The sequence below is a fragment of the uncultured Sphaerotilus sp. genome (genome assembly GCF_963924895.1).
GTDB lineage: Bacteria > Pseudomonadota > Gammaproteobacteria > Burkholderiales > Burkholderiaceae_C > Sphaerotilus.
This window is the reverse complement of record NZ_CAWURG010000012.1, coordinates 1-56,055: the sequence shown is the minus strand read 5'-3', so window position 1 is coordinate 56,055 and position 56,055 is coordinate 1. Positions and strand designations below refer to the sequence as shown.

The window sequence follows — 56,055 nt, the reverse complement described above, 5'->3', positions numbered from 1 at the left end:
AGGCCGGCCCGGTGACGAACTTGGACCCCGTGATCGCCACCATGAAATCCTGCGCCAGGTAATCGGCCAGCGACGCGGGCGCGAGCCGGAACTGGCAGGCATCGACCAGCACTTCCAGCCGCTCGCCGTGGCGCTTGTGCAGGCGGGCAGCGCAGGCCACCGATGGCGCCAGCAGGCCGGTCTTGGACAGGTCCGTGAGGACCAGCAGGCAGCGCCGACCCGCCTGCAGGACCTGCTCCACGCCCGCGGCGAAGTCGGCATCGACCTCCTCCGCGCTGCGCAGCCGGCCGTCGGCCTGGCGCAGCGCGACGCTGATCGGCTCGCACGGTGACTGCGCGGAGATCGGCGCACCCCGTGACACGGTGTGGCCCTGGCAGGTGCCCGCAGCGAAATGGCAGGCGGCCAGTGCAGCGGGCACGCCGCTGCCGGTCTCGGATGCTTCGGCCATGACCGCCTGCACCGCCACACCGGGCCCGCGGGTGACCAGCTGGGTGGCAAAGAGATGCAGATCGGTGCCGGACGCTGCCAGCACGGCCTCGGTGCCGGGCACGGCGTCGGCGCCGCTGAGCTGCAGCAGCGTGCCTCGCAGCCGGGCGGCCTCCGGCACGTGCTCGCCCCGCCGGGCCGCCAGCCGCACGCACAGCGCCGCGGCGGCCTCGAAGGCCGGCTCGGAAATCACCGAGGCTGTCGACGAGCCGAGGGCCACCAGCTCCGGATCCGGCAGCGGCGGACAGCCATAGGCATTGGCCCCTGCCCCGCTCAGCGTGATGCGGGCGTCACCGCCTTCGGTCAGGGAACGTGCTGCGATCGTGCGCATGCCGCCAGCGCCTCAGGCCGCCTTCGAACGCGCCGCGACGGCGCGGTCCAGCAGGGCGCGGAAGGCCGTGCGCACCTTTTCCATCGCCGGCAGCTTGTAGGGGAAGAGGTCGGGCGGGTCCATGGAGTGCACGGCCGCGCCGGGGTCGACCTCGAACACGAGCAGTTCGCCGGACGGCATCTCGGCACAATCGATGACGAGGTAGTCCAGGCCGAAGCGCTCGCCGATGTCCTGCAGCGCCTGCGCGTGGCGGCGGGCGAAGTCGGTGTCGAAGTCGGCCATGAAACGCGCCTCCTCGGCGCGTTTGGCGGCGCAGTCGGTCATGCCGGCATTGAGGTAGTGGACCATCCAGTGCGAGGACACGCCGAGGTGCACCGCATACGGCACGCCGTCCACCAGCACGACCCGGAACTTGCGGAACTGCCCGTCGGCGCTGGCGTAGTCGACAAAGCGCGACAGGTAGAAGGCCTCGTCCGGCATGGTCGACAGGTACTGCGACAGCTCGAACGGCGAGTGGACCTTCGCCAGCCCGTGGCCGGCGTGGGAGTCGACCGGCCTGATGATGAGCGGCCAGCGGCCATCCGAGAGCCAGAGACCGGGCTCGACCTCGCAGCGCACCAGCTGCTGCAGCATCGGCCGGTTGGCGCGGATGGTGTCGGGGATGTGCAGGCCCGGCACGCCCTCCAGCACGGCACAGGCCTCGGTGCGCGCCGTGCGCAGCGTGCGCTCGGGGTGGTTGATCACGGACGTTCCCCAGGCACCGCATGCCTGCGACAGGTCTTCGAGCAGGCCACGCACCGGGTCGGACTCGGACACAGCGATCCAGAGTGCGTCATGCGGCGGCAACCAGCTGGGCAGCGCCTCGCCGGGCCGCACATAGAGCATGGTCAGCGCCACATCCGAGCGTTCGGCGAGGAACGCCAGCGGCGCGTTGGTCATCAGGTCACCCGGCGTCATGACCGCCAGCAGGCGCAGCGCCGGCGTGTGTGCGGCCGGCAGGTGGTAGACGCGGTGGCAGTCGATCGCCTGGGCCTGGGTGGCGAGTCCCACCTCGCGCAAACCCTGCAAGAGCAGGACGGTGGACAGGTCCATCAGCGCGTTGGCGTCGTGTTCGTCGTCGGTGGCGCGGGCGATCAGGGACTGGGCCAGCGGGAGTAAATCGGTGCCCTGGAAGGCCATCGACATCAGACGGGCCAGACCCATCAGCTGCGGAGGCGCGACAGCGGTCGTCGGGCGGGGCTGGAACTCGATGCAGGGCATGTTCATGGTGTGGTCTCGAAAGGGAAAGCGGGATCCGGCAGGCGGGTGATCGCGGTCAGGCGCACGCGGCGGTCGCCCAGTCGCAGCACGGCGTCGAGCAGGACGTCGAGGTCGGCCGCCACGGTGCGGTGGTTGACCAGGGCGACCCGGATGGCGGTGCACCCGCCGATCGTGGTGGTGGACGGCACGGCAAGGCCCGACTCGTGCAGGTCGGCGACCAGCTCGGCGTTGAGCCGGTCGGTGGCCGAGGCCTCCAGCGCGCCGCTGCGGTCGATGTAGCGGAAGCAGACGATGTTCAGCGCGACGGGCGCCAGCAGCTCCAGCGCGGGCTGCGCCGCGACTTGCGCTTGCAGGCGGCGGGCGAGGCGGCAGCTGTGCGCGATCGCGGCGCCGAGCCGGTCGGTGCCATGGGTGACGAGGGTGAACCAGACCTTGAGGGCGCGGAAGCCGCGCGACAGGTCCGGGCCGAGATCGCAGGGCCAGGGCGAGCCGGCGGCCAGTCCGCGTGGATGGCGCGACAGGTAGGCCGCGGGCGAGGCAAAGGCGGCGAGCTGGTCGGCCTGGTCGCGCACGAGGATGAAGCCGGCGTCGTAGGGCACCTGGCCCCACTTGTGGAAGTCGAGCGCGATCGAGTCGGCGCGTTCGATGCCACGCAACCGCGGTGCGATCTCCGGCGCGAGCATGCCCAGCGCGCCAAAGGCACCGTCGACGTGGAACCACATCTGCTCGCGCTCCGCCACGGTGGCCAGCGCATCCAGATCGTCCACGGCGCCCGTGTCCACCGTGCCGGCCGTGCCGACGACGAGGAAGGGGCGCAGGCCGGCAGCGCGGTCCGCGGTGACCATCGACTCCAGCACCACGCGGTCCATGCGGTGGTCGGCATCGACCGGCACGCGGCGCAGCGCCTGCGTGCCCAGCCCGCTGATGGCAAAGGCCTGCGCGACACAGCCGTGCGCGCTGGCGGCGGCGTAGGCGACGAGGGGGCGGCCGAGCGCCGGATCGGCCACGCCGGTCTCGCGCGAGCCAACGCCGAGCGCCCGCGTGCGCGCCACCAGCACGCCGATCAGGTTGGCCATCGACGAGCCCGTGACCAGCAGCCCGCCCGCGGTGGCGGGGAAGCCGAACAGGTCGCGCATCCAGCGCACGATCTGGCGCTCGACCTCCAGCGGCATCTGGTCGCGCCCGCCGAGGTTGGCGTTCAGGCCGGCGGCGAGCATCTCGGCCAGCATGCCCTCGACCGTGCCGCCGCCGTGCACCCAGCCCATGAAGCGCGGGTGCGTGTTGCCGACTGCGTAGGGCAGCACCTGGGTCATGAAGCGCCCGTGCGCCTCGGCCAGCGTGACGGGCGCGGCCGGCAGCGGCTCGTCGAACGCGGCGCGCACCTCGGCCGGGATCGGCTGCCAGACCGGCCGCTCGCGGATCCGTTCGAGGTGGTCGAACAGATCGTCGAGCATGCGGTGGCCCTGCGCCCGCAAGGCGGACCAGTCGGATGGGCTGGCGGGGTCCAGCGAAAAGGATTCAAGTTCTGGCATGGGGTGACGACACGCGGCTAGCCCCGAGCGTAGGCGCCACCTCCTGACCTGTCCCGACAAACAGGCGGGCGATCAGGACGCTGTTCGGTCCGCCGCCCGGGTCGTTACCAGCCCATGAAGCGCGGCCAGCGCGCCTGCACCAGCCCGTCCGCGCCAAGGACCTCGTACGCCGGGTGCTGCGCGGCGGTGGCGCAGACATGCTGCGGCAGGATGCGCAGCAAGGTGCCGACCGGCAGGTCGAGCAGCCGAGTCGCATCACCGCTGCGGTGCGCGATCAGGCCATGCTCCTGGTTCGCCGCGGCCACGATCCAGTCGCCGCCGCCGATCGGCTGGCCATCGGCATCGCAGACGAGGCCGAACCCGTGGTCGGTGAACTCGCCCGCCAGTCCGCGGTCGCGCGACAGCGCCATCCAGCCCGCGTCCACCAGCGTCCAGCCCCGGTCGCGGCGGTGGCCGATCACACTGGTGAGCACCGAGACGGCGATCTCGTCCACGCTGCACACGCCCAGCGCCTCCATCATCAGGTCGTGGAAGACGAACACGCCGGGCCGCGCCTCGGTCACGCCATCCAGCCGCTCGGCGAACAGCGCGGTCGGCGTGGCACCGACGCTGACCACCGGCACGTCGAACCCGGCAGCCCGCAGCCGCTCGGCCGCCAGCACTGCGCCGGCGCGCTCCTGCTCGGCCATCGCGCGCAACGCCGCCTCGCCGTGGCAGTGGTACGACCCGCCGCAGTGCGTCAGCACGCCGCGCAGCCGCACACCCGGCCCGACCAGCGCTGCGGCGATGTCGAGCAGCTCGGGGGCCTCGGGCGGCAGGCCGGCGCGCTGGCCGTCGGTGTCGATCTCGATCAGCACGGCCACCGGCGTCGGCCAGTCCAAGGAAGCCGCCGCCAGCGCCCGCGCCGCGTCCACGCTGTCGAGGATCACCGTCAGCGCCACGCCCCGGTCGAGGAGCCGGCGCACATGGGCACACTTGTTCGGCGTCAGGCCGACGGCGTAGGTGATGTCGGTCCAGCCGTGGTCGGCGAACTGGTCGGCCTCGCGCAGCGTGGAGACCGTGATCGGGCCGGGGGGCGCGCCCTCGCCTTCCGTGGCGCGGGCAACCTCGATGCACTTGGCCGTCTTCACATGCGGGCGCAGCGTGACGCCGAGCGCAGCCATGCGCGTTTTCATGCGGGCGATGTTGGCGTGCAGGCGCGGCGCGTCGAGCAGGAGCGCGGGGGTTTCGAGGGTGCTCAGCGCGGTCGTCATGCGGCGGTCACCCCGGCGAACACATCGGCCATGGCGACTTCGCAGCCCAGGCTGGCGAAGGTCAGCACGGCTGCGTCGCTCATGTCATGCACCACCCAGTCGGTGTCGCGCAGGCGGAAGGCTTCGACGCGGCGGGTTTCCGGGTTGACCAGCACGTACTCCTTCAGGCTCGGCAGGCGGCGGTAGAGAGCGAATTTCAGGCTGCGGTCGTATTCGCCGGTGCTGGGGGAGAGGACTTCGATGATGAGCGTCGGGGCGGTGAACACCCGGTCGGTGATCAAGTCATTGGCATCGCAGGTGACGAACAAGTCCGGGTAGAACAGATCCTGTTCGACGCGGAGCTGCATCGACTCGGCAAAGACCCGGCAAGGCGATCCGTCCAGCGCATTGCCCAGGTGCCGGCCCAGGTTCATCACGACCAGACCATGCACACGCCGCGCGCCCACCATCGCGAAGGTCTCGCCCCGCACGAACTCATGGCGCTCGTCGCGCTGCAGGTCTTCCCAGGCCAGGAAGTCGTCCAGGCCCATCTTCTGTCGCGGCTCGCCCATGTCTTGGCCCCTTGGTGAATACGTCGCCCGACGATTGTGGCAGCGCCCCGCCTCCCCCGACAATGAAGCCATGAACACCCCGCGCGCCCCCCTCCTGCTGGTGCACCAGGCCGACCTGATCGCCACCTTCGACGACACCCGCCGCGAGCTGCGCGGCGCGAGTCTGCTGATCCGCGGCGTGCAGATCGCGGCGGTCTACGTGGCGGGCGAGGTGCCGGCGCAGGTGCTCGACGAGGTGCGCGCCCACGGGGAGGTGATCGACGCGCGGGGCCACGTCGTCACGCCGGGGCTGGTGAACACGCACCACCACATGGTCCAGTCGCTGACCCGCGCCGTGCCTGCCGCGCAGAACGCCGAGCTGTTCGGCTGGCTGAAGACGCTCTACCCGATCTGGGCCGGGCTGACGCCGGAGATGGTGCAGGTCTCGACGCAGGTGGCCATGGCCGAGCTGCTGCTGTCGGGCTGCACGACGAGTTCGGACCACCTGTACATCTACCCGAACGGCGTGACGCTCGACCACCAGATCGAGGCGGCGCAGCAGGTCGGCATGCGCTTCCACGCCGCGCGGGGCAGCATGAGCGTGGGCGAGTCGGCGGGCGGGTTGCCGCCGGACCACCTCGTCGAGCGCGAGGAGGCGATCCTGGTCGACACGCAGCGGCTGATCGAGACCTACAACGACAACGGCCGCTACAGCCGGCTGCGCGTGGTGGCGGCGCCGTGTTCGCCGTTCTCGGTCAGCCGGGAGCTGATGCGCGACTCGGCGGCGCTGGCCCGCAGCCTCGGCGCGCGGATGCACACCCACCTGGCCGAGAACGACCACGACCTCGCCTACAGCCAGTTCAAGTTCGGCATGACGCCCACGGAGTACGCCGAGAGCGTCGGCTGGCTGGGCGAGGACGTGTGGCACGCGCACTGCGTCAAGCTCGACGCGCACGGCCTGGCGCGCTTCGCCGCGACCGGCACGGGGGTCGCGCACTGCCCGTGCAGCAACATGCGGCTGGCCTCGGGCATCGCGCCGATCCGGCGGATGCTGAACGCGGGCGTGCCGGTCGGCCTCGGCGTGGACGGCAGCGCGAGCAACGACGCGGCGCACTTGTTGAACGAGGCTCGTCAGGCGCTGCTGCTGGCGCGGGTCGGGCGGGCGATGCAGCCGCCGGAGAGGGACGCGGGCGGCGTGCTGCGCTACGGCTGCGACCTCGGGCCGGCGGAGATGACGGCGCGGGATGCGCTGGAGATTGCCACGCGGGGCGGCGCGAAGGTGCTCGGCCGGGATGACATCGGGCACCTGTCGGTGGGGATGGCGGCCGATCTGGTGCTGTGGTCCACGGGCGGGCTGGCGATGGCCGGCGGCGCGGTGCATGACCCGCTGGCGGCGCTGCTGCTGTGCGCGAGTCCGTCGGTCGCGTGGAACATCGTCGGGGGGCGGGTGCTGGTGCGCGAGGGGGCGTTGACGACGCTGGATCTGGGGCCGCTCGTGGAGCGGCATGATCGGTTGGCGGTAGGGTTGGTGGCGGGGTGACGAGCGTAGACCTGAAGTGAAAATTCCGTATGCTGGCAGGCCTTGCGGCGGCGTGTTGGGTTACACGGACAATGCAAGGTTTTGGCTATTTTTAGGCTTTGTTGCACAACCCACCCAGCCGGCCAGTGGTCGAGTGGTGAGGTAGGCTGACGGGATGAGCAAGCCGGCGAAGAAGAAGTACACGACGAAGAACTGGTCGCCCTACACGAAGGCGCTGAGAGCCAGGGGATCGCTGACGATGTGGCTGGACCGGGACATGGCGTGGCAGGCAGCGCCAGTCAGCGGCAAGCCTGGGAGACCGACGACGTACAGCGACGCGGCGGTGCAGTGCTGCCTGACGATGAAGGTGCTGTTCGGACTGGCGCTGCGCCAGACGCAAGGGTTCGTGCAGAGCGTGCTGGAGCTGTCGGGGCTGGACTGGCAGGCGCCGGACTACAGCACGATGAGCCGGCGAGAGAAGCGCCTGACGGTGGAGATCAAGGCCCGCCCGAGCCGGGGCGGGCTGCACCTGCTGGTGGACTCGACGGGGATCAAGATGCTGGGAGAAGGCGAGTGGAAGACCAAGAAGCACGGGGCGGAGTACCGCAGGCAGTGGCGCAAGGTTCACCTGGGGATCGACGCCGAGACGCTGGAGATCCGGGCGATCGAGGTGACGGACAACGGCGTGGGGGACGCGCCGATGCTGCCGGAGCTGCTGGGACAGATCCCGACCGAGGAAGTGGTGCTGTCGGTGAGCGGGGACGGGGCGTATGACACGCAGGGTTGCCACGATGCGATCGCCGAGCGAGGGGCCGAAGCGGTGATTCCGACGCGCAAGAACGCCCAGCCGTGGAAGGCCAAGCGGCCGGGAGCGGCGGCACGCAACGAGATCCTGCGGGCGACGAATCGGCTGGGGCGGGGGATCTGGAAGCAGTGGAGCGGCTACCACCGGCGCTCGCTGGTGGAGACGAAGATGCGGTGCTTCAAGCTGCTGGGCGAGCGGGTGATGGCGCGCACCTTCGAGCGTCAGGTGGTGGAGTTGCAGGTGCGGGCTGCGGTGCTGAATCGCTTCACCCACCTGGGCACCCCGGTGACGCAGGCTGTGGCGTAACTCCGTCTGGGGTCAGGGGAAACTCAGCCTTGGCGGGGTTATGCAACAAAGCCCCGCAGCTTCGAACGATCCCAGTCGCAGCGCTGATCCCGTCCAGAAACCCTCCGTCGCATGGATGCGCTCCGAGTTCCCCTGGTTCCAAGACATCAGGCGCTCATCCTCGATCACGTCCTCGATGAACACCGACGTGTGCGGCGGCAGATCCTTCGGAATGAGATAAGCCGCCAGAGGGAAAGGCTGGTCTGACCGGGCGTAGAACCAGTTCTTGACCAGCTCCCACGCTTCTGGATCCTGATCCGACCAGCGTTCGATCGGATAGGCGTCGCGCCGATCACCGCTCCACCAGATCTCGCCCGTGTCCCGGTGCTGGTAGACGATGTACTTGATCTCCCCCTCTTCCGGCGCAGTACCGACCTCGCGCAGCAGCAGCCGGAATCCTTGCTGGTGCGCGGCTTTCATCGCCGGCAGATTCCGTGCCGTCCGAATGACCGGCAGCCCTTCCCGATTGCCCTCGCGCTGCTCGCGGCGGTGCAGGAAGACGATGTTGCGCGCCTTCTCGGTGGAGAAGATGCAGGCCCGCGGATCGGCGCGGAACAGCGCCTTGGCCTGCTCGTCGCTCAGCCCGTCCAGGCGGTGGATGCGGCGCTTGCACTGATGACAGTGGCGGTCACCGGAATCGGGATAGAGCGCGTCGAGTTGGTCAGGCGTCAGCGCCATCGGGCAGTAGACGGTGTGCAGGAAGGTACCGTCGTCGGCGTACAGGGCGCTGGAATGGGCGTCGTAGATCATGGCAGGCAGGCGAGCGGTCGAGCAGCCGGACAGCATAGATCCGAAAATGCAGAAATCACCTCTGGCCGATCGCCCGAAACGGCGACTTGTTGCACCCTGCCGGACAGTTTCTACCCACGCACCTCGTCCAGCCTCCCCACCCGCGACGGCCGCATCCGGGTCTTGGCCAGCGCGCCGGCCGGCTCCAGGATCGGGTGGGCGATCGATCCGACGCTGGAGCAGGTGGAGCGGCAACCCGTGCCGCCGCCGACCGTCAGCCCGAGCTGATCTGACGCGCAGGGGGATAGTCAGGCAGCCTGCTTGACATCCGCCCGATGCGCGATGATTTCGCTGGCGTCCAGGCCAGCGGTGACGATGTTGCCTGAAGCATCAAGCCCGAAGTCAACCTCGAAGGCGCCCCCAGGGTGGGTGTCAACAATCGTTCCAACGGCTCCGGCCTTGACGCCGAATGCGGGCAGATCCACGAGGCTCTCGACCCGGTCATAGAGTTGAAAAATCTCCGTCATGGCTAGCCTTTCGCTGTCTCTAAGCCCGTCGTTGATGGAAGGTTAGCGCGGCACGAGCCCCCACCCCAACCCTCCCCCGCTGGGGTAGGGGGCAAGACCAGATCACCGCCGCCCGATCTCTTCCTCCTCCCCCCAGCGGGGGGAGGCCGGGAGGGGGGCCTCCGCAGTCAGCAGCCATATCAACCCGCACCCCGCCCAACGCTTGTCAAGTCTTGCGGGCCTGTTCGTACAGCGCATCGTCCAGAGTCACCGTGATTCTCATGGGCGCCTCACCCCCGCACATCATCCAGCCCGCCCACCCGCGACGGCCGCAGCCGCGTCTGCGCCAGCGCCCCGGTCGGCTCCAGGATCGGATACGCGATCGAGCAGATGTGCGAGTTGATGCGCTTCAGGTCGCTGATCAGGTCGAGGTGGAGCGAGCTGGTCTCGATGCTCTCGGCGGTGTTGTCCTTGAGCCGGCCGAGGTGGTTGGCCGCGTAGGCGTGCTCCAGCTTGCGAAAGCGGGCCTTCTCTTCCAGCAGCTTCTGCGCGTCGCGCGGATGGCCGTCGAGGAAGACGCTCATGCCGAGCCGCAGGTTGGCCATCAGCCGCTCGTGCAGGTGGATGATCTCGGCCATGCCGGCGTCCGAGAAGCGGCGCTGCTTGCGGATCTTCTTGTCCTCGATGTCCTGCAGCACGCGCTCGATGATGTCGCCGATCTGCTCCATGTTGATCGTGAAGGAGACGATCTCGGTCCAGCGCTGGCTCTCGCGTTCGGACAGCGGCTGGCGCGAGATGCGCGTCAGGTAGAGCTTGATGGCGGTGTAGAGCGCGTCCACCACGTCGTCCATCTGGCGCAGGCGCTCGGCCTGGTCGAGGTCGTTGTCGCGCAGCACCGGCTGGATGCCGCTGAGCATGGTCTCGACCGCGTCGGCCTGCCGCAGCGCCTCGCGCGCGGCGCAGCTCAGCGCCAGGGACGGCGAGGTCAGCACCAGCGGGTCGAGGTGGCGCGGCGTGCGGTCGTCGGTGGGCGGGGGCGTGACCATCCAGCGCTCCAGCAGGCGGGCGAGCGGCCGGGTCAGCGGCACGAACAGCAGCGCCTGCGCCGCGTTGAACGCGAGGTTGAAGACGACCACCTGCAGCAGCACCTCCGGCACCCACTGCTGCAGCCAGACATGGAACAGCCCCATGAACGGCGCCGCAACCGCGCAGGCCAGACAGCGCAGGATGAGCGAGCCCATCGGCAGGCGGCGCGTCGAGACATCGGAGCCCGAGACCGACAGCACCGCCACCAGCGCACGCCCCAGATTGGCACCCAGCACCAGCCCGAGCGCGGTCGCCACCGGCACCATGCCCTCCTGCGCCAGCGTGCCGACCAGCAGCACAACCGCCAGACTGGAGTAGGAGCCGATCGCCAGCACGGCGCCGACGACCAGCTCCAGCGCCAGCTCGTTGGGCAGGCTCACCAGCAGGGTGCTGACCAGCGGCGCCTCGACCAGCGGCCGGGTGCTGTCGACGATGAGCCGCAGCGCCAGCGTGATGAGCCCCAGGCCGATGGCGATCTGCCCGAGGCGGCCGGCGGTGGTCTTCTCGCGCGAGAGGTGCAGCACGACGCCGCAGAAGATCAGCGCCGGCGACAGCCACGACAGATCGAACGAGTACACCAGCGCCATCAGGCTGGTGCCGACATCCGCGCCCAGCATCACCACCAGCGCGGGCGCCGTCGCCACCAGCCCCTGGCCGACGAAGGACGACACGATCAGCGCGGTCGCCGTGCTCGACTGCACCACGCAGGTCACCGCCGCCCCGGCCAGCATGGCCCCGGGCCACGCCGCCATGCTGACCGCCAGCACGCGGCGCAGGCTCTCGCCGAACAGGCGCAGCACCCCGGTGCGGACGATCTGTGTCGCCCAGATCAGCAGGGCGATCGCGGCGAACAGGTTGAGCAGATGGAGCATGGAGGACCCGATTGCACACGCTTGCGGCACGTGTATACACTGGGATGAACACCCCAGAATACAACGTACACCGGCGATCGACCATGCACCACAGCCCTCCCCTGACGCCGAACGCCTTGCAACCTGGCGGCGGGTTACCCGCTGCCGACACCCCACCCGTAGCGGCCGACGAGCACGTCACCAGCACGACGCAGCGCATCGTCGACGCCATCACCGCCGCCATCGTCGAGCGCCGCCTGATGCCCGGCACCAAGCTCGCCGAGCAGCCGATCGCTGACATCTTCAAGGTCTCGCGCACCCTCGTGCGGCAGGCGCTGATGCAGCTCAGCCGCGACCGCCTCATCACGCTGGAGCCGGCACGCGGCGCCTTCGTCGCGCAACCGAGCGTCGAGGAAGCGCGGCAGGTCTTCGCGGTGCGGCAGATGCTGGAAACCGCGCTGGCCCGCCAGCTCGCTGCCTCGATCACGCCGGCCCAGATCGAGGAGCTGCGCGCCCACCTCGTCGCCGAGCGCGAAGCCGTGCTGCGCACCGACGTGCCGGGCCGCACGCGGCTGCTGGCCGATTTCCACGTGGTGCTCGCCCGCCAGCTCGGCAACGAGGTGCTGGCGCAGCTGCTCGCCGACCTGCTGTCGCGCTCGTCGCTGATCTCGCTGATGTACCAGTCCTCGCACTCGGCCGAGCACTCGCAGGACGAACACGTCGCCATCGTCGAGGCCCTGGCCCGACACGACGCCGAGGCTGCCGCCGCACTGATGGCCAGCCACATCGGCAGCGTCGAGCGCAATCTCAGCCTGAACCCGCGCATCCACGATCTGGCCAGCGCGCTGGCACCGTCCGCAGCCTGAGCCCCGGTCCGGTCAAGGGTTCGAGCTGATCGCGGCGGCCGGAACTGGCACGCAAACTGCTTTCCAGAACTGTCCACCAAACTGTATACGATCTGGAGTACACAATGCCCCATCCCTTGCCGATCCGCCGCACCATGCTGGTGCTCGCCTGTGCCTCCCTGCTGGGCACGCTGCCCTTGGCCGTGCAGGCCCAGGAAACACCGGTCAAGTTCCAGCTCGACTGGCGCTTCGAGGGACCGGCCGCGCTGTTCCAGATGCCCGCCACGAAGGGGTTCTTCAAGGACGAGAAGCTCAACGTCACCATCGACGCTGGCAACGGCTCGGGCGGCACGGTGACCCGCGTCGCCTCCGGCACCTACGACATGGGCTTCGCCGATCTGGCCGCGCTGATGGAGTTCCACGCCAACAACCCGACCGCGCCGAACAAGCCGGTCGCGGTGATGATGGTCTACAACAACACGCCGGCGGCGGTGCTGGCGCTCAAGAAGAGCGGCATCAAGACCCCCGCCGATCTGAACGGCAAGAAGCTCGGCGCCCCGGTGTTCGACGCCGGCCGCAAGGCCTGGCCGATCTTCGCCAAGGCCAACGGCATCGGCAACGTCGCCTGGACCGCGATGGACCCGCCGCTGCGCGAGACCATGCTGGTGCGCGGCGACATCGACGCGATCACCGGCTTCTCCTTCACCTCGCTGCTCAACCTCGAAGCGCGTGGCGTCAAGGTCGAGGACGTGGTCGTGCTGCCCTACCCGCAGTACGGCGTGAAGCTCTACGGCAACGCGATCATCGCCAGCGAGGAGTTCGTGAAGAAGAACCCGGAGGCGATCAAGGCCTTCCTGCGGGCGTTCACCAAGGGGGTGAAGGCGGTGATCGCGGACCCGACCGGCGCGGTCGAGACGGTCAAGGCGCGTGACGGCATCATCAACAGCGAGCTGGAGCTGCGCCGCCTGAAGCTGGCGCTGGACGCGACCGTGCTGACACCCGATGCCAAGGCCGAGGGCTTCGGCGAGGTGAAGGCCCCGCGCCTGTCGCTGATGGCCAGCCAGGTCTCGGACGCCTTCGGCACCAAGGAGCGTGTCAAGGCCGATGCCGTGTGGAACGGCAGCTTCTTGCCCGCCGCCGCCGACCGCAACATCTTCGCCGCCGCGAAGAAGTAAGCCGAGGTCGTCGCGCATGACCGCCTTCGTCGATTTCCAGGATGTCTGGCTCGCCTACAACGACGAGCTGCTCGCCAAGGAGCAGTTCGCGGTGGAGAACATCAACCTGCAGGTGGGCGAAGGCGAGTTCATCGCCATCGTCGGGCCGTCGGGCTGCGGCAAGTCCACCTTCATGAAGCTGGCCACCGGCCTGAAGCGCCCGAGCAAGGGCCGCGTGGTGATCGACGGCCAGCCCGTGACCGGCCCGCTGAAGATCACCGGCATGGCCTTCCAGGCGCCGAGCCTGCTGCCCTGGCGCACCACGGTGGAGAACGTGCTGCTGCCGCTGGAGATCGTCGAGCCCTACCGCTCGTCCTTCAAGCAGAAGAAGGCCGCGTACACCGAGAAGGCCCGCAAGCTGCTGCAGAGCGTGGGCCTGGGCGGCTACGAGGACAAGTTCCCGTGGCAGCTCTCGGGCGGGATGCAGCAGCGGGCGTCGATCTGCCGCGCGCTGGTGCATGAGCCGAAGCTGCTGCTGCTGGACGAGCCCTTCGGTGCGCTGGATGCGTTCACGCGCGAGGAGCTGTGGTGCGCGCTGCGCGACCTGCAGGCCGCGCAGAAGTTCAACGTCATCCTCGTCACGCACGACCTGCGCGAGAGTGTCTTCCTGGCCGACACGGTCTATGTGATGAGCAAGAGCCCAGGGCGCTTCGTCGTCAAGCGCGAGATCGATCTGCCGCGGCCACGCGATCTGGAGATCACCTACACCCCGGAATTCACCAACATCGTGCATGAGCTGCGCGGCCACATCGGCGCGATGCGCCAGCCCGCCGCCGTGGCCAGCCCCGTGGAGATCGCGCAATGAACCCCAAGACGATGGAGCGCTGGTCGCCGTGGATCCTGCTGGTGGCGGTGCTGCTGCTGTGGCAGGTGCTGTGCACGGTGTTCAAGGTGTCCGAGTTCATCTTCCCGAGCCCGGCCGCGATCGCCGCAGCGCTGCAGGAGCACAGCGCGACGATCGCCGGCCACGCCTGGCGCACCTACTGGGTGACGATGGCGGGCTTCGGGCTGTCGATCGTGGTCGGCGTGCTGCTGGGCTTCCTGATCGGCAGCTCGCGGGTGGCCTACACCGCGGTGTACCCGCTGATGACCGCGTTCAACGCGCTGCCCAAGGCGGCGTTCGTGCCGATCCTGGTGGTGTGGTTTGGCATTGGCGCCGGCCCGGCGATCCTGACCGCCTTCCTGATCAGCTTCTTCCCGATCATGGTGAACATCGCCACCGGCCTGGCGACGCTGGAGCCGGAGCTGGAGGACGTGCTGCGCGTGCTCGGGGCCAAGCGCTGGGACGTGCTGACCAAGGTGGGATTGCCGCGCTCGCTGCCCTACTTCTACGGCTCGCTGAAGGTGGCGATCACGCTGGCGTTCGTGGGCACGACGGTGTCGGAGATGACCGCCGCCAACGAGGGCATCGGCTACCTGCTGATCTCGGCGGGCAGCTCGATGCAGATGGGGCTGGCCTTCGCGGGGCTGGTGGTGGTGGGCGCGATGGCCATGGCGATGTACGAGTTGTTCTCGGTGGTGGAAAAGCGCACCACGGGTTGGGCCCATCGTGGATCCAATGCACATTGAACCTCTCGCCGGCGCATCATGGCGGACATGAACACCTTCACCCGTCCCGACCCCACCACGGCGCAGATGCTGGTGCATCTGCGCCAGGCCGCCGACATCGCCCGCGCCGCGATGGAACAGGGCCACCATCCCTTCGGCGCGCTGCTGGTGGCGGCGGACCACGAGACGGTGCTGCTGATCCAGGGCAACGTGGACAGCGTCAACCACGCCGAGGCGGTGATCGCTCGCCAGGCGGCGGCCAAGTTCGACGCCGACCAACTGTGGGACTGCACGCTCTACACCACGGTCGAGCCCTGCTGCATGTGCGCAGGCACGCAGTACTGGGCGGGCATCGGCCGGCTGGTCTACGGCATGAGCGAGACCCGCTTGCGCTCGATGACCGGGCGCCACCCGGAGAACCCGACGCTGGACATTCCGTGCCGCGAGGTCTTCTCCCGGGGCCAGAAACCGATCCGCGTCTGGGGACCGGTGGCCGAGATCGAGAATGAGCTGGCCGAGGTGCACGAACGCTTCTGGCAGGCCCGGTGACCGACTCCTGCCCGGGGGCTTGAAAAAATCCAAGCAGGAACCGGGGACTGCGACTACACTGCGCCCACAGACATGCACAAGACCGTTTCTTGAAGGTCTTGCTCCTCTTCCGCTTCGCCCTCGATGCAGTATCGGCGGAGCCGGCCCAGGTCATCAAATCCCCGGTTTGACGTTTCTTGAGTGTTTCTGTCCCAGCGATTGCTGTGCGCTTTCTGATGCGCGGTATTCGCCGGGTGTCTTCATTTTTTTTACCACTCAACAAGGAACATCATCCATGAGTACGACCCAAACTGGCACCGTGAAATGGTTCGACGACGGCAAGGGCTTCGGCTTCATCACGCCGGCCGACGGTAGCAAGGACCTGTTCGCCCACCACAGCGAAATCAAGAACAACGGCGGCTTCCGCTCGCTGGCCGAAAACCAGAAGGTTGAATTCGAAGTCAAGCAAGGCCCCAAGGGTCTGCAAGCTTCGAACATCCGCGCGCTGTAATTAGCCGCCGGCCCTCGGGCCACCAGAAAAACCGCCGCCTTCGTGGCGGTTTTTTTTCGTCTTTGTCACCGCCTCCACCTTGCACCATGAGCTGGCTCGGACACCTGAACCTTCAATACTCGCTGGACGGTCGCCGCACCATCGCGCTGGACCGGCACCACGGCCCGCTGCGCGTGCTGCAGCGCCTCTACCCGGAGGGCGAAGCGGTCTGCCACCATGTGCTGGTGCATCCGCCGGGCGGCATCGTCGGTGGCGACGTCCTGGAAATCAACGCCGAACTCGCTGCCGGCACCCACGCCCTCATCACCACGCCGGGCGCCACCCGTTACTACCGCAGCGCCGGACAGACCGCCGTGCAACAAGTGCAGGCCCGGCTGGAAACGGGTGCCCGGCTGGAGTGGCTGCCGATGGAGACCATCGCCTACCGGCAGTGCATCGCAGAAAACCGCTTGCGCTTCGACCTGGCTCCCGGCGCCGAGATGATCGGATGGGATCTGCTGGCCCTCGGCCTGCCTGCAGCGAATGAACACTGGGACCGCGGTCGCTATACCCAGCGGCTGGAGTTGCCGGACGTCTGGCTCGAACAGGCCGTGATCGACGCCGCAGACCGGCGCCTGCTGGACAGCCCCGTGGGCTGGGCCGGCCGCCGGGTGCTGGGGACGTTGTGGTTCACCGCCGGCACGGCGCTGCCGAATGACCAGCGCACCGACCTGCTCGACCGTGCGCGGGACGCCATCGGTGCTTCCACGCTGGCGGGTCTGGCCGGTGCCACGGCGCCGCATGCACGCACCGTCGTGCTGCGCGTGCTGGCGGACCGGGTGGAACCGGCGATGCAACTCCTGGTCGCCGTGCGCAATGCCTGGCGGGCCTCGGCGTGGCAACTCGAACCCCATGCCCCGCGCATCTGGCGCACCTGACGCCCACGGGTTCCCGCAGCCAATCCGAATCGGATTGCGCTGCCGAAATCGGTGATTTCCGCGCCGCCGGGTGCGAGCCCGCTCGATAGACTGCACGCATGGACAGTCCATCCCCCCCACCGCCCCCAGCACCCGGCCGCATCGGACTCCTGCTCACCGGCGGCGGCGCCCGGGCGGCCTACCAGATGGGCGTGCTCAAGGCCATTGCCCGCATCGGCCGGGAAGCCGGAGCGCCACGGAGCAGCCCGTACCAGGTGATCGCAGGCACGTCCGCCGGCGCCATCAACGCGGCTGCGCTGGCCTGCCAGGCGGACCGGTTCGACGCCGCCGTGAGCGAGGTGGTCGACATCTGGTCGCAGTTCCGCTCCGAACAGGTCTACCGGACCGACTCGCTGGGGATCATCCGCACCAGCGCGCCCTGGCTGACGATGATGTCCTTCGGGTGGGCGCTGCACCGGTGGCGTCGCGCACGGCCGCGCTCGCTGCTCGACAACAGCCCGCTCGAAGCGCTGCTGCTGCGCATGGTGCGCTTCGACCGGCTGCCGCGGCTGATGGCCGATGGCCACCTGCATGCGCTGGCCGTGACCGCGTCCAGCTATTCCAGCGGCGAACACGTCACCTTCTACGAATCCGGACAGGACATCGCCCCCTGGACCCGTTCGCATCGGCTGGCGGTTCGCACCCGACTGGGCGTGCGGCATCTGCTGGCCTCTTCCGCCATTCCATTCGTGTTTCCGGCGACTTCGCTGCCCGTGAATGACCGGGTCGGATGGTTCGGGGACGGCTCGATGCGACAGGCCGCCCCCATCTCGCCCGCCGTCCACCTGGGCGCCGAGCGGATATTGATCGTCGGTGCAGGCCGCATGCACGAACCGCCGGGCGGTCACCAGGACATCAGTGGCTACCCCAGCGTCGCACAAATCGCCGGGCACGCGCTGTCGAACATCTTTCTGGACGCACTCGCGGTGGACATCGAGCGGATGCAGCGCATCAACAACACGCTGGCGCTGTTGTCGCCCGAAGCGCTGGCCCGCACTCCGCTGCGCCCGATCGAAGCACTGGTGATCGCGCCCAGCCAGCGCCTGGACGACCTCGCCGGGAAGCACCTGGACAGCCTGCCCCGCACCATCCGCGCGCTGCTGCGGGGCGTCGGCGTCACCGGTCAAGGTGAAACGGCACGGGGCGCGGCGCTCGCCAGCTACCTGCTGTTCGAGTCCGGCTACACCCGCGAGCTGATTGCCCTCGGTGAAGCCGATGCCCAGGTGAAGCGCAACGAAGTGCGGGCCTTTTTCGGCTGGGACCGCAGGGCCGGCGCCCTCGCAGTGACACCGCACCCGGCCATGGAGCCGCCGCCCGAAACCGCCCGCCTTACTTCTTCTTCTCGGACTTGAGTTCTGCGGCCGGCACGGTGGCCGCCGCGACTTGGGCACCCACCGCCCGCTCGAAGGTGCTGCCGTTGACCGTCAGCCCGCCGGTGGAATACTTGGCCGCCGTGGCCTGCTTGACCCCCTTGACGCGCTCCATCACGTCGGCCCAGTCCTTGAACGGCGCCTTCTTGCGCTCGTCCAGGATCTTGCCGGACATGGCCGGTCCGATGCCCTTGACGGCCTCCAGCTCGGCCTGGCTGGCCTTGTTGATGTCGGCCGCGGCCAGACAGGTGGCCGCAGCCAGGCTCAGCACGACACTCAGGATTTTCCGGATCATCTGCATGGTGGTTCCCCTTGGTGGTCATGGGCACATGGATTCATGTGCACGACATGCAGGGTCACGATACGGACGGCGGGCATCGCCCACATCCCCCGCAAGGGTCACACCGATGGGGGATGGCCCCGGACGGATTCAGTGGTCTTCGAGACGGCGCGGCGGGAAGGTGTCCCAGCCGTGGCAGCCGGGGCACTGCCAGAAATACTGCTGCGCCTCGAAGCCGCAGGCGGCGCAGCGGTAACGCTGCAGGGGCTTCAGCGCCTGCGCGACGCTGACCTGCACTGCCTGCAACTCCTGCACATCCAGCGGCTCGCGGCCGTGCTCGCGCAGCAGGCTCAGCGCCGGACCAAGTCCGGGCTGCACCTGCAGGTGCGTCAGCAGCAGCTGGCGGCGCGACTGCGCGTCGCCATCGAGCTTGAGCAGCGCCGCCAGCAGGTCCGAGGTCGGTGCCCGCGCATGCAGCTCGCGCAGCACGGCCCGCGCCTCGTCGCCACGGCCGCAGGCCAGCGCGCTGGCCGCCAGTTCAGTGGCGATCACCGACAGCGCGCCAGGGTGCACGCTGGCGAGCGGCAACCACCAGCCCAGCGCCTGGTCATGCTGGCCGAGCCTAGCGCAGCGCTGACCCGCCAGCACCAGCGGTCGGGCGGCCTGGGGTGCCACCTGGCGGGCCTTTTCCAGTGCAGCCAGCGCGTCATCGCTCTGCCCGCGGGCGTCGGCTTCGAGCGCCAGCTCGCAGTCGTAATGGGCGATGCGCTGGCTGAAGGAACCCGCTGCGACCGTCTCCAGCCCGCGGGCCACTTCGATCGCGGACTTCCAGTCGCGCGAGCGCTCGTGCAGCGTCAGCAGCGCCAGACGGGCGTCCGTCGCGAACGCGGTGCCTTCCAGCGCCTTGTAGGCAGATTCGGCGCGGTCGAACAGGCCAGCCTTGAGGTAGTCCTGCGCCAGGGCATGCTGCGCGCGGTCGCGCTCGGCGGCGGGCAGATCGGCCCGGGCGAGCAGGTGCTGGTGCACGCGCACAGCCCGCTCGTACTCGCCGCGGCGGCGGAACAGGTTGCCGAGCGCGAAGTGCAGGTCCGAGCTGCCGGGGTCATGCTGGACAGCTTCGATGAAGGCGTCGATGGCCTTGTCCTGCTGTTCGTTGAGCAGCAGGTTGAGGCCCTTGAAGTAGGCCCGGGGCGAGGACTCGGCGTCACGCCGCCATTGCCGCAGATCGAAGCGGGACGCCAGCCAGCCGAAGCCGAAGGCCAGCGGCAGGCCCATCAGCAGCCACTGCAGGTCAAATTCCATCGCGCGGGGAGGCACTCAGCGGCACATCGGGCACCACGGGCAGGCTCGCGGCCGCAACCACCGTGTCAGCAGCCGACTTCGCAGGCGCGGGGCGGACAGCATGGCGGCGACGCTGTCGCCACCAGTTCGGCGTCATGGCCAGCACGCCAAAGACGGCGCCAGCGGCAAAGACCACCAGCACCAGCAACACCATCGGTGCGCGGAACTCGAAGCCGAAAAACCATTTGAGTTGCACTTCGTGCTGATTGTTCAGCGCAAAGGCAAAGAGGACGAAGAAAACGGCGGCTCGAAAGAGCCAGGAGAGGAATCGCATGGCGATGCGATTCTAGTGCGCGGCAGCGCAGCGCAGGGACCGCTCAGCCTTCAGCACGGTCGGCGGAGGGCTGGTCGACAGCCTCGCGCAAGGCCTTGCCCGGCTTGAAATGCGGAACGAGCTTCTCGGGAATGGTGACCGGCTCGCCGGAGCGGGGATTGCGCCCCACCCGCGGCGGCCGGTGGCTGATCGCGAAGCTGCCGAAACCACGGATCTCGATGCGGTGACCTTTTCCGAGCGCGTCCGACATCGCGTCGAGCATCGTCTTGACGGCGAACTCGGCATCACGGTGCGTGAGCTGGCCAAAACGATTGGCCAGCAGGGTGACGAGGTCGGAGCGGGTCATGCAGCGAGGGTCGTGGTGTTCAGCAGGCGTTCACTTGATCAGTTGCCCTGGTCCAGCTTGGCCTTGAGCAGAGCGCCCAGGCTGGTGGTACCAGCGTTGCCAACCGTTTCGCGGTTGTCCACGGACAGGCGCTGCAGGGCTTCCTGCTGCTCGATGCTGTCCTTGGCCTTGATCGACAACTGGATCGAACGCGTCTTGCGGTCGATGTTGATGATCATGGCGGAGACATCGTCGCCTTCCTTCAGCAGGTTGCGGGCGTCTTCGACACGCTCGCGGGCCAGCTCGGAAGCGCGCAGGTAGCCGGTGACTTCCTCGCTCAGCTGGATCTCGGCGCCACGGGCGTCGACCGTCTTCACCTTGCCGACGACCGTCATGCCACGGTCATTGATGGAGGTGTAGTTGGTGAACGGGTCGGCGTCGAGCTGCTTGATGCCCAGCGAGATGCGCTCGCGCTCGACATCGATGCCCAGAACGACGGCTTCGACTTCCTGGCCCTTCTTGAAGTTGCGCACAGCCGCTTCGCCAGTCTCGTTCCAGCTCAGGTCGGACAGGTGCACCAGACCGTCGATGCCAGCGGCCAGACCAACGAACACGCCGAAGTCGGTGATCGATTTGACGGGGCCCTTGACCTTGTCGCCACGCTTGAAGTTCTGCGCGAACTCGTCCCACGGGTTGGCACGGCACTGCTTCATGCCCAGCGAGATGCGACGCTTGTCTTCGTCGATCTCCAGAACCATGACTTCGACCTCGTCGCCCAGGGCAACGATCTTCGAAGGCGCGACGTTCTTGTTGGTCCAGTCCATTTCGGAGACGTGCACCAGGCCTTCGATGCCCGGCTCGATCTCGACGAACGCGCCGTAGTCGGCGATGTTGGTGACCTTGCCGAACAGGCGGGTGCTCGACGGGTAGCGACGCGACACGCCGTACCACGGATCGTCGCCCATCTGCTTCAGGCCCAGCGAGACGCGGTTCTTCTCGGCATCGAACTTCAGGACCTTGGCGGTCAGTTCCTGACCAACCGTCACCACTTCGCTCGGGTGACGGACACGGCGCCACGCCATGTCGGTGATGTGCAGCAGGCCGTCGATGCCACCCAGGTCCACGAACGCGCCGTATTCGGTGATGTTCTTGACCACGCCGTTGACGAAGGCACCTTCGCGCAGCGTTTCCAGCAGCTTGGCGCGCTCTTCGCCCATCGAAGCTTCAACCACAGCACGGCGCGACAGCACGACGTTGTTGCGCTTGCGGTCGAGCTTGATGACCTTGAACTCCATCGTCTTGCCCTCGTACGGGCTCATGTCCTTGACCGGACGCGTGTCGAGCAGCGAGCCCGGCAGGAAGGCGCGGATGCCGTTGACGAGGACCGTCAGGCCGCCCTTGACCTTGCCCGACACGGTGCCGGTCACGAAGTCGCCGGACTCCAGTGCGGTTTCCAGCGACAGCCACGAGGCCAGACGCTTGGCCTTGTCGCGCGACAGGATGGTGTCGCCGTAGCCGTTTTCGATGGCATCGATGGCCACCGACACGAAGTCGCCGACCTGGACTTCGAGTTCGCCCTTGTCGTTCTTGAACTCTTCCAGGGGAACGTAGGCTTCGGACTTCAGGCCGGCGTTGACGACGACGAAGTTGTGCTCGATGCGGACGACTTCTGCCGAGATCACTTCACCAGCGCGCATGTTGGAGCGCTGAAGCGACTCCTCGAACATCGACGCGAAGGAATCCATGCCGAAATCGGCCATAGCTGCTTGGGACATTGGGGACTTTCTGCACCGGGACACCCCGGCGGCGGGTGCCACTTCCGTGGCGGGGTTAGGTTGCTGGTCCGCGCGGGGCGTCAGTGGGCGGGCGCCGACGTGGCCTCGAACGGTTGTCTCGCGTTCCACCAGACCACCAACTGCTGCATCGAAGCCTCGATGCCCAGTTGCGAGTTGTCCAGCAAGAGCGCGTCTTCGGCCGGCTTCAAGGGGGCGGTGGCGCGGGTTCTGTCCCGCTCGTCGCGCGCCTCCAAGTCGGCTCGAAGGTCTTCGAGACTAGCAGGAATTCCCTTGGAAATCAATTGGTTGTGGCGCCGCTCGGCGCGCGCAGCGGCCGTCGCGGTGAGGAAGATCTTGAGCCGCGCGTCGGGAAAGATCACCGTGCCCATGTCGCGCCCGTCGGCCACCAGCCCCGGCAATTGGCGGAAGTCGCACTGCAGATCGAACAGCGCCGCCCGCACCGCCGGCCAGGCCGAGATCTGCGAAGCCATCGTGCCCACCGCCTCGTCGCGCAGGTCGTCGCTCACGTCCTCGTCCGCCAGCAGCACGCGCACGCCCTCGAAGCGCAGCGCCATCGAGCGGGCGATCGCCGCCAAACCCTGTTCGTCCTCGGCCGACACGCCCGAACGCCGGGCGGCCAGCGCCGTGACGCGGTAGAGCGAGCCGGAATCGAGCGTGTGGTAGCCCAGCCGGTCGGCCACGCAGGCGGACAGCGTGCCCTTGCCCGACGCGGTCGGCCCGTCGATGGTCAGCACGGGAATGTCCGCCGGCCGAGCGGTGACCACCGAGAACAGCGCCTCGAAGTAGTCCGGGAAGGTCTTGGCCACGCACTTCGGGTCGAGGATACGCACTGGCACCGCGTGCTCGCCGTCGCCGGTCGGGTTCAGCCGGTTGAACGCCGCCAACGACAGGCACATCGCCATGCGGTGGTCGTCGTAGGTGTGGATGGCGGCCGGCTGGAAGGTCGCCAGCGGCTCGACGCGGATGTAGTCGGCGCCCTCCTCCACCGTGGCGCCGAGCTTGCGCAGCTCGCAGGCCATCGCGGCGATGCGGTCGGTTTCCTTCACGCGCCAGCTCGCGATGTTGCGCAGCGTGCTCGGGCCGTCGGCGTAGAGCGCCATCACGGCCAGCGTCATCGCTGCATCGGGGATGTGGTTGCAGTCAAGGTCGATCGCCTTCAAGGGCCAGGCGCCGCGGCGGATCTCCAGCGCATTCGGCTCGGCCCGGACCACTGCGCCCATCGCCTCGGCCGCCTCGACGAAGCGGATGTCGCCCTGGATCGACGCCGCGCCCACCCCTTCGATCCGCACCGGCGCGTCCACGCCCGCGATGGCGCCCAGCGCGATGAAGTAGGACGCCGACGACGCATCGCCCTCGACGTGGACTTCGCCCGGCGTCACATAGCGGCTGCCGGCGGGGATGACGAAGCGCTCCCAGCCGTGGCGCTCGACCGCGATGCCGAAGCGCTGCAGCAGGTTCAGCGTGATCTCGATGTAGGGCTTGGAGATCAGCTCGCCAACCACCTCGATCGTCACTGCCCGGTCGGTCGCGGCCAGCGGCAAGGCCAGCAGCAACGCGGTCAGGAACTGGCTCGACACATCGCCGCGCACGCGCACCGGCGCATCCAGCGTCAGCGCGCCACCCGCCACGCGCAGCGGCGGATAGCCTTCGACCCCCAGACACTCGACGACTCCGCCCAGCCCGCGCAGCGCGTCCACCAGATCGCCGATCGGCCGCTCGTGCATGCGCTTGACGCCACCGAGCGTGAAGACCGTGTCCGCCACCAGCGTCGAGATCACTGACAGCGCCGCGGTCAGCGGGCGCATCGCGGTGCCGGCGTTGCCGAGGAACAGCTCGGCCTCGCACACAGCGGGACGACCGGAAAATCCAGTGATGCGGGTGTGGCGGCCGTCTTCCTCGATCGTGCAGCCGAGCGTGCGCAGCGCGTCCAGCATCACGCGGGTGTCGTCGGAGTCGAGCAGATCGACCAGCGTCGTCGTGCCCTCGCTCAGGCCGGCCAGCAGCAGCAGGCGGTTGGAGATGCTCTTGGAGCCGGGCAGGTGCACCGTGCCGGCAGCGTGTCCGAGTGGCGGGAGGTCGAGGAAGGGAATCGAATACATGGCGCGGAGCAGGAACAGCGGGCGGGTTCAGCAGGCAGGGTCAGCGGGCCGTGGCCGGACGGGCATTCATCTGCCAGCCGGCGCGGCCATCGGAGGCGGTGCGGATGAGGTCTTCGAGCGCCTCGGTGTTGCCCGAGCGCATGACCACCTCGAAGGCGTCGAGCGCGTGGCGCAGGCGCTGCGACTGCTTGAGGATCTCCTCGCGGTTGCTCAGCAGGATGTCGCGCCAGACGTTCGGATCGCCCGCGGCGATGCGGGTGAAATCGCGGAAACCGGGCCCGGCCAGCGACAGGAACTCGCGCCCCGCCGGCTGCGCCAGCATCGCGTTGAAGTAGGCGAAGGCCAGCAGGTGCGGCAGGTGGCTGACGGCGGCAAACGCGGTGTCGTGGTTCTCCGGCGTCATCCGCAGCACCTGGCAGCCGATCGCGGCCCACACGTCGGTGGCCTTCTGCACCATCACCGGGTCGGTCTGCGCCAGCGGTGTGAGGATGACCTGCTTGCCCTGGTAGAGCTGCACATCGGCGTGCTCCACCCCCGCGACTTCCTTGCCGGCAATCGGATGCGCCGGCACGAAGCTGCCGATGCGCTCGCGCAGCACGCGCCGCGCCACGTCCACCACATCGCGCTTGGTGCTGCCCACGTCCATGAAGAGCGTGCCCGGCTCGACCATGTGGCGGATCGCCTTGAACGTTGCTTCGCTCGCGGCGACCGGCACGGCGATCAGCACGATGTCCGAACCCGACACCGCCAGCAGCGCCGACTCGGCCGCGATGTCGATCACGCCCATGCGGCGTGCGCGCTCCACCGTGGACGGCGACTTGCTGTAGCCCACCACGCGCTGCACCAGCCCGGCCCGCTTGAGCGCCAGCGCGAAGCTGCCGCCCATCAGGCCGCAGCCGATCACCCCCAGTTGATTGAACATGGTGTCCGTGCCGTACTCAGTGAACGTCGATCGGGTAGGTGCCGAGCACCTTGAAGAAAGCGCAGGACTCGCGCAGCTCATGCAGCGCGGTCTGCACCGCGGGCTGGTTCGGGTGGCCCTGCAGGTCGATGAAGAAGTAGTACTCCCACTGCCCGGAGCGCGCCGGGCGCGACTCCAGCCGGCTCATCGACACGCCGTGTTTCTTCAGCGGCGCGAGGATGTCGTACATGGCGCCGGGGCGGTTTTCCACCGAGACGACCAGGCTGGTGCAGTCGTGGCCGGACGCCTGAGGAGCCGGGTGGCGCAGCGGGTCGGTGACGATGGCGAAGCGGGTGCGGTTGTGGGTGTCGTTCTGGATCGCCGGGGCGACGACGTGGACACCGTATTCGCTGGCCGCGCGCGTGCTGGCGATGCCGGCGATCGACGGGTCCAGCGCCGCCAGCCGCGCGCCCTCGGCGTTGCTCGACACCGGGCGCCGCTCGGCGTGCGGCAGGTGCAGCGACAGCCATTCATGGCACTGCGCCAGCGCTTGCGGGTGGGCGCAGACCGCGGTGATGCCGTCGAGCGCGTTCTCCTTGCGCAGCAGGTTGTGGCGCACGAACAGGCTGGTCTCGCCGATGATGAACAGCGGCATGGTCAGGAAGATGTCCAGCGAGCGGGCGACCATGCCCTCGGTGGAATTCTCGACCGGCACGACGCCGAAGTCGGCCACACCCGCCGACGTGCTGCGGAACACCTCGTCGATGCTCGCGCACGGCACGCGCACGATGGACGAGCCGAAGTAGCCGAGCGCCGCTTCTTCGCTGAAGGTGCCGGCCGGGCCGAGGTAGGCGACGCGGGTCGGGGTTTCCAGCGAGCGGCAGGCGGACATGATCTCGCGCCAGATCGGAGCAACGCTCTCGTTCTTCAGCGGGCCGGGGTTGCCGGACTTCAGGCCGTCGATGACCTGCGCCTCGCGCTCGGGGCGGAAGACGACCGAGCCTTCCTTCTTCTTGATCTCGCCGACCTCCAGCGCCAGCCCGGCGCGGCGGTTGAGCAGCGCGAGCAGCTCGCGGTCGAGGGCGTCGATCTTGTCGCGCAGCTCCGGCAAGGTGGGCAGGGTCGGCGTGGTCATGGCGATGGTCTCGTCGTGTTGTTCTGTCGGTTCAGCCGTTCGCGGCGGCAAATTCGCGCAAGTAGGCCACCAGTGCCTGAACGCCAGCCAAAGGCATGGCGTTGTAGACCGAGGCCCGCATCCCGCCGACGCTCTTGTGGCCCTTGAGCTGCAGCAGGCCGCGCGCCTTCGCCCCGGCCAGGAACGCCTCGTTGCGCGATTCGTCGCGCAACTGGAAGGGCACGTTCATGCGCGAGCGGCAGGCGGGGTCGATCCGGTTGACGTAGAAGCCCGCGCCCTCGCCGTCCAGATAGCCATAGAGCAGCTCGGCCTTCTCGACCGCGCGGCGCTCCATCTCGGCCACGCCGCCCTGGCGCTTGACCCACTGGAACACCAGCCCGGCGATGTAGATGCCGTAGGTCGGCGGCGTGTTGTACATCGAGGCGTTGTCGGCGACCGTCTTGTAGTCGAAGGCGCTCGGGCAGACCGCCAGCGCGTGGCCGAGCAGGTCCTCGCGGACGACCACGATCGTGACCCCTGCCGGGCCGATGTTCTTCTGCGCACCCGCGAACGCCAGACCGACCTTGGACCAGTCGATCGTGCGCGACAGGATGTGCGACGAACAATCGATCACCAGTGCGGCGTCGCTGCCCAGCGCCTGCAGGTCCGGCAGCGTCTGGAACTCGACGCCGTGGATCGTCTCGTTGCTGCAGACATGCACGTAACGCGCCCCCGGCCGCAGCGCCCAGCTGGCCGGGTCGGGCATGGTCAGGTGACCGCCCTCGGCATTGCTGGCGATGACCTTGGCGTCGCAGTAGCGCAGCGCTTCCTTGGCCGACTTCTGCGACCAGGAGCCGGTGATGACGAAGTCCGCCTGCCCGCCACGCGACAGGTTCATCGGCACGATCGCGTTCTCGGCCAGCCCGCCGCCCTGCATGAACAGGATGCGGAAGTTCGCCGGCACCGCCAGCAATTCGCGCAGATCGGCCTCGGCCGCTTCGGCGATGGACATGAATTCGCGGCCGCGGTGGCTCATTTCCATCACGCCCATGCCCGAGCCGTGCCAGTCGAGCATCTCGGCCGCGGCTTGGTGCAGAACTTCCTCGGGCAACGCCGCCGGACCGGCGGAGAAGTTGTAGGGGCGCTGGGACATCGTCAACTCACAGGCAGGACTAGGGAGGCCAGGGGGAACGGCGTGGCTTACTTCTTGGCCGGTGCGGAAGCACCCTTGGCCGGCGGCGGCACGCCCAGACGCGTGCTGACACTGCGGTCCAGCGCCTGCAGCTTCGGCTCGACCAGCGAACGCGTCTCGGCGACCAGCTTCTCGGACAGGCCCTTCTGGATCTCGGGCGTGAGCTGCTGGTAGCGGCGGATCACGGGCGACTCCAGCCAGCTCACGAGCTGCTTGAGTTCGTCCTCGGTGAACTTCTCTTCCAGCAGCGGGCCCATCACGCCCGGCGCCAGCTTCAGCGCCTTGTCGCGCAGCAGCGGGTTGGTTTCCTCGACGTACTTGCGGATGTCGGCCTGGATCTCCTTGGCCATCGCCTCGCGCTTTTCGGGTGCGATGCGGGTCTGGAGCACCTGCCCGGCCTGCTGCATCAGTGCCATCGCCGGCTGCTCGACCAGGCTGCGGGCGATGCCCTCGACCCCGCCCTGCTGCAACTGCACCACCTTGGCGACCAGCTCCTTCTTGGCGGGGCTGGTCTCGGCCGCGACCAGGGTCGGGGCGGTCATCAGCACACACAGGGCGCCGGTCGTCAGCGCCGAGCGCCACAGATTGGAAGTCATCAAACGCTCTCCCCGGCGGTGTCGCCGGCATCGGTTTCAGGATTGTCGGAATTGGCGGGATCGGTGTCCGGGGTGGCGTCGGCAGCGGCTTCGACCGCAGCGTCGTTCTCGACGATGCGCTGCAGGCCCGACAGCTTGGAGCCTTCGTCCAGCGCGATCAGCGTCACGCCCTGGGTGGCGCGGCCGAGTTCGCGGATCTCCGACACCCGGGTGCGCACCAGCACGCCGCGGTCGGTGATCAGCATGATCTCGTCGGCGGAGCGGACCAGCGTCGCCGCGACCACGCGGCCGTTGCGCTCGGTCTGCTGGATGGCGATCATGCCCTTGGTGCCGCGGCCGTGGCGGGTGTACTCGACGATCGAGGTGCGCTTGCCGTAGCCGTTCTCGGTGGCGGTGAGTACGCTCTGGGTCTCGTCCTCGGCGACCAGCATCGCGATGACACGCTGGCCTTCTTCGAGCGCCATGCCGCGCACACCACGCGCCTGCCGGCCCAGCGGACGCACGTCGTTCTCGTCGAAGCGCACCGCCTTGCCGCCGTCGCTGAACAGCATCACGTCGTGCGCACCGTCGGTCAGCGCGGCGCCGATCAGGTAGTCGCCCTCGTCCAGGTCCACGGCGATGATGCCGGCCTTGCGCGGGTTGCTGAAGTCGTCCAGCGCTGTCTTCTTGACCGTGCCACGGGCCGTGCACATGAAGATGTAGTGGTCGGCGGGGAAGCGGCGGTTGTCGCCCGTCAGCGGCAGCACGACGGTGATCTTCTCGCCCGGCTGCAGCGGGAACATGTTGACGATCGGCTTGCCGCGGCTGGCGCGCCCGCCCTGCGGCACTTCCCAGACCTTGAGCCAATACACGCGGCCGCGGTCGCTGAAGCACAGGATCCAGTCGTGCGTGTTGGCGATGAAGAGCTGGTCAACCCAGTCGTCGTCCTTGGTCGCCGTGGCCTGCTTGCCGCGGCCGCCGCGCTTCTGCGAACGGTATTCGGCGAGCGGCTGGCTCTTGATGTAGCCGGTGTGCGACAGCGTCACGACCATGTCGGTCGGCGTGATCAGGTCTTCGGTGCCGAGTTCCTGCACGTTGTGCTCGACCACCGAGCGGCGCGCGCCGACCTTGGTCTGGCCGAACTCCAGCTTCAGCGCGGTCAGCTCCTCGCTGATGATGAAGGTCACGCGCTCGGGCTTGGCCAGGATGTCGAGCAGGTCGGCGATGACGGCCATCACGTCCTTGTACTCGCCGATGATCTTGTCCTGCTCCAGCCCGGTGAGGCGTTGCAGGCGCATCTGCAGGATCTCACCGGCCTGGTCGTCCGACAGGCGGTAGAGGCCGTCGGGTTGCATGCCGTAGTGCTCGGGCAGGCCTTCCGGGCGATAGGCCTGGCGGCCACCCAGCGTGCCGGCCTCTTCAGCGCGGGCCAGCATGTCGCGCACGAGCTGCGAATCCCAGCTCTTGTTCATCAGCGCAGCCTTGGCGACCGGCGGCGTGGGCGAGGCCTTGATGATCTGGATGAACTCGTCGATGTTGGCCAGTGCCACGGCCAGGCCTTCGAGCACGTGCCCGCGCTCGCGCGCCTTGCGCAGCTCGAACACCGTGCGGCGCGTCACCACCTCGCGGCGGTGCTCCAGGAAGATCTCCAGCAGCAGCTTCAGGTTGCACAGGCGCGGCTGACCGTCGATCAGCGCGACCATGTTCATGCCGAAGCTGTCCTGCAGTTGCGTCTGCTTGTACAGGTTGTTCAGCACCACCTCGGGCACTTCACCGCGCTTCAGCTCGATCACCACCCGCATGCCGGACTTGTCCGACTCGTCCTGGATGTGGCTGATGCCGTCGATCTTCTTCTCGTGGACCAGTTCGGCGATGCGCTCCAGCAGCGTCTTCTTGTTCACCTGGTAGGGGATCTCGTCGACGATGATCGACTGGCGCTGCCCGCGGTCGATGTCCTCGAAGTGGACCTTGGCACGCATCACGACGCGGCCACGGCCGGTGCGGTAGCCCTCGCGCACGCCACTGACGCCGTAGATGATGCCGGCGGTCGGGAAGTCCGGCGCCGGGATGATCTCCATCAGCTCATCGATGCTCGCCTGCGGGTTGTTCAGCAGGTGCAGACAGGCGTCGACCACCTCGTTGAGGTTGTGCGGCGGGATGTTGGTGGCCATGCCGACCGCGATGCCGGACGAGCCGTTCACCAGCAGGTTGGGCAGCCGGGCGGGCATCACCAGCGGCTCTTTTTCGCTGCCGTCGTAGTTGGGGCCGAAGTCGACCGTCTCCTTGTCCAGATCGGCCAGCATTTCATGCGCAATCTTGGACAGGCGGATTTCGGTGTACCGCATGGCCGCGGCGTTGTCACCGTCGACCGAGCCGAAGTTGCCCTGGCCATCGACCAGCATGTGGCGCAGCGAGAAGTCCTGCGCCATGCGCACGATCGTGTCGTAGACCGCCGTGTCGCCGTGCGGGTGGTACTTACCGATCACGTCACCGACGATGCGGGCAGACTTCTTGTAGGGACGGTTCCAGTCGTTGCTCAGTTCGTGCATCGCGAACAGCACGCGACGATGCACCGGCTTGAGTCCATCGCGCGCATCCGGAAGCGCCCGACCGACGATCACGCTCATGGCGTAATCCAGATAAGAGCGGCGCATCTCCTCTTCGAGGCTGATGGGCAGTGTTTCTTTGGCGAATTGAGTCATGCGGTCAGGGTCCCAGCGCGGACGATCGAGCCCTGCATTCTACGAGCCACGCAATGTCGCCACCACGCAACAGACTCTTTGGACGGCGTCCTCCGGCCTAACGATCCGTTTGACCTCGTATGGCACAATCATTTCGTCGGTCCCTAGCGCCGCGCTCTCATCGGCAAGCATGGGCCGCCGCTTTTTCTGCATTCTGCAGCCCGATTTGCGGCTTTTCTCGAGAGGAGAACCATGAACAAACTCAACAAGGTTGCACTGCTGTTCGCGTCGGCCGCACTGGCCGCCTGTGCGACCGGTGGCTCGACCTCCGGCGCCATGGACAACTGGCGTGCTGCTGACGGCACCGTGATCAAGAACGGCTCCAACGAGCTGTGCTGGCGCGATGCCAACTGGACTCCTGCGACCGGCGTGCTGCCGTGCGACGGCGTTCCGGTCCCGGCCAAGCCTGCGGCACCTGCTCCGGCACCTGCTCCGGCACCTGCTCCGGTTCCGGCTCCAGTCGCACCCGTGGCTGCTCCGAAGCCCGCCCCTGTGGTGGTCCCGGCCGCTCCGGTCAGCGAGAAGGTCACCTTCGCCGCCGACGCCTTCTTCGACCACGACAAGTCGGTCCTGAAGAAGGAAGCTGGCGCCAAGCTGGACGATCTGGTCAGCAAGGTCAAGGGCATCAACCTCGAAGTCATCATCGCCGTCGGTCACACCGACAGCGACGGTTCTGACAAGTACAACGAGAAGCTGTCGGTGCGTCGCGCCGAAGCGGTCAAGAAGTACCTGGTCAGCAAGGGCATCGAGCCGAACCGCGTCTACACCGAAGGCAAGGGCGAAAAGCAGCCCGTCGCCGACAACAAGACGAAGGAAGGCAAGGCCAAGAACCGCCGCGTCGAGATCGAAGTGGTTGGTACGCGTACCAAGTAAGTCAGCAGCTTCGGCTCGCTCACTGCGAAACCCCGCCTCGGCGGGGTTTTTTCATGGCCGGTCCGCTTCGACTAGGATCACAGGATGATGACCAACGCCGACCCCAAGGAACTCGCCAAGTTCAGCGAGCTGGCCCACAAGTGGTGGGACCCCGAGAGCGAGTTCCGCCCGCTCCACCAGATCAACCCGCTGCGCCTGAACTGGATCACCCAGTGCGCCGGCCCGCTCGATGGACGGCGGATCGTCGACGTCGGCTGCGGCGGCGGCATCCTCAGCGAAGCCATGGCGCGCCAGGGCGCACAGGTCCTGGGCGTCGATCTGGCTGAACGGTCGCTGAAGGTCGCCCAGTTGCACGCGATGGAAGCGGGCATCGAGAACGTCCAGTACCGCGAGGTCGCCGCCGAGGTGCTGGCCGACGAGCAGCCCGGCCAGTTCGACATCGTCACCTGCATGGAGATGGTCGAGCATGTCCCTGATCCGGCGGCCATCGTCGCCGCCTGCGCGAAGCTGGTGAAGCCGGGCGGCTGGGTGTTCCTGTCCACGCTCAACCGCAACCCGAAGTCCTTCCTGTTCGCCATCGTCGGCGCGGAATACCTGCTGCGCCTGCTGCCGGCCGGCACGCACGAATACGCCAAGTTCATCCGCCCGAGCGAGCTGGCGACCTGGGGCCGCTCGGCCGGGCTGGACGTGCTGCACACCCGCGGCATGGAATACAACCCGCTGACCAAGCGCTACTGGCTCAGCGACGACACCAGCGTCAACTACCTGCTGGCGTGCCGCAAGGGGACAGCATGAAGACGGGGCCGCGTGTCCATGCGGTGTTGTTCGATCTTGACGGCACCCTGATCGACAGCGCGCCCGACCTGGGCGGCGCAGGCAATGATCTGCGCGAACGCCGCGGTCTGCCGGCGCTGCCGCTGACCGACTTCCGGCCGATGACCGGTGCCGGTGCGCGCGGCATGCTGGGTGTGGCGCTGCAGATCACGCCGGAGCATCCCGACTTCGAGGCGCTCAAGGACGAATATCTGGCCATCTACGAAGCCCGCATGACCCGTCTGACGCGGGTCTTCGGCGACATGGCCTCCGTCCTCGATGCGCTGGACGCGGCCGACCTGCCCTGGGGCATCGTCACCAACAAGCACAGCCGCTTCGCCGCACCCGTGGTGGCTGCGGCGGGCCTGCAACACCGCAGCCGCGTGCTGGTCTGCGGCGACACCACGCCGCACGCCAAGCCACACCCCGAGCCGCTGTTCGAGGCCGCGCGACGCATGGGGGTCGATCCGGCGCGCTGCCTCTACGTCGGCGATGACCTGCGCGACGTGCAGGCGGGCCGAGCGGCGGGCATGGGCACGGTCGCCGTGGCCTGGGGCTACCTCGGCCAGGGTGAGCCGATCGAGGCCTGGGGCGCCGATCATCTGATCAATTTTCCGGGGGAACTCTTGAACTTGCCCGGAATGGCCTAAGATACGCGGTTCAGGGGCCGACCTGGTTTCGACGTGGGTTCGGAATTGGAGTAGGGCGTGTCGAGCACCAGTTCGCTCGTAAAACCACTGGAAACAAAGTAACTGCGAACGACTCTACGTACGCTCTCGCCGCTTAACACCGGCGAGCCTCTCAACGGTTGGCCGATGGGCCGGGTCCGCAAGGGCTGAGAGGTAATACACATGGGCTGGTCTCTGGTGGTGTCACACAGCCGGGGACAAGACAAAGTGACTGGTGTTGTCTGAAGGGTGTTCCTGCCCGTCAGCGACATGAGACTCAAATCAGAGAACTACACACGTAGAACTGCCCGAGGATGGCTTGCGGACGGGGGTTCAATTCCCCCCGGCTCCACCACTCACCCGAAAAGCCCCGGAGATTCCACGCTCCGGGGCTTTTTCTTTGCCTGCACCCCGAAAAACCGGCCTCTGACCGGGTCGGTGGTGGATTCTGGACAGTTCCGCAGAGAACGAGCAGTCAGGGGGAATGCCATGCAAGCGCAGCACGACAAGCGCCAGCTCAGCGAGAGCGACATCTGTGACAAGTACATCCGCCCGGCGATGGAGCGTGCCGGCTGGAACGGCCTGGACCAGATCTACCGCGAATACCCGCTGCGCGCCGGCCGGGTGGTCGTGCAGGGGCGCAAGGCGCGGCGCGATGCGGCCACCGTGCTGCGCGCTGACTACGCGCTGTTCCACAAGGCCCACATCCCGCTGGCGGTGGTCGAAGCCAAGCACAACGGCCTCGCAGTCGGCGCCGGCATGGCGCAGGCGATCCAGTACGCGCACCTGCTCGACGTGCCGTTCAGCTTCTCCAGCAATGGCGACGGCTTCCTCTTCCGCGACGCCACGCTCGCCGACGGCGTGCTGGAGCGCTACCTGACGCTCGACGAATTCCCCTCCCCCGCCGAACTCTGGGCACGCTACTGCCGCTGGAAAGGCTGGACACCCGAGGTGCAGCGCGTCGCCGCCTTCGACTACCAGCCCGGCAAGACCCCGCGCTACTACCAGCTCAATGCCATCAACCGCACGGTCGAGGCCATCGCCCAGGGCCGCCAGCGCGCGCTGCTGGTCATGGCCACGGGGACTGGCAAGACCTACACCGCGTTCCAGATCATCTGGCGGCTGTGGAAGAGCGGCACCAAGAAGCGCATCCTGTTCCTGGCCGACCGGAACATCCTGATCGACCAGACGATGGTCAACGACTTCCGCCCCTTCAAGGGCGCGATGGCCAAGCTCAGCCCGAACGCCAAGGGCATCGAGCAGGTCGAGGCCGTGACACTCGCCGTCCACAAGACCACCAAGCAGGTGGACAAGAGCTACGAGATCTACCTTTCGCTCTACCAGGCCGTCACGGGCACCAGCGAAGAGAGCCACCTCTACAAGCAGTTCTCGCCCGACTTCTTCGACCTGGTCATCGTCGACGAATGCCACCGCGGCAGCGCGGCCGAGGACTCGTCCTGGCGCGAGATCCTGCGCTACTTCGGCAGCGCCACGCAGGTCGGCCTGACCGCCACGCCCAAGGAAACCGACACCGTCTCGAACAGCGATTACTTCGGCGAGCCGGTCTATACGTACAGCCTCAAGCAGGGCATCGAGGACGGCTACCTCGCGCCGTACAAGGTGGTACGCATCGACCTCGACCGCGACGCCTTCGGCTGGCGGCCGACGCAGGGCATGACCGACAAGCACGGCCACGCCATCGAGGACCGCATCTACACGGGCGCCGACATGAACCGCCGGCTGGTGCTGGAGCGGCGTGACGAGGTGGTGGCGGCCAAGATCACCGAGTACCTCAAGGCCACCGACCGCCACGCCAAGACCATCGTCTTCTGCGAGGACATCGACCACGCGGCCCGGATGCGCTCGGCGCTGAGCAACGCCAATGCGGACATTTGCGCCACACAGCCGCGCTACGTGGTGCAGATCACCGGCGACAACCCAGAAGGCAAGCGCGAACTCGACAACTTCATCGACCCGGAGAAGCCCTACCCGGTGATCGCGACCACGTCCAAGCTGATGAGCACCGGCGTGGACGCGCAGACCTGCAAGCTCATCGTGCTGGACCAGAACATCCAGTCGATGACGCTGTTCAAGCAGATCATCGGCCGCGGCACCCGGCTGCGCGAAGACCTCGGCAAGACGTGGTTCACCATCCTCGACTTCAAGCGGGCGACCGAGCTGTTCGCCGACAAGGACTTCGACGGCGAGCCGGTGCAGGTCTACGAACCGAAGGGCGACGATCCGGTGGAGCCGCCCGAGCCGGTGGCGCCTGTCGGTCCGGACGGCCAGCCCGGCGACGGCGAGACGCCCACCGAGGATGGCGCAGCGCCCGGCGATCTGCCGCAGCCCGATCCGCTCGGCCCCTTCGGCGGTGGCGATGGTGATGGCGCGCCGCGGAAGTACGTCATCGGCGGCACGGTGAACGTGTCCGTGGCGCGCGAGCGGGTGCAGTACCTCAACGCCGACGGCAAGCTCGTCACCGAGAGCCTGCGCGACTACACCCGCATCCACCTCGGCAAGCGTTTCGATTCGCTCGACCAGTTCCTGCAGACGTGGAACAGCGCCGAGCGCAAGGCGGCGCTGCTGGCAGAACTCGAAGCGCAGGGCATCTTCTTCGATGCGCTGGCCGACGAGGTGGGCCGGGAGCTGGACCCCTTCGACCTGCTGCTGCACGTCGCCTATGGACAGCCGCCGCTGACGCGCCGCGAGCGGGCGCGGCGGGTGAAGCAGCGCAACGTCTTCACCGAGTACGGCCCGATGGCGCGCAAGGTGATGGACGCGCTGCTGGACAAGTACGCCGACGAGGGCATCGCCACCATCGAAGGCCAGTCCGTGCTCAGCGTGCAGCCTTTCACCGCGCTCGGGCGGCCGGCCGAACTCATCAAGAGCTTCGGCGGTCGGCCGCAGTACCTGCAGGCGCTGAAAACGCTGGAGCGCGAGCTGTACGCGCCCGCACAATCCTGACCGTTCCTGTAAACCTATCCAGACGTACCCAAGCCTGAGCAAAGCTGCTCAGCACGGCACATCGTCGAAGACAGGCACGCCAGCCGAACAGTGCTGCTGACGATTCGCGCCAAGGGATCGCACCTTGGTCTTCCGGGTTGCGCTCACGGCCTGAATTGCTTGAGACAGAGGCGCCGGGGCCGCTTTCGCAGCACCAGACCGGAAGTGCCCTGCATGGGCCGCTGACTGGCTTGATCGAACGGCCGCCCATTGCGTCCACACATGCTTCGCGCGATTCCTTGCAGGTAGCGCGAAGGTGACGTGGCCACCGTTGCGGGCCGGCACTGCCACGATGCCGTGCTGGCAATCGGGGGCAGTGCTGCGGTAGGCCGCGAACGGGCGTTCTTTCAAGCCAAGTCCACGACGCGCGATGGCGAAGGCCGCCGCGGCGTGGACGCTGATGCCGAGTCGGGCCGCGTGGTTCACGGCGCCGATGACGGAGGTGTACGCAGGATTCACCGCGATCACGTCGATGCCGGCGCGGAAGGCTGCCGCACGCAGCATCGAGTCGAAGTCTCTGTAGGCCAGCGCACTGAGCATGCGTGCTCTGGCGGGATCGGCACCTTCCAGGCGGGCCTTTTTCTCGCGGAAGTCCAGCCGCTCAATGACGATGGGCTTGGAGGATGCGCGGGCGCGCTCGACCACCTGCTTCACGGCGTCACCCATGGCGGCGCGGCGCTGGTCGGCGTTCATGCCGCGCGTGTCGAGGTCGATGCGCTGGTGGGCGATGAGGTTGCCGTGGCGGTCGGTTTCGGCCACGGCGAGGTGGTCGGCGTTGAAATCCGCGCCCACCGCGCCGGCCTGTGCCGTGCTGATCGTGGGCACCGGATCGACCGACACGGACACGAACACGCGCCAGCCCTTGCCGTCGCGCACGAAGCGCCAGGTCAGCGCCTTGCCCTCGCGGGTCTTGGTCTGCTTGCCGGTGGCGCTCACGCGCTCGACCACCCGGCCGCACGCCAGGGCGGCGCGGATCTGGTCCATGCCGTAGGCGAAGCGGATGTCGTGGAGTTCGACGTACTTGCCCGACTCGGCAGTGACCAGCGCATCGGGCATGCGCAACCGCAGCAACACCGTGCCATCGTCGGCCAGCGTTGCCACACAGCCCTGACACCCGCCCGTCTCGTCCTTGCTGCCCAGCACGGAGAACTGCGCGGACCGGGCGCGGTGCCACGCATCCCGCCACGCCGCGTGATCCGCGAAGCCGTTGCCCGACAGATCGAACTGCGCACGGAACAGCCGGCGCGACCCGAAGGCGATGCGGACTTTGCCCGCCTTGTGGTCGGCCTGCATGCCTTCCAGCCGGGCCGCCAGGGTGACCGCGCGGCGCGTCTTCTGGTGCAGCTTGCCCAGCCGCTTCACGCGGGCCTCGGGCGTCTCGGACTTGGGCGCCGTGCTCAGCTTCTTCAGCGTGGCCTGTGCCTTCTTCAGCCGCGTCTTCGCCTCGTCGATCAGGCCGGTGCTGCGCTCCTTCACCGAGTCGGTCTTTCCGTCCAGACCGATGCGCACGGCGTTGAACTGACGGGCGGTGATCCCGAACCGCTTCAGGTACTCGTTCTTCAGCTTCTCGGGCTTCACACCCTGCGCCGTGGACTGCGCGAACAGCGTGCGCTCGACCCGGCCGAAGAGTTCGGCGTAGGCGTCCAGCGCCGCCGCTGTGCCCGCATCGACCGGCACGCGGGACTGGTAGGTGAAGGTCTTGCCTTCTGACAACCGTGGCGCCACGCCGCAGGCCGTGGTGCGGCCATCTGCGGTACAGGCGTGGGGTGTCGTGATCGATGACATGGTGCGGATCATGTAGCGTAGAGCGTCACATTGTCAAGCGTCACGCAATGGCAGAATGGCGTTATGCCACGCAAACCACTCGGGGACCGCCCCATGACGCAGAGCGAACGCGCCAGAAAGTCTCGGGAGAACCGCGCCAATGCGGGAATCTCTGAGCTGCGCGCCTGTTTCGTGCCCACCGAACTGCATGCCGAAGTAAAGGCGCTCATCGCCGAATGGCTCGCCCAGCGAAAACGCAAGGACTGAACCTGTCCGTTTTGGGCAGCTTCAGGCAGCTTTGGACATGTTCCCGCCACACTGCTTGAAACCCTGCGCGCCGCCGCTCTGCCGATCTACCGATCCCGACCGGTTCCGACTGGTCCCGCCCTTCCCTACCGGCTTCTACATGTCGAATCTCTCTGCAGTCATCAAGTCCATTCAAGACGTCATGCGCCAGGACAGCGGCCTGGACGGCGACGCCCAGCGCATCTCGCAGCTCACCTGGCTGCTGTTCCTGAAGGTGTTCGACGCGCTGGAAGAGGAGCTGGAGCTGACCCGCGACGACTACCGCAGCCCGATCCCCGAGGACATGCGCTGGCGGAACTGGGCGGCGGACGCGGAAGGGATCACGGGCGATGCGCTGCTGAGCTTCGTGGACAACGAGCTGTTCTCGACGCTGAAGAGCCTGAGCGCCGACCCGGTGCGCAACCCGCGGGGGTTCGTGGTGCGCGGGGTGTTCGAGGACGCCTACAACTACATGAAGAGCGGGCAGTTGCTGCGGCAGGTCATCAACAAGCTGAACGCCATCGACTTCAACCGCCAGAGCGAGCGCCACCAGTTCAACGACCTGTACGAGAAGATCCTCAAGGACTTGCAGAGCGCGGGCAACGCGGGCGAGTTCTACACGCCGCGGGCGGTGACGCAGTTCATGGTGGACATGGTGGACCCGCGGCTGGGCGAGCGGGTGTTCGATCCGGCGACGGGCACGGGCGGGTTCCTGGTCTGCGCGATCGAGCATCTGCGGCGGCAGGTCCACAACACCGAGCAGGAGGCGGTGTTGCAGGCCAGCGTGCTGGGGGTGGAGAAGAAGCAGTTGCCGCACATGCTGTGCGTGACGAACCTGATGCTGCACGGGATCGAGGTGCCGAGTGCCGTCCGGCACGACAACACGCTGGCGCGTCCGCTGCGGGACTACGGGGCGGCGGACCGGGTGGATGTCGTGCTGACGAACCCGCCGTTCGGGGGCATCGAGGAGCCGGGGATCGAGCAGGGGTATCCGGCCGACGTGCGGACCAAGGAGACGGCGGACCTGTTCCTGGTGCTGATCCAGCATCTGCTGAAGCACAAGGGGCGGGCGGCGCTGGTGCTGCCGGACGGGACGCTGTTCGGCGAGGGCGTGAAGTCGCGCATCAAGGAGCAACTGCTGACCGCGTGCAACCTGCACACCATCGTGCGGCTGCCGAACGGGGTGTTCGCGCCGTACACGGGGATCAAGACCAACCTGCTGTTCTTCACCAAGGGGGCGCCGACGCAGGCGATCTGGTACTACGAGCATCCCTATCCGGCGGGCGCGAAGAGCTACAACAAGACCAAGCCGATCCGGATCGAGGAATTCGAGGCCGAGAAGGCGTGGTGGGGTAGCGAGGCGGACGGGTTCGCGGCGCGGGTGGAACACGAGCGGGCGTGGAAGGTGGACATCGCGGCGATCAAGGCGGCGGGCTGGAACCTCGACCAGAAGAACCCGCACGCGCCGGACGCGGTGAGCCATGACCCGGACCAGTTGCTGGCCGACCATGCGCGGCTGCAGGCGGAGGCGCAGGGGTTGCGGGATCGGCTCAAGGCGATCCTGGCGGAGTCGCTGGGGGGGCGGGCATGAGCGCGGGGGTGGAGGCGCCGCTGGTGCGGCAATTCGACCTGCTGGCCACCGCGCCCGGTGGCGTGGCGCGGCTGCGCGAGTTGATCCTGACGCTGGCGGTGCAGGGCAAGCTGGTGCCGCAGGAGGCGGGGGATGAGCCGGCGAGTGTGTTGTTGCAGAGGATTCGGGGGGAGAAGGATCGGTTGATCGCGGAAGGGAAAATCAAGCGAGATAAGCCGATGGCTGAAATCTACGATGAGGAGTTGCCATTTGATATTCCGACTGGATGGACATGGGCGCGCATACCGGCGCTGACATACAGCCTTGGACAAGGCGAGCCGAGCACTACCTTTACGTACATCGATGTAGCCGCGATCGAAAATATCAAGGGTGTGATCACGGATAATATTCAGGTCATACACCCTACGGACGCACCTTCTAGAGCCAGAAAGAATGTTGCTGTCGGCACAGTCTTGTACTCAACTATTCGCCCGTACCTCAAGAATATCGCCATCGTGGAGCAGGACTACCAACCCCGCCCGATTGCGAGCACTGCGTTCGCCACCATGCACCCGCATCAGGGCTTAATATCAAGGTATCTACTGACATATCTTAGAAGCAAGCCTTTCACAGATTTCGTAAATAGTAAATCTGTTGGCATTGCGTACCCCGCTATTAATGACGCAAATTTCTTTCAGGGTCTTATTGCACTTCCCCCAACTGCCGAACAATCCCGCATCGTCATCCGCGTCGAAGAACTGATGCGCCTGTGCGATGCTCTCGAACAGCAGCGCCAGCTCGAAACTGCGCAGCACGCCCAACTGCTGAACACCCTGCTCGGCACGCTGACCGACTGCACCTCGCCCGACGAACTCGCCGCGAACTGGCAGCGCGTCAGCGACCACTTCGACCTGCTGCTCGACCGCCCCGAAGCCGTGGACGCGCTGGAGCAAGCCATCCTGCAACTCGCCGTGCGCGGGCTGCTGGTGCCGCAAGACCCGGCGGACGAGCCGGCGAGTGTGTTGTTGCAGAGGACTCGGGCGGAGAAGGATCGGTTGATTTCGGCGGGGAAGATCAAGCGGGATAAGCCGCTGCCGGCGATGACAGAGGCTGAAAAGCCATTTGATTTGCCAGACGGCTGGGCATGGTCATGCTTGGGAGAAATCGCACTTACCGGCCCAACAAATGGTTTATCACCGCGCCCATCCGAAACACCAACAGATATGCGGTGCTTGTCCTTAAGTGCGACCACCAGAGGCTATTTCAAAGACGACTGCTTCAAGTATGTTGCGATAGATAAATATGCAGCCAAACCATTTCTCTTAAAGAACGATGATTTATTGATTCAGCGAGGCAACTCTCTGGATTACGTGGGTATAGCTGCAATTTACACAGGAGAAGATGACGCCTTCATTTATCCAGACCTCATGATGCGGCTAAAAATATCCACACAAATCAATTTGTCGCTTGTGCATGTTTGGTTGATTTGCGAAAACGGTAGAGATTATTTCAAGCGAAATGCGACAGGAACTCAGGGAACGATGCCAAAAGTAAATCAAGCAACGGTCGCCAGAACGCCAGTTCCAATTCCACCTGCGGCCGAACAAACCCGCATCGTCGCCCGCGTCACCCAACTCCGCGACCTCTGCACCACCCTGCGCCAGCGCCTCGCCGCCCGCCAGACCACGCAGCGCCATCTGGCCGAGGCGCTGGTCGAGGTCTGAGAGTCGCGCCATTCGTGACTTATCACCGCCTCAGAGACCAGCCAAACCCCCTGCCCGCCCGCCGTCCACAGCCTTGAGGATGCCGCCCTCCCCCCCGAGGGCTACAAGCAGTCTCGATCCACCGATCAGACTCCTAGGAGCAGACCATGGCTTACCTCTTCCGCGGTCGCCTGTGTGGCGCCCTCTGTGACGACTGTTTCGAGCCGCTGGCGAACGTCCAGGTCCGGCTCTACCGCCTGCGCAGCGACCAGGACGCCACCCGGCTCGCCGTCGCCGAGACCAAGGACACCTTCGCCGTGCTCACCGACGAGCAGGTCCGCGCCAAGTCCGGCGCCCTGCTCGCCGAGTGCCGGACCGACGAGGCCGGCCACTTCACCGCCAGGCTGAGCGACGACCAGCAGTACGCCGGCGAAGCCTTCGAGGTCGACGTCTACTGCGGCACCGTGCCGCACCGCCGCCCCGAACCGCCGCCCAAGGGCCCCGTCCAGTTCACCATCACCACCGTCCAGCCCCAGTGGCGCCAGCGCGAGAACGACCAGATCGCCGCCTGGGACCACTGCCTGGCCCGGCGCTTCTGGTGCTACATCCGCGCGCTGTTCGACGCCTGGGTCATCTGCGGCCGCGTCACCGTCTGCAGCACCGGCCAGGCCGCCGAAGGCCTCACCGTCTACGCCTTCGACCGCGACTGGCTCGCCGACGACCCCATCGGCTCGGGCCTGACCGACGCCTCGGGCAAGTTCCGCATCGACTACCTCGGCGCCGACTTCCGGCGCGGCACCTGGATCAACATCGAGCTGCTCGGCGGCCCGGATGTCTATTTCCGCATCGACGGCCCCTCCGGCACCCCACTGCTGACCGAGCCCTCCAGCCAGGGCCGCGCCCCCGGGCGCGAGAACGTCGGCCCCTGCTGCTGCGTCGCGCTGTGCGTGAAGGAGGCGCCGCCCGTCGAACATGCCTGGTTCAACCGCGTCGGCGACTTCAACATCTACAACGACATCGACAGCAGCACCGGCCTGACCACCACCGCCCAGCCCGCCGGTTTCCCCAACCAGCACGGCGGCCCCGGCTACGGTTTCTGGCAAAGCCCCCGCCTCGTCGGCGACTGCCCGACCCGCCACCCCGCCACCAGCCAGCCGCTGCGCTACCGCTTCCTGTGGCGCCCGACGGGCAGCCTCGCCACGCCGTCGCCGATCACGGGCGCGCCGATGGTCGTCGCCCAGAAGGTCGGCACCCGGCCGGTGACGTGGAACTACGGCCTGCCGGGCGATCCGGGCACGCACCCGCAGGACGTCTGGGTCGTGCCGTCCGGCGGCTACACCGGCCCGATGCCGGCGCCCTTCCCCGCCGCGCCTCCGGGACCGCCCGCCGGCACCTGGGGCCCGATGCCGCCGCTGCTGCTGCAGCCGGACGCCGACGGCTGGGTCACCATGCCGCCGGACGCCACCAACCAAGGCTTCTCCGGGCCGCTGCTGCGCGTCAACACGAACGCGCTGGTGCCGGGCGGCGTGGCCACCGGCGCAGGGGCCGGCAACGCCGTCCCCGCCGCAGCCCTGAAGAACGGGGTCGATGTCTCGATCCTCTTCGAGGCCGCCCCGGTCTCCGGCCTCGGCGCGACCCTCGGCAACCAGCTCGACCGGCTACACGTCAACAACTGGATCGAGGTCGCCGAGTTCAGTCTCGACCAGTTCACCGCACCAGGCGCGACGCCATGCGAGGGCATCACCAACATGGTCGACCTGCGCTACACGATGGACCACGAACTGGTGAGCACCTGGGCGCTGGGCATCTCGACCTCCGCCGCGATCCCGGGCGGCACGCCGACGCTGCCGGGTCTGGGCGTGCCGCCGGTGCCGCCCGACCAGTTCAGCTCGGTGCGCGGCGGCCACGGTCAGGTGCACCTGAACACCAGCGGCTGGCCGCAGTGCGCCTACATGGTGACGTACACGCGCAGCCTGAAGCTCACCGATGGCGAGGACGATGACTCGGGGCGTGGTGGGGTGGTCGCGGTGTTCTGCAAGCGGTAGCGGTCGAGTCGGTTCAGGTCGGGGCACATCAAAGCCATCTTGCATTGCGTCGAATCAAATTAAAGAACGGTTGAATTTGATTCCCGCAATCCGGAGCAAGTCCAGTGTCGTGTCAAGCATTGATGGACGGTTGGCGCGACCCGGGCCCCCACCCCAACCCTCCCCCGCTGGGGGAGGGAGCAAGACCAGATCCCAATGCGCCTACTCTCCTCCCCCCAGCGGGGGGAGGTCGGGAGGGGGGCCTTCGGGGTCAGCAGACATCACAACCCGCGTACCGTCAACCGACCCGGTTCAACGTGGTGATGGCATCCGCCCCGGCAGATCCAGCCGCGTCACCACCGGCTCGCTGCGCGCCACCACCCGCCCCGCCCGCAGCACCAGCAGCCGGTGCGCCCTGAGCCGCAGCGCCTCCACTACATCCCGCGCCTGCAGCAGCACCAGGTCCGCCCGGCACCCCACGTCCAGCCCGTAGCCCTCCAGCCCGAGGATGCGCGCCGGCGTCGTCGTCACCGCGTCGAAGCACTGCCGCATCGCCGCCTGCGAGGTCATCTGCGCGACATGCAGCCCCATGTGCGCGACCTCCAGCATGTCGCCGCTGCCCAGGCTGTACCACGGGTCCATCACGCAGTCGTGCCCGAACGCGACCGGCACACCCGCGGCCAGCAGCTCCGGCACCCGCGTCATGCCGCGGCGCTTCGGATACGTGTCGTGGCGCCCTTGCAGCGTGATGTTGATCAGCGGATTCGCAATCGCCGCCACGCCCGCCTCGGCGATCAGCGGCAGCAGCTTGGAGACGTAGTAGTTGTCCATCGAGTGCATCGACGTGAGGTGCGAGCCCGCCACCCGGCCATGCAAGCCCAGCCGCTGCGCATGAAAGCTCAGCGTCTCGATGTGCCGGCTCAGCGGGTCGTCCGTCTCGTCGCAGTGCATGTCCACCCGCAGCCCGCGCTCGGCCGCCAGCTCGCACAGGAGGCGCACCGACTCCGCGCCCTCGCCCATCGTCCGCTCGAAATGCGGGATGCCGCCGACCACGTCCACGCCCAGGTCGAGCGCCCGCTTCAGCAGCAACAGCGCACCGGGTGAGCGCAGCACGCCGTCCTGCGGGAACGCGACGAGCTGCAGGTTCAGGTAGGGCTTCACCCGCTCGCGCACCTGCAGCAACGCCTCCACCGCCAGCAAGCGCGGATCGCACACGTCCACATGGCTGCGAATCGCCAGCAGCCCCTTGCCCACCGCCCAGTCGCAATACGCCAGCGCCCGCTCGACGATCGCGTCCTGCGTCAGCGTCGGTTTCAGCTCGCCCCACAGCGCGATGCCCTCCAGCAGCGTGCCGCTCTGGTTGACGCGCGGCAGGCCGTAGCTGAGCGTCGAGTCCATGTGGAAATGCGCGTCGACGAACGGCGGTGTGACGAGCTGGCCGGCGGCGTCGACTTCCTCGGCGGCGGTGGCAACCAAGGCGGGTTCGACGGCGACGATGCGGCCGTCGCGGACGCCGATGTCGTGGTCGCGCCGGCCGTCCGGCAGGGTGCAGTGGCGCAGGATCAGGTCCAGCATGGAAGCTCCTTCAAACGCACCGTCATGCCCGCGAACGCGGGCACCCACGGTCCGCTTCCACGCTGGGTGGCGGGGGTGGGCCCTCGCATGCGCGAGGGTGACGGGAGGGGGGTGACGGTGGCGGGTGGGGTGTGACGCCGCAGCCGCGCAGCACGGTCCGCAGCACATGGTCGGTGGCGCGCTGCAGGTCGTCCGGGCCGAGCCGCGCCACGCCCAGCACGGCGCAGACCTGCGCGTCGAAGTCAGCGTAGGTCTGTGTCGCGGCCCAGACTGTGAAGAACAGGTGCGTCGCGTCCACGTCCGCCGCGATCCAGCCGCGGGCCTTCCAGCCGTCGATGACGCGCACCTTGTCCTCCACCAGCGCGCGCAGCTCGGTGCGCAGCAGGTCGCCGATCTCGGGCGCGCCGCGCAGCACCTCGCTGGCGAACAGCCGCGACGCCTCGGGCCGCTCGGCGGTGAGGCGCATCTTCTCGGTGATGTAGTGGCCGAGCGCGTCGTGCGGGTGGCGGTCGGCGGCGAGCGCGTCGGCCGGGGCGAGCCAGTCGTGCAGCAGGTCGGCCAGCACCGCGCGGTACAGCGCCTGCTTGTGGCGGAAGTAGTAGTGCAGGCTCGCCTTGGGCAGGCCGGCGGCGGTGGCGATGTCCTGCATCGTCGCGCCGGCAAACCCTTCCGCGGCGAAGACACCGGCCGCCGCGCGCAGGATGTCGGCCTCGCGCGCCTGCCGGATGCGCCCGCCGCGCGCCGTCGGCATGGTCACTTCGTGCCGAAGATCCGGTCGCCCGCGTCGCCCAGGCCGGGCACGATGTAGCCGTGGTCGTTCAGGTGGTCGTCGATCGCGGCCAGCGTCAGCGACACGTCCGGGTGCGCGTCGGTCAGCGCCTTCACACCTTCAGGCGAGCCGATCATGCAGACCATCTTCAGGCTCGTCACCCCCGCCTCCTTCAGCCGGTGCAGCGCCGCCACCGCCGAGTTGCCGGTCGCCAGCATCGGGTCGACGACGATGACGGTGCGCTCCTGGATGTCCTCGGGCAGCTTCAGGTAGTACTCGATCGGCTCCAGCGTGGTCGGGTCGCGGAACAGCCCGATGTGGCCGACGCGGGCGCCGGGCAGCAGGTCGATCATGCCGTCGAGCATCCCGTTGCCCGCGCGCAGGATCGACACCAGGCACAGCTTCTTGCCGCTGATCACCGGCGAGCGCATCGCGGCCACCGGCGTCTGGATGTCGATCAGCTCGGTCGGCAGATCGCGCGTGACTTCGTAGGCCAGCATCGCGGCAATCTCGCGCACGAGGCGGCGAAAGTTGTCGGTGGTGGTGTCCTGGCTGCGCACATAGGTCAGCTTGTGCTGCATCAGCGGGTGGTCCACGACATGGACCGAAGGCGTGGCGGACATGGCGGTACTCCTCGTCAAAAACGTTGAATCTTCAAAAAACGGTGCCATCGCTGGCGATGTTGAGCGGCGGCGCGCCCCCCGGTCGGCGGGCGGCGGCGAGTCGGCGTCCGGTCGCCCAGGTACCACCTTCCAGCACACACGCCAGCGGAAACGCCTCGGCCGACAGCCCCAGCGTGGCCCGGACCCCTTCAGCGATCAGGTCCAGCGCCGCCACCGTCACCGCCCGCCACTCGACGATGGCCGGATCATCCACCGACAGCAGCATGGTCGGCAACGCCCCCGACGCCGGAATCAGCAGACCGGTGTCCAGCAGCAGCCCGCCGTTGCGGTACTCGGGCAGACCGGTCAGCGCGTCCAGCCCGGTGACGCTCAGGCCCGCGTCGGCCAGCGGCTCCAGCAGCGAGTACGTCAGCCACTGCGTCAGCTTGTGGAACGGCATCCAGCCATCGGCGGTCGCCGGGTGGTGCCAGCAGTCGCCGAGGTTCACACCCTCCAGCGACAAGCGCCCCGGCCACACCGGGCCCAGCGCGCGCAGCAAGGTGCCAAGCACGACATCCGCATCGATTCGGTCGCCTTCAGCTTGCATCAGCAGGAAATCGAGCAGGTTCCCCAAACGCGCGGGGATACCGAACACTGCGGGCGTCGCCGCCATCACCTCGCCGAGCCGCCGCAGCAGCGCGGCGCGGCCATCCAGCCCGACCAGCGGGTTGTCGGCGCGCACCTGGAACGCACCAGCCAGCGCGTCGGGCGTCACCGCGGCGAGCGCAGAGGCGTCGGTACGCAGCAGCGCCGTGGCGTCCGCCGACCAGCCGCCACGCGCGAACCAGTCGAAGCTCGCCACGCCCAGCCCTTCCGAACGCGACAGGCGCTGGCCGTGCGCCGCGTCGTCGTAGTGCCAGGCCGCGCCCGCCCCCGCATCGAGCAGCACGCTCGGGATCACAAGGTCGATGCGCACCCGGGCGCGCTCCAGCCGCTGCGCCTCTCCCGCCAACCCCACCGCGTCGGCGAGCGCCACCCAGCGATCAGCGCCGCCCGCCTCGAAATGGCGCCACCGGCTGTGAACCGGCACGCGCAGGTCCGGGTAACTCGCCCGCGTCGTCTCGACCACCGCCGCGACGGTCTGCGCCAGCCGCGACGGCTCCCAGCGCCAGTGCAGCGAGCGCCCCGCCGCGACGTGGTCCAGCACCGCATGGCTGCGCGCGCGCACCGCCCGCGCGCTCAGCAGCGGCGTCGCCGGGTGGTCCGCCGGGACGGGCGTGTGCCAGCCGGGGCCGCCCCAGCGATCAGGTTTCGGAATCAAAGCCGCCATGATCACGACTCCAGCCCGCGGCCCTTCGCCACGGTCAGCTCTTCGGCGTCGGGGGTGTAGGTCGAGAAGTAGCCCGCCGCCTTCTTCGCGTCCATCTCCACCTGCGCATCGGCGGGGATCAGCTCATCGGGGATCGGCACGCGCTCGACCACCTCGATGCCCTGCGCCGTCAGCGCGTCGTGTTTCATGTTGCTCATCGAGGCCCAGCGGTCGATGCGCGTGATGCCTAGCCAGTGGAAGACGTCGGGCATCAGCTCCTGGAAGCGCATGTCCTGCACGCCGGCCACGCACTCGGTGCGCTCGAAATAGGTCTCGGCGCGGTCGCCGCCAACCTGGCGCTTGCGGGCGTTGTAGACGAGGAACTTGGTGACCTCGCCCAGCGCGCGGCCTTCCTTGCGGTTGTAGATCACCACGCCGACACCGCCCTGCTGCGCCATCTCGATGCAGACCTCGATGCCGTGCGCCAGATACGGGCGGCAGGTGCAGATGTCCGAGCCGAACACGTCCGAGCCGTTGCACTCGTCGTGGACGCGGCAGGCCACCTTGGTTTCCGGCGGGCCGAGCTTGCTCACGTCGCCGAAGAAGTACAGCGTCATGCCCCCGATCGGCGGCAGGAACACCTTCAGGTCCGGTCGCGTGACCAGTTCCGGGAACATGCCGGCGGTCTGCTCGAACAGGTTGCGGCGCAGCGTGCTTTCCTTGATGCCGAAACGCTTGGCGATGCCCGGCAGGTACCAGACCGGGTCGATCGCCGCCTTGGTGACGCGCACGTCGCCGTTGGCGTTGAGGATGTCGCCATCGGGCACCAGCCGGCCGGACTGGATCGCGGCCAGCAACTCGGGCATGTTGATGTGCGCCTTGGTGACGGCGATGGTCGGGCGGACGTCGATGCCCTGCGCGATCTGCGCGCTGAAGACCTGTCCGGCCCGGTGGCCCCAGGGGTCGAAGGAGACGATCTTCTCGGGGTCGGCCCACTGCGGGTGCGGGCCGATCGGCTCGGCGGGCGCGGTGTCGGTCAGGTCGGGTTTGTGCAGCCGCTGCAGCTTGCCGGAGGCGATGGCCAGCGCGCGGTAGACGGCGTAGGCGCCCGAGTGCGAGCCGATGGCGTTGCGGTGCGCCGGGTTGGTGAGGCTCGCGATGATCGGGCCGCGGGCCTCCGGGGTGGCGGCACCCCAGTGCACCTCGGTGCTCAGCAGGTCGCGCCGCTGGGGATGGGACGTCAGGACGATGTGCTCAGCCATGAAGGGACTCCGGAGACTTCGGAACTCTGAAACTTGACCAGTCGGTCAACTTTCATCCCTTCGTAGCGAGTTGCGTGCCAGTGCTTACCCGAGGTTCCTGCACCGCAACAGGGCAGAACCGTGCGGAACTCAGTACGTGATGGTGCGCACGCCGCTGGCCGTGCCCAGCAGGCAGACCCGCGCCTTGTGCCTGGCGAAGATGCCGACCGTGACGACGCCCGGCCACTGGTTGACCTCGGTCTCCATTGCCAGCGGGTCGGTGATCTGCAGGCCACGCACGTCGAGGATGTGGTTGCCGTTGTCGGTCACGACGCCCGCGCGCAGCGTCGCGTCGCCGCCGTAGGCCGCCTGAAAACGCCGGGCGACCTGCGCCGCCGCCATCGGGATCACCTCGACCGGCAGCGGGAAGCGGCCCATCACGTCGACCAGCTTGCTCTCGTCGGCGATGCAGATGAAGCGCTCGGCCAGGTCGGCGACGATCTTCTCGCGGGTCAGCGCCGCACCACCGCCCTTGACCATGTTCCCGGCCGCGTCGATCTCGTCCGCGCCGTCGATGTAGACGGGGATCGAGGTCACCTCGGCCGCGTCGAACACGGGGATGCCGTGCGCCTGCAGCCGCGCCGTGCTGGCAACGGAGGACGACACAGCGCCGCGGACCGTGTCCTTGACCGTGGCGAGGGCGTCGATGAACTTGTTGACGGTGGAGCCGGTACCGACGCCGACGACGGAGCCGGGTTGCACGTACTGGAGGGCGGCCTGGCCGACGAGGGCCTTGAGTTCGTCTTGGGTCATGGTGGGGTGCGCAGGGGCAGGCATTGAATCGGGGACAATCGCACGATTATGGCCCTCGTTCCCTACGCCCTCACCCGCCCTTTCCTGTTCGGACTCGACCCGGAAGCCGCCCACGAACTGACGCTCGACTCCATCGCGCGCCTGCAGAACACGCCGCTGCAATGCCTCTGGGCGCACAGCCGTGTCAGTGATCCGGTGACGGTGGCGGGGCTGAAGTTCCCGAACCGCATCGGGCTGGCCGCGGGGCTGGACAAGAACGGCCGCTGCATCGACGGCCTCGGCGCGATGGGCTTCGGCTTCATCGAGGTCGGCACCGTGACCCCGAAGGGCCAGCCCGGCAACCCGAAGCCGCGCATGTTCCGCCTGCCGGAAGCCAATGCGCTGATCAACCGGCTGGGCTTCAACAACGAGGGGCTGGACAGCTTCCTCGCCAACGTCAAGCGCGCGACCAGCTTCCGCCGCGCGGGCGGCATCCTCGGGCTGAATATCGGCAAGAACGCCGTGACGCCGATCGAGAACGCCGTCGACGACTACCTGATCGGACTGGCCGGTGTCTATCCGCACGCCGACTACGTCACCGTCAACATCTCCAGCCCGAACACCAAGAACCTGCGCGCACTGCAGAGCGACGAGGCGCTGGACGCGCTGCTGTCGGCCTTGCAAGCACGCAAGCTACAGCTCGCCAAGGAGCACGGCCGCACGGTGCCGATGTTCGTGAAGATCGCGCCCGACCTCGACGAGGCGCAGGTCAAGGTGATCGCCGCAACGCTGAAGAACAACGGCATCGACGGCGTGATCGCCACCAACACCACCATCGGGCGGGATGCGGTGAAGGGAATGAAGCACGCGGCGGAAGCGGGCGGACTCTCGGGCGCGCCGGTGTTCGAGGCGAGCAACACGGTGATCCGCCAGTTGCGCGCCGAGCTGGGCGGCGCGTATCCGATCATCGGCGTGGGCGGCGTGCTCAGCGGCGCGGACGCGAAGGCCAAGCGCGCAGCGGGGGCGGATCTGGTGCAGGTGTATACCGGGTTGATCTACCGGGGGCCGGGGCTGGCGAGCGAGTGCGCGCGCGCCTTGCGCCGCTGACCCACACCGTCATCCTCGCGAACGCGAGGACCCACCCGTTGCGCTGACCGTGGGTTCCCGCTTTCGCGGGAATGACGGGAAAGCGAGCGGCGTGGCGGCGGGACGCCTCAGATCCGCCGCTCTTCCACCGCGTGGCACGCCACGCGCACCCCATCCACCTCGGTCAACACCGGCCGCTCCGCCCGACACCGCGCATTCGCATGCGGACAGCGCGGATTGAACGCACAGCCCGCCGGCGGATTCAGCGCGTCGGGCACCTCGCCCTGCACCGGCGTTCTAGCGCGGCCGCTCATGTGGATGTCGGGAATCGCGTCGAGCAGCATCCGCGTGTAGGGATGGCGCGGCTGGCGGAACAAGGTCCGCTTGTCCGCCACCTCGACCAGCCGCCCGAGGTACATCACCCCGACTACATCGCTCACATGCCGCACCACTGCGAGGTTGTGCGAGATGAAGAGGTAGGTCAGCCCGCGCTCGCGCTGCAGGTCTTTCATCAGGTTGAGCACCTGCGCCTGCACCGACACGTCCAGTGCCGAGGTCGGCTCGTCGCAGACGAGGAACTCGGGATTGGTCGCCAGCGCGCGCGCGATCGAGACGCGCTGGCGCTGGCCGCCGGAGAACTGGTGCGGAAAGCGGTCGAGGTCCGCGCCGGCCAGCCCCACCTGCGTCAACAACTCGGCCGCCCGCTCGCGCAGCGCGGCGCGGTCGGTCAGCAGGCCATGTTCCAGCAGCGGCTCGCCGACGATGTCCGCCACCGTCCAGCGCGGGTTCAGGCTCGCATACGGGTCCTGGAAGATCATCTGCAGCCGCCGCCGCAATGTTTGCCCCTGCGGCGTGACGAGCGTCGCGTGCAGCGGCTGGCCGTCGATGCGCACCTCACCGCGGGTCGGCGCATGCAGGCCGACCAGCAGCCGCGCCACCGTGCTCTTGCCACAGCCGGACTCGCCCACCAGCGCCAGCGTCTGCCCGCGCGGAATCTCGAAACTCACCCCATCGACCGCATGGACCCACTGCCGCGGCCGGCGCTCGATCACCCGGTTCAGCCACGGCGCCGAGACATCGAAGGTCTTCGCCAGATCGCGGACTTCCACGAGCGGCGCCGTCATGCGGACACCTCCGCCGGCGAGACACGCCAGCAGGCGGCGCGGGTTTCGCCCCCGGTCGCCATCAGCTCGGGCCGCTCGGTGCGGCAACGGTCGATCACGCGCTCGCAGCGGGGGTGAAACGCACAGCCGCTGGGCATCGCGTCCAGCCGCGGCATCGCACCGTCGATTTGCAGCAACCGCTCGCGGTCCTCGTCCATCGACGGGATCGCGCCCATCAGGCCGACGCTGTACGGGTGCGCCGGCCGGTGGATCAGCGCGCCGACCGGCCCGATCTCGGCGATGCGCCCGGCGTACATCACCGCCACGCGGTCACAGGTCTCGGCGATCACGCCCATGTCGTGCGTGATCAGCATCACCGCCGCGCCGCGCTCGCGGCAGACGCGCTTCAGCAGCGCAATGATCTGCGCCTGGATCGACACGTCGAGCGCCGTCGTCGGCTCGTCCGCGATGACCAGCCGCGGCTCGGCGGCCAGCGCCAGCGCGATCACGACCCGCTGGCGCATGCCGCCGGAGAACTGGTGCGGGTAATGGTCGAGCCGCTGCTCGGGTGCCGGGATGCCGGTGTCGGCCAACAGTTGCACCGCCCGCGCCCGGGCGGCGTGGCGGTCCAGGTCGAGGTGGGTCTGGATGGTCTCGATGAGCTGCTGCCCGACCGTGAACAGCGGATTCAGCGAGGTCAGCGGATCCTGGAAGACCATGCCGATCTGCCGACCGCGCACCTTGCGCATCTCGTCGGGCGGCAGGTTGTCGATGCGGCGGCCATCGAGCCGGATCTCGCCCGCGGCAATGCGGCCGGGCGGGTCGAGCAGGCCGATGATGGCCGCGCCGGTCAGCGACTTGCCCGCGCCGGACTCGCCAACCACGCCCAGGATCTCGCCCGCGGCGAGGCTGAAGGACACATCGTCCAGCGCCCGCAGCGCGCCGTGGCGGTGCGCGAATTCCACCCGCAGGTGGTCCACTTCAAGCAAGGGAGTTGTCATCGCCAAGTCGTCACCGCAAGCGGGGATTGAGCACATCGCGCAGCCAGTCGCCCAGCAGGTTCACGCTCAGCGCGATCAGCACCAGCATCGCGCCGGGGAACACCGTGATCCACCACTCGCCCGAGAACAGGAAATCGTTGCCAGTGCGGATCAGCGTGCCCAGGCTCGGCGAGGTGGGTGGCACTCCGACGCCGAGGAAGGACAGCGTCGCCTCGGTGATGATGGCGGTGGCCACCTGCACGGTGGCCAGCACCAGCACCGGCCCGAGCACGTTCGGCAGCACATGCCGGCGCATGATCCGCAGCGGCGTAACCCCGATCACCCGCGCCGCCTGCACGTAGTCCTTCTGCCGCTCCACCATCGTCGAGCCGCGCACCGTGCGCGCGTACTGCACCCAGCCGGTCAGCGAGATCGCCAGCACCAGCACCGAAAACGCCAGCAGGTCGTGCGCGTTCGGCCACAGCGCCTTGCCGACGCCATCGATCAGCAGCGCCACCAGGATCGACGGGAAGGACAGCATCACGTCGCAGATGCGCATGATCAGCGCATCCGTGCGCCCGCCGACGAACCCCGCCAGCAGCCCCAGCCCGACGCCCACCACCAGCGACAGCAACACCGACGCCAGCCCCACCAGCAGCGAGATGCGCGCGCCGTACATCACCGCGGAGAGGATGTCGCGGCCCTGGTCGTCGGTGCCGAGCGGATAGAGCCGCTGGCCTTCCGGCGTCCACGCGGGCGGCAACCGGGACGACATCAGGTCGAGGCTGGCGAGGTCGAAGGGGTTGTGCGGCGCGATCCATGGCGCCCCGAAGGCCGCGATCAGGCAGGCCGCGAACACGAGCGCCGCGCCCATCGCCGCGGGCGAGGACCGCAGGCTGTACCAGACCTCGCTGTCGCGCCATCCCATGGACACACTCATGGTTTCACGGTCACCCACTTGAAGAACATCATGTTGTCGGCCAACTGCGTCAGCGCCACCGTCTTCTTCATGCCCCAGGCCAGCGCCTGCTGGTGCAGCGGCAGGTGGCCGACGTCATCGGCATGCAACTTGAAGGCTTCGGCGATCATCGCGTTGCGTTTGGCCTGATCGGTCTCGCTCTGGATCTTCAGCGTCAGCTCGTCCACCTTCGGGTTGCTGTAGCTGCCGAGGTTGAACTGGCCCTGGCCCTTGTCGGTGGGCGTGGCCATCAGCGAGGTCATCGGGTTGTGGGCGTCGTAGGTGCTGGGGGTCCAGCCGAGCAGATAGAAGCTGGTGTTGCGGCTGAGGATCTTCTGGAAGTAGGTGGCCTTGCTCTCGGCCTGCAGATTGATCTTCACGCCCACCTTCGCCAGACCCGAGGCCACCGCCTGGCAGATCTCGCCGTCGTTGACGTAGCGGTCGTTCGGGCAGTTCATCGTCACCTCGAAGCCCGTGGGATAGCCCGCCTCGGCCAGCAGCTTCTTCGACGCCTCGGGGTCGTAGGGCAGGCGCTTGTTCATCTCCGGCACGAAACCCCTGATGCCCGGGCCGACCATCAGCGCCGTCGGCGTGGCCGCACCGCGCATCACGCGGCTGCGGATCGCCTCGATGTCGATGGCCTGGTAGAACGCCTGGCGCACCCGCACATCCTTGAACGGATTCTTGCCCTTGACGCTGGAGAAGAGCAGCTCGTCGCGCTTCTGGTCCATGCCGAGGAAGATGGTGCGCAGTTCCGGGCCTTGCAGCACCGTCAGCGCCGGGTTGGCATTCAACCGCGCGACGTCTTGCAGCGGCACCGGCTCCATCACATCGATTTCGCCGGACATCAGCGCCGCCACGCGGGTCGCGTCATTGCCGATCGGCGTGAAGACGACCTCGTCGACATTGCTCTCGACCTTGTCCCAGTACTGGAAGTTGCGGACCAGCACCGTGCGCGCGCCCGGCTGGCGCTCTTTCACGCGGAAGGGCCCCGTGCCATTGGCCTTGAACGACGCGACGTTCTCGATGCCCTTGCGGCGGTCGACCGGCGTGACAGCCTTGTTCTGCTCGCACCAGGCGCGGTTCATCACGTAGACCTGCGTCAGCACGTCCGGCAGGATCGGGAAGGGGGTGAGCGTCTCGATCTCGACCACCAGATCGCTGACCTTGCGCACCTCCTTGAGGCTGGAGGCGTAGCTCTTCATGTCGGAGCCCTCCCCCGCGATGCGCTTGAAGGTGAAGACCACGTCGTCCGCGGTGAAGGCGCTGCCATCGTGGAATTTCACGCCGGGCCGCAGCTCGAAGCGCCACACGGTCGGCGCCGTCTGCTTCCAGGCGATGGCCAGCCCGGGGACGAGGCCGAGCTTCTTGTCACGCGCCACCAGCGGCTCATAGACATTGCCGGTGAAGCTGAGCTGCAGCGATTCGTTGAGCGAATGCGGGTCCATCGACACCGCATCGCCCTGGTTGGCGACCTTGAGTGTCACGGCCTGCGCCAGTGGCGCCAAGGCGAGCAGCAGGGCACAGGTCACGGAGGCCAGTCTGGGCTTCATCATCGGAAGACTCCTTTGTCGTGCAGGCAGGGAACGCAGGGAACAACAGACCGGTCACCGCGGCATCGACTCAACGCGCTGTCGGCGTCGTCGCCACCCGCAGCCGCGGATCGACCGTCACATACAAGAGATCCACCACCATGTTGATCAGCACGAAGATCAGCGCGATCAGGCACAGGTAGGCGGCCATCACCGGGATGTCCGCGAACTGCACCGCCTGGATGAACAGCAGGCCCATGCCCGGCCACTGGAACACCGTCTCGGTGATGATGGCAAACGCGATCAGCGAGCCCAGTTGCAGCCCGGTGATGGTGATGACAGGAACCAGGGTGTTCTTCAGGGCGTGGCGAAAATGCACCACCCGATCGCTCAGCCCCCGGGCACGGGCGAAGCGGATGTAGTCGGTGCGCAACACCTCCAGCATCTCCGCCCGCACCAATCGCATGATCAGCGTGAGCTGGAACACCGACAGGGTGATGGCCGGCAGCAGCAGGTGGCGCCAGCCGTCGAGCGTGAGTAGGCCGGTTTGCCAGTTGCCCAG

50 protein-coding genes and 1 other RNA gene (1 of these 51 only partly in view) are annotated in these 56,055 nt (G+C 67.9%); 20 read left to right on the top strand and 31 right to left on the bottom strand.

Annotation, left to right across the window (positions count from 1 at the left end; all coding sequences use genetic code 11):
• The 5 genes from AABN02_RS04430 to AABN02_RS04410 all read right to left on the bottom strand — a co-directional run.
• Positions 1-817, bottom strand: partial view of a hypothetical protein gene (locus AABN02_RS04430; protein ID WP_338413708.1) — the 5' portion only. It extends 680 nt beyond the left edge of the window; only the first 817 of its 1,497 coding nucleotides appear in the window; the start codon lies at positions 815-817; its stop codon lies off the left edge, out of view.
• A gap of 12 nt (positions 818-829) precedes the next feature.
• Positions 830-2,083, bottom strand: a complete 1,254-nt coding sequence (locus AABN02_RS04425; protein ID WP_338413707.1) for a RimK family alpha-L-glutamate ligase — start codon at positions 2,081-2,083, stop codon at positions 830-832.
• Entirely contained in the window at positions 2,080-3,609 is a 1,530-nt protein-coding gene (locus AABN02_RS04420; protein ID WP_338413706.1) for a pyridoxal-dependent decarboxylase, read from the bottom strand. The genes AABN02_RS04425 and AABN02_RS04420 overlap by 4 nt, the downstream gene beginning before the upstream one ends.
• A gap of 104 nt (positions 3,610-3,713) precedes the next feature.
• Positions 3,714-4,862 (bottom strand): alanine racemase, encoded by a 1,149-nt coding sequence (locus AABN02_RS04415; protein ID WP_338413705.1) that lies wholly within the window; start codon positions 4,860-4,862, stop codon positions 3,714-3,716.
• Positions 4,859-5,413, bottom strand: a complete 555-nt coding sequence (locus tag AABN02_RS04410; protein WP_338413704.1) for a Uma2 family endonuclease — start codon at positions 5,411-5,413, stop codon at positions 4,859-4,861. The genes AABN02_RS04415 and AABN02_RS04410 overlap by 4 nt, the downstream gene beginning before the upstream one ends.
• A gap of 70 nt (positions 5,414-5,483) precedes the next feature.
• On the opposite strand from AABN02_RS04410, the gene AABN02_RS04405 reads away from it, so the two are divergent.
• Positions 5,484-6,932, top strand: coding sequence for an 8-oxoguanine deaminase (locus AABN02_RS04405; protein WP_338413703.1), 1,449 nt, complete (start codon positions 5,484-5,486; stop codon positions 6,930-6,932).
• 154 nt (positions 6,933-7,086) lie between these two features.
• A complete protein-coding gene (locus tag AABN02_RS04400) occupies positions 7,087-8,022 on the top strand; it encodes an IS5 family transposase (RefSeq protein ID WP_338413702.1) in 936 nt (311 codons plus the stop codon).
• A 12-nt stretch (positions 8,023-8,034) separates the two neighbouring features.
• On the opposite strand, the gene AABN02_RS04395 is transcribed toward AABN02_RS04400, so the two are convergent.
• From AABN02_RS04395 to AABN02_RS04385, 3 genes are all read right to left on the bottom strand, one after another.
• Positions 8,035-8,811 (bottom strand): hypothetical protein, encoded by a 777-nt coding sequence (locus AABN02_RS04395; protein WP_338413701.1) that lies wholly within the window; start codon positions 8,809-8,811, stop codon positions 8,035-8,037.
• A 287-nt stretch (positions 8,812-9,098) separates the two neighbouring features.
• On the bottom strand, positions 9,099-9,317 hold the full coding sequence (locus AABN02_RS04390) for a DUF4926 domain-containing protein (protein ID WP_338413700.1): 219 nt from the start codon (positions 9,315-9,317) through the stop codon (positions 9,099-9,101).
• 269 nt (positions 9,318-9,586) lie between these two features.
• The gene (locus AABN02_RS04385; RefSeq protein WP_338413699.1) at positions 9,587-11,254 is read right to left on the bottom strand and encodes a Na/Pi cotransporter family protein; all 1,668 of its coding nucleotides are present in this window, start codon (positions 11,252-11,254) and stop codon (positions 9,587-9,589) included.
• Between the two features lie 44 nt (positions 11,255-11,298).
• Here AABN02_RS04385 and AABN02_RS04380 point away from each other — a divergent pair, with 44 nt between their 5' ends.
• The 8 genes from AABN02_RS04380 to AABN02_RS04345 all read left to right on the top strand — a co-directional run bounded on the left by AABN02_RS04380 (position 11,299) and on the right by AABN02_RS04345 (position 18,187).
• Positions 11,299-12,099, top strand: coding sequence for a GntR family transcriptional regulator (locus AABN02_RS04380; protein WP_338413698.1), 801 nt, complete (start codon positions 11,299-11,301; stop codon positions 12,097-12,099).
• 134 nt (positions 12,100-12,233) lie between these two features.
• On the top strand, positions 12,234-13,253 hold the full coding sequence (locus tag AABN02_RS04375) for an ABC transporter substrate-binding protein (protein ID WP_338413843.1): 1,020 nt from the start codon (positions 12,234-12,236) through the stop codon (positions 13,251-13,253).
• Between the two features lie 16 nt (positions 13,254-13,269).
• Positions 13,270-14,097 (top strand): ABC transporter ATP-binding protein, encoded by an 828-nt coding sequence (locus tag AABN02_RS04370; RefSeq protein WP_338413697.1) that lies wholly within the window; start codon positions 13,270-13,272, stop codon positions 14,095-14,097.
• Positions 14,094-14,861 (top strand): ABC transporter permease, encoded by a 768-nt coding sequence (locus AABN02_RS04365; RefSeq protein ID WP_338413696.1) that lies wholly within the window; start codon positions 14,094-14,096, stop codon positions 14,859-14,861. Before AABN02_RS04370 ends, AABN02_RS04365 begins: the two co-directional genes overlap by 4 nt.
• Before the next feature lie 27 nt (positions 14,862-14,888).
• Positions 14,889-15,389, top strand: coding sequence for a nucleoside deaminase (locus AABN02_RS04360; protein WP_338413695.1), 501 nt, complete (start codon positions 14,889-14,891; stop codon positions 15,387-15,389).
• A gap of 274 nt (positions 15,390-15,663) precedes the next feature.
• A complete protein-coding gene (locus AABN02_RS04355; protein WP_179632592.1) occupies positions 15,664-15,879 on the top strand; it encodes a cold-shock protein in 216 nt (71 codons plus the stop codon).
• An 86-nt stretch (positions 15,880-15,965) separates the two neighbouring features.
• Positions 15,966-16,796 carry an urease accessory protein UreD gene (locus AABN02_RS04350; RefSeq protein ID WP_338413694.1) on the top strand — a complete coding sequence of 277 codons (831 nt, stop codon included), beginning with the start codon at positions 15,966-15,968 and terminating at the stop codon, positions 16,794-16,796.
• Between the two features lie 98 nt (positions 16,797-16,894).
• Complete coding sequence (locus tag AABN02_RS04345) at positions 16,895-18,187, top strand: patatin-like phospholipase family protein (protein ID WP_338413693.1); 1,293 nt, start codon at positions 16,895-16,897, stop codon at positions 18,185-18,187.
• Here AABN02_RS04345 and AABN02_RS04340 read toward each other — a convergent pair.
• The 11 genes from AABN02_RS04340 to gyrA all read right to left on the bottom strand — a co-directional run bounded on the left by AABN02_RS04340 (position 18,165) and on the right by gyrA (position 30,804).
• Positions 18,165-18,506 carry a DUF655 domain-containing protein gene (locus AABN02_RS04340; protein ID WP_338413692.1) on the bottom strand — a complete coding sequence of 114 codons (342 nt, stop codon included), beginning with the start codon at positions 18,504-18,506 and terminating at the stop codon, positions 18,165-18,167. The two genes, AABN02_RS04345 and AABN02_RS04340, sit on opposite strands and share 23 nt — an antisense overlap.
• A gap of 129 nt (positions 18,507-18,635) precedes the next feature.
• Positions 18,636-19,787 carry a lipopolysaccharide assembly protein LapB gene (lapB, locus tag AABN02_RS04335; protein ID WP_338413691.1) on the bottom strand — a complete coding sequence of 384 codons (1,152 nt, stop codon included), beginning with the start codon at positions 19,785-19,787 and terminating at the stop codon, positions 18,636-18,638.
• Positions 19,777-20,100, bottom strand: a complete 324-nt coding sequence (locus AABN02_RS04330; protein ID WP_338413690.1) for a LapA family protein — start codon at positions 20,098-20,100, stop codon at positions 19,777-19,779. Before AABN02_RS04330 ends, lapB begins: the two co-directional genes overlap by 11 nt.
• Before the next feature lie 43 nt (positions 20,101-20,143).
• Positions 20,144-20,446: an integration host factor subunit beta gene (locus tag AABN02_RS04325; RefSeq protein WP_179632597.1), complete on the bottom strand. Its 303-nt coding sequence runs from the start codon at positions 20,444-20,446 to the stop codon at positions 20,144-20,146.
• A 38-nt stretch (positions 20,447-20,484) separates the two neighbouring features.
• Positions 20,485-22,200, bottom strand: a complete 1,716-nt coding sequence (gene rpsA / locus AABN02_RS04320; RefSeq protein WP_338413689.1) for a 30S ribosomal protein S1 — start codon at positions 22,198-22,200, stop codon at positions 20,485-20,487.
• An 80-nt stretch (positions 22,201-22,280) separates the two neighbouring features.
• Positions 22,281-24,320 (bottom strand): bifunctional 3-phosphoshikimate 1-carboxyvinyltransferase/cytidylate kinase, encoded by a 2,040-nt coding sequence (locus tag AABN02_RS04315; RefSeq protein WP_338413688.1) that lies wholly within the window; start codon positions 24,318-24,320, stop codon positions 22,281-22,283.
• Positions 24,321-24,360: 40 nt separating this feature from the next.
• Positions 24,361-25,242, bottom strand: a complete 882-nt coding sequence (locus AABN02_RS04310) for a prephenate dehydrogenase/arogenate dehydrogenase family protein (RefSeq protein ID WP_338413687.1) — start codon at positions 25,240-25,242, stop codon at positions 24,361-24,363.
• A 16-nt stretch (positions 25,243-25,258) separates the two neighbouring features.
• Positions 25,259-26,356 (bottom strand): prephenate dehydratase, encoded by a 1,098-nt coding sequence (gene pheA / locus AABN02_RS04305; RefSeq protein ID WP_338413686.1) that lies wholly within the window; start codon positions 26,354-26,356, stop codon positions 25,259-25,261.
• 31 nt (positions 26,357-26,387) lie between these two features.
• Entirely contained in the window at positions 26,388-27,488 is a 1,101-nt protein-coding gene (serC, locus tag AABN02_RS04300; RefSeq protein WP_338413685.1) for a 3-phosphoserine/phosphohydroxythreonine transaminase, read from the bottom strand.
• Between the two features lie 47 nt (positions 27,489-27,535).
• Positions 27,536-28,123 (bottom strand): DUF2059 domain-containing protein, encoded by a 588-nt coding sequence (locus tag AABN02_RS04295; protein ID WP_338413684.1) that lies wholly within the window; start codon positions 28,121-28,123, stop codon positions 27,536-27,538.
• Positions 28,123-30,804: a DNA gyrase subunit A gene (gene gyrA / locus AABN02_RS04290; RefSeq protein WP_338413683.1), complete on the bottom strand. Its 2,682-nt coding sequence runs from the start codon at positions 30,802-30,804 to the stop codon at positions 28,123-28,125. The genes AABN02_RS04295 and gyrA overlap by 1 nt, the downstream gene beginning before the upstream one ends.
• 231 nt (positions 30,805-31,035) lie before the next feature.
• Here gyrA and ompA point away from each other — a divergent pair, with 231 nt between their 5' ends.
• The 5 genes from ompA to AABN02_RS04265 all read left to right on the top strand — a co-directional run bounded on the left by ompA (position 31,036) and on the right by AABN02_RS04265 (position 36,161).
• Positions 31,036-31,716 (top strand): outer membrane protein OmpA, encoded by a 681-nt coding sequence (gene ompA, locus AABN02_RS04285; RefSeq protein ID WP_338413682.1) that lies wholly within the window; start codon positions 31,036-31,038, stop codon positions 31,714-31,716.
• A gap of 87 nt (positions 31,717-31,803) precedes the next feature.
• A complete protein-coding gene (gene ubiG / locus AABN02_RS04280; protein ID WP_338413681.1) occupies positions 31,804-32,511 on the top strand; it encodes a bifunctional 2-polyprenyl-6-hydroxyphenol methylase/3-demethylubiquinol 3-O-methyltransferase UbiG in 708 nt (235 codons plus the stop codon).
• A complete protein-coding gene (gene gph, locus AABN02_RS04275) occupies positions 32,508-33,179 on the top strand; it encodes a phosphoglycolate phosphatase (protein WP_338413680.1) in 672 nt (223 codons plus the stop codon). The genes ubiG and gph overlap by 4 nt, the downstream gene beginning before the upstream one ends.
• Positions 33,180-33,192: 13 nt before the next feature.
• Positions 33,193-33,552: a transfer-messenger RNA gene (ssrA, locus tag AABN02_RS04270) on the top strand.
• A 134-nt stretch (positions 33,553-33,686) separates the two neighbouring features.
• Entirely contained in the window at positions 33,687-36,161 is a 2,475-nt protein-coding gene (locus AABN02_RS04265; protein WP_338413679.1) for a DEAD/DEAH box helicase family protein, read from the top strand.
• Positions 36,162-36,209: 48 nt separating this feature from the next.
• On the opposite strand, the gene AABN02_RS04260 is transcribed toward AABN02_RS04265, so the two are convergent.
• Positions 36,210-37,985 carry an IS200/IS605 family accessory protein TnpB-related protein gene (locus AABN02_RS04260; protein ID WP_338413678.1) on the bottom strand — a complete coding sequence of 592 codons (1,776 nt, stop codon included), beginning with the start codon at positions 37,983-37,985 and terminating at the stop codon, positions 36,210-36,212.
• Between the two features lie 93 nt (positions 37,986-38,078).
• On the opposite strand from AABN02_RS04260, the gene AABN02_RS04255 reads away from it, so the two are divergent.
• The 4 genes from AABN02_RS04255 to AABN02_RS04240 all read left to right on the top strand — a co-directional run bounded on the left by AABN02_RS04255 (position 38,079) and on the right by AABN02_RS04240 (position 43,567).
• On the top strand, positions 38,079-38,231 hold the full coding sequence (locus AABN02_RS04255) for a hypothetical protein (protein WP_338413677.1): 153 nt from the start codon (positions 38,079-38,081) through the stop codon (positions 38,229-38,231).
• A 139-nt stretch (positions 38,232-38,370) separates the two neighbouring features.
• Complete coding sequence (locus AABN02_RS04250) at positions 38,371-39,840, top strand: class I SAM-dependent DNA methyltransferase (RefSeq protein WP_338413676.1); 1,470 nt, start codon at positions 38,371-38,373, stop codon at positions 39,838-39,840.
• The gene (locus AABN02_RS04245; RefSeq protein WP_338413675.1) at positions 39,837-41,543 is read left to right on the top strand and encodes a restriction endonuclease subunit S; all 1,707 of its coding nucleotides are present in this window, start codon (positions 39,837-39,839) and stop codon (positions 41,541-41,543) included. The genes AABN02_RS04250 and AABN02_RS04245 overlap by 4 nt, the downstream gene beginning before the upstream one ends.
• 146 nt (positions 41,544-41,689) lie before the next feature.
• Positions 41,690-43,567, top strand: coding sequence for a hypothetical protein (locus AABN02_RS04240; RefSeq protein ID WP_338413674.1), 1,878 nt, complete (start codon positions 41,690-41,692; stop codon positions 43,565-43,567).
• A 291-nt stretch (positions 43,568-43,858) separates the two neighbouring features.
• Here AABN02_RS04240 and AABN02_RS04235 read toward each other — a convergent pair whose 3' ends face one another.
• The 6 genes from AABN02_RS04235 to rpiA form a co-directional block, all read right to left on the bottom strand.
• Positions 43,859-45,121 carry an amidohydrolase family protein gene (locus tag AABN02_RS04235; RefSeq protein WP_338413673.1) on the bottom strand — a complete coding sequence of 421 codons (1,263 nt, stop codon included), beginning with the start codon at positions 45,119-45,121 and terminating at the stop codon, positions 43,859-43,861.
• 22 nt (positions 45,122-45,143) lie between these two features.
• Entirely contained in the window at positions 45,144-45,872 is a 729-nt protein-coding gene (locus tag AABN02_RS04230) for a TetR/AcrR family transcriptional regulator (RefSeq protein ID WP_338413672.1), read from the bottom strand.
• Between the two features lie 2 nt (positions 45,873-45,874).
• The gene (gene upp, locus AABN02_RS04225; protein ID WP_338413671.1) at positions 45,875-46,513 is read right to left on the bottom strand and encodes a uracil phosphoribosyltransferase; all 639 of its coding nucleotides are present in this window, start codon (positions 46,511-46,513) and stop codon (positions 45,875-45,877) included.
• 31 nt (positions 46,514-46,544) lie between these two features.
• A complete protein-coding gene (locus tag AABN02_RS04220; protein WP_338413670.1) occupies positions 46,545-47,822 on the bottom strand; it encodes a DUF1688 family protein in 1,278 nt (425 codons plus the stop codon).
• A gap of 2 nt (positions 47,823-47,824) precedes the next feature.
• Entirely contained in the window at positions 47,825-49,063 is a 1,239-nt protein-coding gene (locus tag AABN02_RS04215; RefSeq protein ID WP_338413669.1) for a GTP cyclohydrolase II, read from the bottom strand.
• 129 nt (positions 49,064-49,192) lie between these two features.
• Positions 49,193-49,855, bottom strand: a complete 663-nt coding sequence (gene rpiA / locus AABN02_RS04210) for a ribose-5-phosphate isomerase RpiA (RefSeq protein ID WP_338413668.1) — start codon at positions 49,853-49,855, stop codon at positions 49,193-49,195.
• Positions 49,856-49,903: 48 nt separating this feature from the next.
• On the opposite strand from rpiA, the gene AABN02_RS04205 reads away from it, so the two are divergent.
• A complete protein-coding gene (locus AABN02_RS04205) occupies positions 49,904-50,941 on the top strand; it encodes a quinone-dependent dihydroorotate dehydrogenase (protein WP_338413667.1) in 1,038 nt (345 codons plus the stop codon).
• Positions 50,942-51,048: 107 nt separating this feature from the next.
• Here the strand turns inward: AABN02_RS04205 and AABN02_RS04200 are convergent, their stop codons facing one another.
• The 5 genes from AABN02_RS04200 to AABN02_RS04180 all read right to left on the bottom strand — a co-directional run.
• Complete coding sequence (locus tag AABN02_RS04200) at positions 51,049-52,044, bottom strand: oligopeptide/dipeptide ABC transporter ATP-binding protein (protein WP_338413666.1); 996 nt, start codon at positions 52,042-52,044, stop codon at positions 51,049-51,051.
• Positions 52,041-53,024: an ABC transporter ATP-binding protein gene (locus tag AABN02_RS04195; RefSeq protein WP_338413665.1), complete on the bottom strand. Its 984-nt coding sequence runs from the start codon at positions 53,022-53,024 to the stop codon at positions 52,041-52,043. The genes AABN02_RS04200 and AABN02_RS04195 overlap by 4 nt, the downstream gene beginning before the upstream one ends.
• A gap of 10 nt (positions 53,025-53,034) precedes the next feature.
• The gene (locus AABN02_RS04190; protein ID WP_338413664.1) at positions 53,035-53,943 is read right to left on the bottom strand and encodes an ABC transporter permease; all 909 of its coding nucleotides are present in this window, start codon (positions 53,941-53,943) and stop codon (positions 53,035-53,037) included.
• Complete coding sequence (locus AABN02_RS04185) at positions 53,940-55,514, bottom strand: ABC transporter substrate-binding protein (protein WP_338413842.1); 1,575 nt, start codon at positions 55,512-55,514, stop codon at positions 53,940-53,942. Before AABN02_RS04185 ends, AABN02_RS04190 begins: the two co-directional genes overlap by 4 nt.
• Positions 55,515-55,584: 70 nt before the next feature.
• The coding region (locus AABN02_RS04180) for an ABC transporter permease (protein WP_338413663.1) at positions 55,585-56,055 on the bottom strand (471 nt) is incomplete at its 5' end.

Excerpts from the sequence above, each read along its gene's own strand:
- gyrA (WP_338413683.1), bottom strand. The coding sequence starts at position 30,804 with ATGACTCAATTCGCCAAAGAAACACTGCCCATCAGCCTCGAAGAGGAG.
- AABN02_RS04240 (WP_338413674.1), top strand. The coding sequence starts at position 41,690 with ATGGCTTACCTCTTCCGCGGTCGCCTGTGTGGCGCCCTCTGTGACGAC.
- AABN02_RS04185 (WP_338413842.1), bottom strand. The coding sequence starts at position 55,514 with ATGAAGCCCAGACTGGCCTCCGTGACCTGTGCCCTGCTGCTCGCCTTG.
- AABN02_RS04315 (WP_338413688.1), bottom strand. The coding sequence starts at position 24,320 with ATGTATTCGATTCCCTTCCTCGACCTCCCGCCACTCGGACACGCTGCC.
- AABN02_RS04230 (WP_338413672.1), bottom strand. The coding sequence starts at position 45,872 with ATGCCGACGGCGCGCGGCGGGCGCATCCGGCAGGCGCGCGAGGCCGAC.
- AABN02_RS04245 (WP_338413675.1), top strand. The coding sequence starts at position 39,837 with ATGAGCGCGGGGGTGGAGGCGCCGCTGGTGCGGCAATTCGACCTGCTG.
- ubiG (WP_338413681.1), top strand. The coding sequence starts at position 31,804 with ATGACCAACGCCGACCCCAAGGAACTCGCCAAGTTCAGCGAGCTGGCC.
- AABN02_RS04380 (WP_338413698.1), top strand. The coding sequence starts at position 11,299 with ATGAACACCCCAGAATACAACGTACACCGGCGATCGACCATGCACCAC.
- AABN02_RS04385 (WP_338413699.1), bottom strand. The coding sequence starts at position 11,254 with ATGCTCCATCTGCTCAACCTGTTCGCCGCGATCGCCCTGCTGATCTGG.
- AABN02_RS04255 (WP_338413677.1), top strand. The coding sequence starts at position 38,079 with ATGACGCAGAGCGAACGCGCCAGAAAGTCTCGGGAGAACCGCGCCAAT.
- AABN02_RS04370 (WP_338413697.1), top strand. The coding sequence starts at position 13,270 with ATGACCGCCTTCGTCGATTTCCAGGATGTCTGGCTCGCCTACAACGAC.
- AABN02_RS04400 (WP_338413702.1), top strand. The coding sequence starts at position 7,087 with ATGAGCAAGCCGGCGAAGAAGAAGTACACGACGAAGAACTGGTCGCCC.
- AABN02_RS04350 (WP_338413694.1), top strand. The coding sequence starts at position 15,966 with ATGAGCTGGCTCGGACACCTGAACCTTCAATACTCGCTGGACGGTCGC.
- AABN02_RS04310 (WP_338413687.1), bottom strand. The coding sequence starts at position 25,242 with ATGTTCAATCAACTGGGGGTGATCGGCTGCGGCCTGATGGGCGGCAGC.
- AABN02_RS04375 (WP_338413843.1), top strand. The coding sequence starts at position 12,234 with ATGCTGGTGCTCGCCTGTGCCTCCCTGCTGGGCACGCTGCCCTTGGCC.
- serC (WP_338413685.1), bottom strand. The coding sequence starts at position 27,488 with ATGTCCCAGCGCCCCTACAACTTCTCCGCCGGTCCGGCGGCGTTGCCC.
- AABN02_RS04190 (WP_338413664.1), bottom strand. The coding sequence starts at position 53,943 with ATGAGTGTGTCCATGGGATGGCGCGACAGCGAGGTCTGGTACAGCCTG.
- AABN02_RS04425 (WP_338413707.1), bottom strand. The coding sequence starts at position 2,083 with ATGAACATGCCCTGCATCGAGTTCCAGCCCCGCCCGACGACCGCTGTC.
- AABN02_RS04395 (WP_338413701.1), bottom strand. The coding sequence starts at position 8,811 with ATGATCTACGACGCCCATTCCAGCGCCCTGTACGCCGACGACGGTACC.
- AABN02_RS04360 (WP_338413695.1), top strand. The coding sequence starts at position 14,889 with ATGAACACCTTCACCCGTCCCGACCCCACCACGGCGCAGATGCTGGTG.
- AABN02_RS04420 (WP_338413706.1), bottom strand. The coding sequence starts at position 3,609 with ATGCCAGAACTTGAATCCTTTTCGCTGGACCCCGCCAGCCCATCCGAC.
- ompA (WP_338413682.1), top strand. The coding sequence starts at position 31,036 with ATGAACAAACTCAACAAGGTTGCACTGCTGTTCGCGTCGGCCGCACTG.
- AABN02_RS04365 (WP_338413696.1), top strand. The coding sequence starts at position 14,094 with ATGAACCCCAAGACGATGGAGCGCTGGTCGCCGTGGATCCTGCTGGTG.
- rpiA (WP_338413668.1), bottom strand. The coding sequence starts at position 49,855 with ATGACCCAAGACGAACTCAAGGCCCTCGTCGGCCAGGCCGCCCTCCAG.
- lapB (WP_338413691.1), bottom strand. The coding sequence starts at position 19,787 with ATGGAATTTGACCTGCAGTGGCTGCTGATGGGCCTGCCGCTGGCCTTC.
- AABN02_RS04250 (WP_338413676.1), top strand. The coding sequence starts at position 38,371 with ATGTCGAATCTCTCTGCAGTCATCAAGTCCATTCAAGACGTCATGCGC.
- AABN02_RS04260 (WP_338413678.1), bottom strand. The coding sequence starts at position 37,985 with ATGTCATCGATCACGACACCCCACGCCTGTACCGCAGATGGCCGCACC.
- AABN02_RS04410 (WP_338413704.1), bottom strand. The coding sequence starts at position 5,413 with ATGGGCGAGCCGCGACAGAAGATGGGCCTGGACGACTTCCTGGCCTGG.
- pheA (WP_338413686.1), bottom strand. The coding sequence starts at position 26,356 with ATGACCACGCCGACCCTGCCCACCTTGCCGGAGCTGCGCGACAAGATC.
- AABN02_RS04195 (WP_338413665.1), bottom strand. The coding sequence starts at position 53,024 with ATGACAACTCCCTTGCTTGAAGTGGACCACCTGCGGGTGGAATTCGCG.
- AABN02_RS04205 (WP_338413667.1), top strand. The coding sequence starts at position 49,904 with ATGGCCCTCGTTCCCTACGCCCTCACCCGCCCTTTCCTGTTCGGACTC.
- AABN02_RS04330 (WP_338413690.1), bottom strand. The coding sequence starts at position 20,100 with ATGCGATTCCTCTCCTGGCTCTTTCGAGCCGCCGTTTTCTTCGTCCTC.
- gph (WP_338413680.1), top strand. The coding sequence starts at position 32,508 with ATGAAGACGGGGCCGCGTGTCCATGCGGTGTTGTTCGATCTTGACGGC.
- AABN02_RS04340 (WP_338413692.1), bottom strand. The coding sequence starts at position 18,506 with ATGCAGATGATCCGGAAAATCCTGAGTGTCGTGCTGAGCCTGGCTGCG.
- AABN02_RS04325 (WP_179632597.1), bottom strand. The coding sequence starts at position 20,446 with ATGACCCGCTCCGACCTCGTCACCCTGCTGGCCAATCGTTTTGGCCAG.
- AABN02_RS04345 (WP_338413693.1), top strand. The coding sequence starts at position 16,895 with ATGGACAGTCCATCCCCCCCACCGCCCCCAGCACCCGGCCGCATCGGA.
- AABN02_RS04265 (WP_338413679.1), top strand. The coding sequence starts at position 33,687 with ATGCAAGCGCAGCACGACAAGCGCCAGCTCAGCGAGAGCGACATCTGT.
- AABN02_RS04215 (WP_338413669.1), bottom strand. The coding sequence starts at position 49,063 with ATGGCTGAGCACATCGTCCTGACGTCCCATCCCCAGCGGCGCGACCTG.
- AABN02_RS04390 (WP_338413700.1), bottom strand. The coding sequence starts at position 9,317 with ATGACGGAGATTTTTCAACTCTATGACCGGGTCGAGAGCCTCGTGGAT.
- AABN02_RS04220 (WP_338413670.1), bottom strand. The coding sequence starts at position 47,822 with ATGGCGGCTTTGATTCCGAAACCTGATCGCTGGGGCGGCCCCGGCTGG.
- AABN02_RS04355 (WP_179632592.1), top strand. The coding sequence starts at position 15,664 with ATGAGTACGACCCAAACTGGCACCGTGAAATGGTTCGACGACGGCAAG.
- AABN02_RS04295 (WP_338413684.1), bottom strand. The coding sequence starts at position 28,123 with ATGACTTCCAATCTGTGGCGCTCGGCGCTGACGACCGGCGCCCTGTGT.
- AABN02_RS04405 (WP_338413703.1), top strand. The coding sequence starts at position 5,484 with ATGAACACCCCGCGCGCCCCCCTCCTGCTGGTGCACCAGGCCGACCTG.
- AABN02_RS04200 (WP_338413666.1), bottom strand. The coding sequence starts at position 52,044 with ATGACGGCGCCGCTCGTGGAAGTCCGCGATCTGGCGAAGACCTTCGAT.
- rpsA (WP_338413689.1), bottom strand. The coding sequence starts at position 22,200 with ATGTCCCAAGCAGCTATGGCCGATTTCGGCATGGATTCCTTCGCGTCG.
- AABN02_RS04235 (WP_338413673.1), bottom strand. The coding sequence starts at position 45,121 with ATGCTGGACCTGATCCTGCGCCACTGCACCCTGCCGGACGGCCGGCGC.
- AABN02_RS04415 (WP_338413705.1), bottom strand. The coding sequence starts at position 4,862 with ATGACGACCGCGCTGAGCACCCTCGAAACCCCCGCGCTCCTGCTCGAC.
- upp (WP_338413671.1), bottom strand. The coding sequence starts at position 46,513 with ATGTCCGCCACGCCTTCGGTCCATGTCGTGGACCACCCGCTGATGCAG.